The organism is Borreliella japonica (assembly GCF_900099615.1).
GTDB classification, from domain to species: domain Bacteria; phylum Spirochaetota; class Spirochaetia; order Borreliales; family Borreliaceae; genus Borreliella; species Borreliella japonica.
The window spans coordinates 1-52,175 of the sequence record NZ_FMTE01000005.1 but is presented as its reverse complement, the minus strand read 5'-3'; the positions used below and the strand labels follow the sequence as shown (position 1 = coordinate 52,175).

At 26.9% G+C, this 52,175-nt stretch carries 63 protein-coding genes and 1 pseudogene; 20 read left to right on the top strand and 44 right to left on the bottom strand.

All coding sequences use genetic code 11. From position 1 onward, the window contains the following. The first annotated feature begins 330 nt into the window (after positions 1–330). From BLO14_RS04595 to BLO14_RS04560, 8 genes are all read left to right on the top strand, one after another. The gene (locus tag BLO14_RS04595; protein ID WP_236736392.1) at positions 331–630 is read left to right on the top strand and encodes a complement regulator-acquiring protein; all 300 of its coding nucleotides are present in this window, start codon (positions 331–333) and stop codon (positions 628–630) included. A 295-nt stretch (positions 631–925) separates the two neighbouring features. Then, positions 926–1,186, top strand: a complete 261-nt coding sequence (locus tag BLO14_RS04590; protein ID WP_091973489.1) for a complement regulator-acquiring protein — start codon at positions 926–928, stop codon at positions 1,184–1,186. Positions 1,187–1,496: 310 nt separating this feature from the next. After that, positions 1,497–2,465, top strand: a complete 969-nt coding sequence (locus BLO14_RS04585) for a complement regulator-acquiring protein (RefSeq protein ID WP_091973486.1) — start codon at positions 1,497–1,499, stop codon at positions 2,463–2,465. A gap of 227 nt (positions 2,466–2,692) precedes the next feature. Further along, on the top strand, positions 2,693–3,421 hold the full coding sequence (locus BLO14_RS04580) for a complement regulator-acquiring protein (protein WP_091973484.1): 729 nt from the start codon (positions 2,693–2,695) through the stop codon (positions 3,419–3,421). A gap of 85 nt (positions 3,422–3,506) precedes the next feature. Next, positions 3,507–4,223, top strand: a complete 717-nt coding sequence (locus tag BLO14_RS04575; RefSeq protein WP_091973481.1) for a complement regulator-acquiring protein — start codon at positions 3,507–3,509, stop codon at positions 4,221–4,223. A gap of 160 nt (positions 4,224–4,383) precedes the next feature. Continuing rightward, positions 4,384–5,586, top strand: coding sequence for a complement regulator-acquiring protein (locus BLO14_RS04570; protein WP_091973478.1), 1,203 nt, complete (start codon positions 4,384–4,386; stop codon positions 5,584–5,586). A gap of 171 nt (positions 5,587–5,757) precedes the next feature. Further along, entirely contained in the window at positions 5,758–6,639 is an 882-nt protein-coding gene (locus tag BLO14_RS04565) for a complement regulator-acquiring protein (RefSeq protein WP_091973475.1), read from the top strand. Positions 6,640–6,801: 162 nt separating this feature from the next. Continuing rightward, positions 6,802–7,770 carry a complement regulator-acquiring protein gene (locus tag BLO14_RS04560; protein ID WP_091973473.1) on the top strand — a complete coding sequence of 323 codons (969 nt, stop codon included), beginning with the start codon at positions 6,802–6,804 and terminating at the stop codon, positions 7,768–7,770. A gap of 178 nt (positions 7,771–7,948) precedes the next feature. Here the strand turns inward: BLO14_RS04560 and BLO14_RS04555 are convergent, their stop codons facing one another. Beyond that, positions 7,949–8,125 carry an Lp6.6 family lipoprotein gene (locus BLO14_RS04555; RefSeq protein WP_091973470.1) on the bottom strand — a complete coding sequence of 59 codons (177 nt, stop codon included), beginning with the start codon at positions 8,123–8,125 and terminating at the stop codon, positions 7,949–7,951. A 247-nt stretch (positions 8,126–8,372) separates the two neighbouring features. Here BLO14_RS04555 and BLO14_RS04550 point away from each other — a divergent pair, with 247 nt between their 5' ends. The 4 genes from BLO14_RS04550 (at position 8,373) to BLO14_RS04535 (ending at position 12,163) form a co-directional block, all read left to right on the top strand. After that, positions 8,373–8,996 (top strand): hypothetical protein, encoded by a 624-nt coding sequence (locus tag BLO14_RS04550; RefSeq protein ID WP_091973467.1) that lies wholly within the window; start codon positions 8,373–8,375, stop codon positions 8,994–8,996. Between the two features lie 363 nt (positions 8,997–9,359). Then, positions 9,360–10,148: a hypothetical protein gene (locus BLO14_RS04545; RefSeq protein ID WP_091973464.1), complete on the top strand. Its 789-nt coding sequence runs from the start codon at positions 9,360–9,362 to the stop codon at positions 10,146–10,148. Between the two features lie 97 nt (positions 10,149–10,245). After that, the gene (locus BLO14_RS04540; RefSeq protein ID WP_091973461.1) at positions 10,246–10,470 is read left to right on the top strand and encodes a hypothetical protein; all 225 of its coding nucleotides are present in this window, start codon (positions 10,246–10,248) and stop codon (positions 10,468–10,470) included. Positions 10,471–10,954: 484 nt separating this feature from the next. Further along, complete coding sequence (locus BLO14_RS04535; RefSeq protein ID WP_091973458.1) at positions 10,955–12,163, top strand: hypothetical protein; 1,209 nt, start codon at positions 10,955–10,957, stop codon at positions 12,161–12,163. Positions 12,164–12,218: 55 nt separating this feature from the next. On the opposite strand, the gene BLO14_RS04530 is transcribed toward BLO14_RS04535, so the two are convergent. The 20 genes from BLO14_RS04530 to BLO14_RS04435 all read right to left on the bottom strand — a co-directional run bounded on the left by BLO14_RS04530 (position 12,219) and on the right by BLO14_RS04435 (position 26,052). Beyond that, complete coding sequence (locus BLO14_RS04530; protein ID WP_091973455.1) at positions 12,219–12,797, bottom strand: DUF777 family protein; 579 nt, start codon at positions 12,795–12,797, stop codon at positions 12,219–12,221. Then, complete coding sequence (locus tag BLO14_RS04525; RefSeq protein WP_091973452.1) at positions 12,781–13,725, bottom strand: DUF693 family protein; 945 nt, start codon at positions 13,723–13,725, stop codon at positions 12,781–12,783. Before BLO14_RS04525 ends, BLO14_RS04530 begins: the two co-directional genes overlap by 17 nt. 126 nt (positions 13,726–13,851) lie before the next feature. Continuing rightward, complete coding sequence (locus tag BLO14_RS06095) at positions 13,852–14,016, bottom strand: hypothetical protein (RefSeq protein ID WP_200780514.1); 165 nt, start codon at positions 14,014–14,016, stop codon at positions 13,852–13,854. Positions 14,017–14,133: 117 nt separating this feature from the next. Next, complete coding sequence (locus BLO14_RS04515; protein ID WP_091973449.1) at positions 14,134–14,913, bottom strand: hypothetical protein; 780 nt, start codon at positions 14,911–14,913, stop codon at positions 14,134–14,136. A 36-nt stretch (positions 14,914–14,949) separates the two neighbouring features. Beyond that, entirely contained in the window at positions 14,950–15,513 is a 564-nt protein-coding gene (locus tag BLO14_RS04510; protein ID WP_091973446.1) for a DUF792 family protein, read from the bottom strand. Between the two features lie 19 nt (positions 15,514–15,532). Then, a complete protein-coding gene (locus BLO14_RS04505; protein ID WP_091973443.1) occupies positions 15,533–16,909 on the bottom strand; it encodes a hypothetical protein in 1,377 nt (458 codons plus the stop codon). Positions 16,910–16,917: 8 nt separating this feature from the next. After that, positions 16,918–17,133, bottom strand: coding sequence for a DUF1322 family protein (locus BLO14_RS04500; protein WP_091973440.1), 216 nt, complete (start codon positions 17,131–17,133; stop codon positions 16,918–16,920). Further along, the gene (locus BLO14_RS04495) at positions 17,126–17,617 is read right to left on the bottom strand and encodes a DUF1473 family protein (protein WP_091973437.1); all 492 of its coding nucleotides are present in this window, start codon (positions 17,615–17,617) and stop codon (positions 17,126–17,128) included. The genes BLO14_RS04500 and BLO14_RS04495 overlap by 8 nt, the downstream gene beginning before the upstream one ends. A 42-nt stretch (positions 17,618–17,659) precedes the next feature. Beyond that, positions 17,660–18,082, bottom strand: a complete 423-nt coding sequence (locus BLO14_RS04490) for a DUF1463 family protein (protein WP_091973434.1) — start codon at positions 18,080–18,082, stop codon at positions 17,660–17,662. Next, the gene (locus BLO14_RS04485) at positions 18,082–19,149 is read right to left on the bottom strand and encodes a DUF787 family protein (RefSeq protein WP_091973431.1); all 1,068 of its coding nucleotides are present in this window, start codon (positions 19,147–19,149) and stop codon (positions 18,082–18,084) included. The genes BLO14_RS04490 and BLO14_RS04485 overlap by 1 nt, the downstream gene beginning before the upstream one ends. A gap of 34 nt (positions 19,150–19,183) precedes the next feature. After that, positions 19,184–19,723, bottom strand: a complete 540-nt coding sequence (locus BLO14_RS04480; protein ID WP_091973428.1) for a DUF764 family protein — start codon at positions 19,721–19,723, stop codon at positions 19,184–19,186. Beyond that, positions 19,720–20,067 carry a hypothetical protein gene (locus BLO14_RS04475; protein ID WP_091973425.1) on the bottom strand — a complete coding sequence of 116 codons (348 nt, stop codon included), beginning with the start codon at positions 20,065–20,067 and terminating at the stop codon, positions 19,720–19,722. The genes BLO14_RS04480 and BLO14_RS04475 overlap by 4 nt, the downstream gene beginning before the upstream one ends. Further along, positions 20,064–20,438, bottom strand: a complete 375-nt coding sequence (locus BLO14_RS04470; protein ID WP_091973422.1) for a hypothetical protein — start codon at positions 20,436–20,438, stop codon at positions 20,064–20,066. The genes BLO14_RS04475 and BLO14_RS04470 overlap by 4 nt, the downstream gene beginning before the upstream one ends. Next, positions 20,435–20,887, bottom strand: a complete 453-nt coding sequence (locus tag BLO14_RS04465; RefSeq protein ID WP_091973419.1) for a DUF3890 domain-containing protein — start codon at positions 20,885–20,887, stop codon at positions 20,435–20,437. Before BLO14_RS04465 ends, BLO14_RS04470 begins: the two co-directional genes overlap by 4 nt. 3 nt (positions 20,888–20,890) lie before the next feature. Continuing rightward, on the bottom strand, positions 20,891–21,808 hold the full coding sequence (locus BLO14_RS04460; RefSeq protein ID WP_091973492.1) for a hypothetical protein: 918 nt from the start codon (positions 21,806–21,808) through the stop codon (positions 20,891–20,893). 16 nt (positions 21,809–21,824) lie between these two features. Beyond that, positions 21,825–22,433 carry a DUF228 domain-containing protein gene (locus tag BLO14_RS04455; RefSeq protein WP_091973416.1) on the bottom strand — a complete coding sequence of 203 codons (609 nt, stop codon included), beginning with the start codon at positions 22,431–22,433 and terminating at the stop codon, positions 21,825–21,827. A 57-nt stretch (positions 22,434–22,490) separates the two neighbouring features. After that, a complete protein-coding gene (locus tag BLO14_RS04450) occupies positions 22,491–23,090 on the bottom strand; it encodes a DUF1357 family protein (RefSeq protein ID WP_091973413.1) in 600 nt (199 codons plus the stop codon). A gap of 11 nt (positions 23,091–23,101) precedes the next feature. After that, positions 23,102–24,331, bottom strand: coding sequence for an anti-CBASS protein Acb1 family protein (locus BLO14_RS04445; protein WP_091973410.1), 1,230 nt, complete (start codon positions 24,329–24,331; stop codon positions 23,102–23,104). A gap of 335 nt (positions 24,332–24,666) precedes the next feature. Next, positions 24,667–25,302 carry a hypothetical protein gene (locus BLO14_RS04440; RefSeq protein WP_091973408.1) on the bottom strand — a complete coding sequence of 212 codons (636 nt, stop codon included), beginning with the start codon at positions 25,300–25,302 and terminating at the stop codon, positions 24,667–24,669. 108 nt (positions 25,303–25,410) lie between these two features. Next, positions 25,411–26,052, bottom strand: coding sequence for a hypothetical protein (locus BLO14_RS04435; RefSeq protein ID WP_091973406.1), 642 nt, complete (start codon positions 26,050–26,052; stop codon positions 25,411–25,413). Between the two features lie 392 nt (positions 26,053–26,444). Here BLO14_RS04435 and BLO14_RS04430 point away from each other — a divergent pair, with 392 nt between their 5' ends. After that, the gene (locus BLO14_RS04430; RefSeq protein ID WP_091973404.1) at positions 26,445–28,031 is read left to right on the top strand and encodes a peptide ABC transporter substrate-binding protein; all 1,587 of its coding nucleotides are present in this window, start codon (positions 26,445–26,447) and stop codon (positions 28,029–28,031) included. 146 nt (positions 28,032–28,177) lie between these two features. Here the strand turns inward: BLO14_RS04430 and BLO14_RS04425 are convergent, their stop codons facing one another. The 5 genes from BLO14_RS04425 to BLO14_RS04405 all read right to left on the bottom strand — a co-directional run bounded on the left by BLO14_RS04425 (position 28,178) and on the right by BLO14_RS04405 (position 31,896). Continuing rightward, entirely contained in the window at positions 28,178–28,717 is a 540-nt protein-coding gene (locus BLO14_RS04425; protein ID WP_091973402.1) for a hypothetical protein, read from the bottom strand. Positions 28,718–28,904: 187 nt separating this feature from the next. Continuing rightward, positions 28,905–29,099, bottom strand: coding sequence for a hypothetical protein (locus BLO14_RS04420; protein ID WP_091973400.1), 195 nt, complete (start codon positions 29,097–29,099; stop codon positions 28,905–28,907). Between the two features lie 131 nt (positions 29,100–29,230). Then, a complete protein-coding gene (locus BLO14_RS04415; RefSeq protein WP_091973398.1) occupies positions 29,231–29,647 on the bottom strand; it encodes a hypothetical protein in 417 nt (138 codons plus the stop codon). A gap of 299 nt (positions 29,648–29,946) precedes the next feature. Further along, complete coding sequence (locus BLO14_RS04410; protein ID WP_091973396.1) at positions 29,947–31,299, bottom strand: PBSX family phage terminase large subunit; 1,353 nt, start codon at positions 31,297–31,299, stop codon at positions 29,947–29,949. A 3-nt stretch (positions 31,300–31,302) separates the two neighbouring features. Then, on the bottom strand, positions 31,303–31,896 hold the full coding sequence (locus BLO14_RS04405) for a hypothetical protein (protein WP_091973394.1): 594 nt from the start codon (positions 31,894–31,896) through the stop codon (positions 31,303–31,305). Positions 31,897–32,002: 106 nt separating this feature from the next. Between BLO14_RS04405 and BLO14_RS04400 the strand changes: the two genes are divergently transcribed. The 3 genes from BLO14_RS04400 to dbpA all read left to right on the top strand — a co-directional run bounded on the left by BLO14_RS04400 (position 32,003) and on the right by dbpA (position 33,952). Next, positions 32,003–32,311 (top strand): hypothetical protein, encoded by a 309-nt coding sequence (locus BLO14_RS04400; protein WP_236736391.1) that lies wholly within the window; start codon positions 32,003–32,005, stop codon positions 32,309–32,311. Positions 32,312–32,696: 385 nt separating this feature from the next. Beyond that, positions 32,697–33,257, top strand: a complete 561-nt coding sequence (dbpB, locus tag BLO14_RS04395; RefSeq protein ID WP_091973389.1) for a decorin-binding protein DbpB — start codon at positions 32,697–32,699, stop codon at positions 33,255–33,257. A 119-nt stretch (positions 33,258–33,376) separates the two neighbouring features. Beyond that, positions 33,377–33,952, top strand: a complete 576-nt coding sequence (gene dbpA / locus BLO14_RS04390; RefSeq protein WP_091973386.1) for a decorin-binding protein DbpA — start codon at positions 33,377–33,379, stop codon at positions 33,950–33,952. 150 nt (positions 33,953–34,102) lie between these two features. Here dbpA and BLO14_RS04385 read toward each other — a convergent pair whose 3' ends face one another. The 15 genes from BLO14_RS04385 to BLO14_RS04315 form a co-directional block, all read right to left on the bottom strand. Further along, complete coding sequence (locus tag BLO14_RS04385) at positions 34,103–34,534, bottom strand: DUF261 domain-containing protein (RefSeq protein ID WP_091973383.1); 432 nt, start codon at positions 34,532–34,534, stop codon at positions 34,103–34,105. A 321-nt stretch (positions 34,535–34,855) separates the two neighbouring features. Continuing rightward, a complete protein-coding gene (locus tag BLO14_RS04380) occupies positions 34,856–35,050 on the bottom strand; it encodes a hypothetical protein (RefSeq protein ID WP_091973380.1) in 195 nt (64 codons plus the stop codon). Positions 35,051–35,323: 273 nt separating this feature from the next. Then, positions 35,324–35,869 carry a chromosome replication/partitioning protein gene (locus BLO14_RS04375; RefSeq protein WP_091973377.1) on the bottom strand — a complete coding sequence of 182 codons (546 nt, stop codon included), beginning with the start codon at positions 35,867–35,869 and terminating at the stop codon, positions 35,324–35,326. 29 nt (positions 35,870–35,898) lie between these two features. Beyond that, a complete protein-coding gene (locus BLO14_RS04370; protein ID WP_091973374.1) occupies positions 35,899–36,651 on the bottom strand; it encodes a ParA family protein in 753 nt (250 codons plus the stop codon). Further along, positions 36,627–37,211, bottom strand: coding sequence for a DUF226 domain-containing protein (locus BLO14_RS04365; protein WP_091973371.1), 585 nt, complete (start codon positions 37,209–37,211; stop codon positions 36,627–36,629). Before BLO14_RS04365 ends, BLO14_RS04370 begins: the two co-directional genes overlap by 25 nt. 47 nt (positions 37,212–37,258) lie before the next feature. Then, positions 37,259–38,455 (bottom strand): plasmid maintenance protein, encoded by a 1,197-nt coding sequence (locus tag BLO14_RS04360; RefSeq protein ID WP_091973368.1) that lies wholly within the window; start codon positions 38,453–38,455, stop codon positions 37,259–37,261. Positions 38,456–39,013: 558 nt separating this feature from the next. Next, positions 39,014–39,907 carry a cell surface protein gene (locus BLO14_RS04355; RefSeq protein WP_091973365.1) on the bottom strand — a complete coding sequence of 298 codons (894 nt, stop codon included), beginning with the start codon at positions 39,905–39,907 and terminating at the stop codon, positions 39,014–39,016. Positions 39,908–39,916: 9 nt separating this feature from the next. Then, entirely contained in the window at positions 39,917–40,738 is an 822-nt protein-coding gene (ospA, locus tag BLO14_RS04350) for an outer surface lipoprotein OspA (protein WP_091973363.1), read from the bottom strand. A gap of 201 nt (positions 40,739–40,939) precedes the next feature. After that, complete coding sequence (locus BLO14_RS04345; protein ID WP_091973360.1) at positions 40,940–41,305, bottom strand: BBA14 family lipoprotein; 366 nt, start codon at positions 41,303–41,305, stop codon at positions 40,940–40,942. After that, positions 41,295–41,714, bottom strand: coding sequence for a BlyB family putative holin accessory protein (locus BLO14_RS04340; RefSeq protein ID WP_091973357.1), 420 nt, complete (start codon positions 41,712–41,714; stop codon positions 41,295–41,297). Before BLO14_RS04340 ends, BLO14_RS04345 begins: the two co-directional genes overlap by 11 nt. Then, complete coding sequence (locus BLO14_RS04335; RefSeq protein WP_091973354.1) at positions 41,711–41,890, bottom strand: BlyA family holin; 180 nt, start codon at positions 41,888–41,890, stop codon at positions 41,711–41,713. Before BLO14_RS04335 ends, BLO14_RS04340 begins: the two co-directional genes overlap by 4 nt. 22 nt (positions 41,891–41,912) lie before the next feature. Beyond that, entirely contained in the window at positions 41,913–42,947 is a 1,035-nt protein-coding gene (locus tag BLO14_RS04330; protein WP_091973351.1) for a DUF685 domain-containing protein, read from the bottom strand. A gap of 53 nt (positions 42,948–43,000) precedes the next feature. Then, entirely contained in the window at positions 43,001–43,627 is a 627-nt protein-coding gene (locus BLO14_RS04325) for a DUF735 family protein (RefSeq protein ID WP_091973348.1), read from the bottom strand. A 2-nt stretch (positions 43,628–43,629) separates the two neighbouring features. Beyond that, positions 43,630–44,502 carry a DUF276 domain-containing protein gene (locus BLO14_RS04320; RefSeq protein WP_091973345.1) on the bottom strand — a complete coding sequence of 291 codons (873 nt, stop codon included), beginning with the start codon at positions 44,500–44,502 and terminating at the stop codon, positions 43,630–43,632. Further along, the gene (locus BLO14_RS04315; RefSeq protein WP_091973342.1) at positions 44,499–44,834 is read right to left on the bottom strand and encodes a contractile injection system sheath initiator; all 336 of its coding nucleotides are present in this window, start codon (positions 44,832–44,834) and stop codon (positions 44,499–44,501) included. Before BLO14_RS04315 ends, BLO14_RS04320 begins: the two co-directional genes overlap by 4 nt. Positions 44,835–45,005: 171 nt before the next feature. On the opposite strand from BLO14_RS04315, the gene BLO14_RS04310 reads away from it, so the two are divergent. The 3 genes from BLO14_RS04310 to BLO14_RS04300 all read left to right on the top strand — a co-directional run bounded on the left by BLO14_RS04310 (position 45,006) and on the right by BLO14_RS04300 (position 48,102). Further along, positions 45,006–45,470: a BBA07 family lipoprotein gene (locus tag BLO14_RS04310; protein ID WP_091973339.1), complete on the top strand. Its 465-nt coding sequence runs from the start codon at positions 45,006–45,008 to the stop codon at positions 45,468–45,470. A gap of 407 nt (positions 45,471–45,877) precedes the next feature. After that, positions 45,878–47,140, top strand: coding sequence for a hypothetical protein (locus BLO14_RS04305; RefSeq protein WP_091973336.1), 1,263 nt, complete (start codon positions 45,878–45,880; stop codon positions 47,138–47,140). Between the two features lie 101 nt (positions 47,141–47,241). Next, on the top strand, positions 47,242–48,102 hold the full coding sequence (locus BLO14_RS04300; RefSeq protein WP_091973333.1) for a S2/P23 family protein: 861 nt from the start codon (positions 47,242–47,244) through the stop codon (positions 48,100–48,102). A gap of 79 nt (positions 48,103–48,181) precedes the next feature. Here BLO14_RS04300 and BLO14_RS04295 read toward each other — a convergent pair whose 3' ends face one another. From BLO14_RS04295 to BLO14_RS04280, 3 genes and pseudogenes are all read right to left on the bottom strand, one after another. Next, the gene (locus BLO14_RS04295; RefSeq protein WP_091973330.1) at positions 48,182–48,703 is read right to left on the bottom strand and encodes a BBA03 family outer surface lipoprotein; all 522 of its coding nucleotides are present in this window, start codon (positions 48,701–48,703) and stop codon (positions 48,182–48,184) included. Positions 48,704–49,029: 326 nt separating this feature from the next. Then, on the bottom strand, positions 49,030–49,515 hold the full coding sequence (locus BLO14_RS04290) for a P13 family porin (protein WP_091973327.1): 486 nt from the start codon (positions 49,513–49,515) through the stop codon (positions 49,030–49,032). Positions 49,516–50,356: 841 nt separating this feature from the next. After that, positions 50,357–50,824, bottom strand: a pseudogene (locus BLO14_RS04280) (RNA-guided endonuclease InsQ/TnpB family protein); the annotation flags it as partial. A 231-nt stretch (positions 50,825–51,055) separates the two neighbouring features. On the opposite strand from BLO14_RS04280, the gene BLO14_RS04275 reads away from it, so the two are divergent. Continuing rightward, the gene (locus BLO14_RS04275; protein ID WP_091973324.1) at positions 51,056–51,937 is read left to right on the top strand and encodes a P12 family lipoprotein; all 882 of its coding nucleotides are present in this window, start codon (positions 51,056–51,058) and stop codon (positions 51,935–51,937) included. Positions 51,938–52,175 lie beyond the last annotated feature (238 nt).

Genomic DNA, 52,175 nt, shown 5'->3' with positions numbered 1-52,175 from the left:
TATTATAAAATAACACATGAAAAATATAATGCAATCACCAGCAAAAACAAGGCTTAATAACAAAAATTTTAAACTTAATACAACTTAGCAAGCACAACATCAAAATAAATATTAATTGCATTGCTAACAAATTTAAAAACCAACCGAAACATTTTAAGCTTTTTTTTAAAAAAAAGTTATTTTAAACAGTTAATTTTCAATATTTTTTTAAAAAAAAAAAACAAACATTGAAAATTAAACAAATTGATATATGTTTAATATGTATTAGAAATTAAAAATTTCAAGATTGTTAAATAACGATAATGATTAAATTTTTTTAAGGATTACTTCTTGAAAAGAAACACAATTTATAAAAGGGTAAAGCTAGTTAAAATAACTTTACCCTTCTCATGCTCTTTTTATTCTAAATCAAACAACACAAAAAAAACAGGTGAATTACAATCAAACCCCATTGTAATTAAAAATCCAAATGACTACCATTACGATCTTATTGGCTCAATTCTTTGGACAGGATTTAAAATCCAAGAATCATTTGAAAAGACTGTTAATCTTTTAACTAAAAATGAACAAAGACGCCTAATGTTCAATTTTAGAACAAACAAAGTAAAAGACTATTCAAGAAAATTTTGAAAAACTAATACAAGAGAGAAATACATGGATAACAACTGAAGTATGAAAATTTTAAAAGACATTCAAACAACACTAAAAACCTGTTGTAAACCACATACACTACTAATTAGTAGTGTATGTATTAAAGGATTAAAATATTGCAAAATTAAAACAAAATCTTAAAAACGCACAATCAAATTTTAATCTTTTAATACTAAATAATAATGGTTTTATTTGACATTCAAAACAATATAATTGTAATATTATTTTGAATTAGAACTAATAAATATTAATTTTAATTTATAAGGAGAGTATTTTGACAAAACCCAAACTTAACATAATTAAACTTAATAAGATTATTAAAACAATGTTGAATTTTATTAACATCTCATGTGATATTAATAAAATCGATCCCACCAAACTAAAAAACCAAATCAATCAAAAAGAAAATCTCCAAAATTTTAAAAATGAATCTCAAGATCTAAAGAATTTAAATCAAAAGAGTAATTTACTCATCTTTAAATTACAAAACAGAAAAAATAGCAACATTAAAAGAAACAGCAAACAATATAAATGAAAATTTCAAAGACTTTTGGTCTTTAAACCCCTTTATTAATCCAAGAAAAAGCAATACGTTGCACTTGATATTTACAAAAAGAGAAGTTAATTCTTCTCTTTTTTTTACTTATTCAACCCAAATCCAAACTAAAAACAGCAATGCCTTCTAATTATTAGAAAAAAACAAAAACCTAAAACGCACAATAGAAATTTAATCTTTTGATTGTCAAATAATATTTATTTTTATTTGACAATCAAAATAATGTTGTTATATTATTTTTTTGTATTAGAATTAATAAATATTAATTCTAATTTAGAAGGAGAATATTTTGACAAAAAATAAATTAAATATAATTAAGCTTAACATTGCAATAGTGTTAGCTTTAATTTGCATCTCATGTGATGTTAATAAAATCGATCCCAAAATAAAAAGCCACACTAATACAAAACAAACCACTCAGAATTTTAAAAATAAATCTCAAGGTCTCAAAAAGAATTCAAATCAAGAATCTCAAGATTCTGGATCTTCAAATCAAGAATCTCAAAATCTCGGGAATCCTTCAAATCAAAAATCTCAAGATCTAAAAAATTATTCAAATCAATCTCGGGATCTCGGGAACCCCTCAAATCAAGAATCTCAAAAATATAGGTTTTTAAATAAAGAATCTCAAAGATTCAGATTCTTACATCAAGAATCTCAAAAATACGAGTTTTTATATCAAGAATCTCAAGAAAATGGGGTCTCAAAATTAGAAAAAATTGGCAAAATCCTAGAAACTGAAAAAAAACAAGAATATGCACAAATAGATAACATTGCTACTACACAATTTGATTTCCTAGAAACTTTTAAACTCGATTCTGATGACAATATTTCAGGAGACAAACGAATACAACTAAAAAGAATAATTTACTCATCTTTAAATTACGACACAAACAAAATAGAGACATTAAAAGAAATTCTTGAAAAACTTCTAAAAAATTACAAACACAAAAATATAGCTAAAGAATTTATTTATGACACATCACTAGGCATTCAATTAAACCTAGACAGCCGTTTAGAAAAAATAACAAATAAATTACTCACTCTAAGCCAAGAAGAATCCAAACAACTACTAGTTAACATGAAATATGATCTAAAGCTAAAACAAAGGTTCGCAAAAACCTTAAACGAAACTATTGATGCTTACAATCAAAATTCTCAGAACATTAAAACCGATGATGAAAAACTAGCAAACCATATGAATGAAAATTTCAAAGACTTTAATTCTTCATTAAATCCTTTATATTCCACCTATTAATACAGAAAAAAATTTAATAAGTTGCACTTGATTTTTTAAAAGAGAGGTTTTGACTTCTCTTTTTTTTTACTTATTCAACCTAAATCCAAACTAAAAACAAAAACATCTTTTAATTTTATTTAAAGTTTAAATTTAAACTTTAAATAATTTGATATACATTTGTAATATGTACTAAAAATCATTTTGTATTGCATATTATTATCACATTTTTATAAAAGGAGAATATTTTGAAAAAAAATGATCTAATATTAACCAATATTGTCATTACAACGCTTCTTTTGTGCTCTTGCAACTTATTTCAAGGAACAATAACCCAAAGAATATCAACAAAAATAAAAGAATTTAAAGAAAAAGTAGAACAATATAAAGACAAAACTGAAGACTCTGATCAGTTTGGAATGAAACATTCAGTCTTTAATGCAGATACAACTGCTCTTAAGCTTGCAAAACTCAACTCAGACTCAAAAAAAAATGAAAGAAGACTTTTTTACTCTTCTTTGGATTACAATACAACAAGAATTGTAAACTTTGGGAAAATACTCACACAAATTTACAAACAACAACAGCAACAACATCATCAATTAATTGAAGAAGTTGTCAAAATAGGATATTCTAGCATTCAAAAAAACCTTGAAGAGATAATTTTAAAAATATCTGATGACAAGGATGAATTAAAAAATCTGGGCAAAGAAAACCTAAAAACTCTTGAAGCTGTAATAAAAGAACTTTTTGAAATAAAACAAAATTGGATCAAAAAGATAGATGAAATTATTCTTAACTACAACGAAAATTTAGAAAAAATCAAAGAAGACGCTCAAAACCTAACAGAACACATTAGACGCGAAATCAAACCAGAAAAATATGACACAACAGATGCAATTGAAAAAATAAAAGAAATATTAAATTCTCACCATTACAATTTACCAAATCTAACAATATCTAGGAATCAAAATTGAATTATCTCAAGACTAAACAATTCCTGTTTTTGTATTTACTTAGAACAAAACAATTTGAAATACATTTTTATAAAAGGAGAATATTGTGAAAAAATACATATTATCGCTTACCAAGCTAGCAACAACAACGCTACTTTTGTGTTCATGTAGTTTAATTGGCTTTAAAAAAGAGCTTGTCGAGAAAATAGAGAAAATAATCAAACCCGTAGTAGAAAAAATAGAAAGCGACAAAAAAGAAGAAGAATTGGAGTTTGCCCAAATAAAAAGCATTTTTAATTTTATTCAAAAAAACGGTGAACTTTACAAAGATTACAGAAGACAGTTTTATTCATCTCTTGAGTACAATAAAACCAGAATTAAAAGACTAATAGAAATTTTTTATAAAGTCATAACACAAAAGAGCTACCTTACAGCTTTTTATCCAATAATAGCAAAAAAGCCTGAACTTGTAACTTTGATTGGGTCAATAATCGACAGAGGATCAATTTTTGTTCAAAATCCACTAGAAATTGCTATTCTTGACATAAACAAAAGAAAAGATGATCTTATTGACTTTAACAGCAAAGAAAAATTAAAGGATATTAAAAATAAAATCAATAAAATTCTGGGGATGCAACAACAATGGATCAAAAACATAGACAAAATTATTATCACTTACAATGACAATAAGAATCTTCAAGACAATATTGAAGAACTGGAAGCATACCTAAAAACAACCTATGAAAATACATTAAAACCGGACTCAGATGAAATTTACGATTTAATGATAGAAATTGGAAGAGAATTGCAAGAAAACTTATAATCGTCCAATAAAAAAAAGAGCAAAAGTCTTTTGCTCTTTTTTTTATATTTATTGATTATTTTCTAATTTGAACTAAGTTTTTATTAATTAGTAATTAATTTTAAATTTTAATTAATTTTAATTATTAAAATTCATTAAAAAGAAATCAAAGGATAATATTTTGAAAATTAAATCATTAATACATTTAAAGTTCACAGTAGCCTTGTTTTTATCTTCTTGCACAATTGATGCTAATCTAAGCAAAGAAAATAAAAACAAAATAGAAAAACTTCTCAATAGCGCAACAGATAATCGAGCAACAACAATTAAAACAAACTCAAATGCTGAGCAAAACAAAACAGACACTGCCGAAGTAGCAGAGCTACAAAACCAACTGCAATCAACAAAAGATCATGAACTGCAAATTTTACATTTTAAAGCAACTCCCCCAACAGATCTACCCAAAGAAAATATAAAAAATGCAAAAACAAAAGCAAAAGTCACACCATCAAAACAAACAGCACCTACCCAGGTTAAAACTGGGTCTAAAGGTACAAAAATTACTAACAAAAAAATTAAAAAACCTCAAAAACATACAACCTACAGTTTAGATGAATCAAATATACACACAAACTTAAACTTAATGGACTTGCAAAGTAACAATTCTTCCATGCTGTTAAAACAAGCTCAGTCAAGCTTTGTCCAAGCATCTAGCATTAAATCACAAACATCAAGAAATAACCTTCTTGGAAGAATTTCTGAAGAAAAAAACAAAATAAAAAACAACAACGGATTTAGAGAAACTTACGATCAATTTAAAATGAAAGATTCTGCATTTGCTCTGCTAGATGTCATTTCAAATATTTCGGTTTTTGATCGAAGTTATGCGCCACAGCTTAGCTCTAACACACCAGAAGCAGAAAATGAAAGAAATAAATTCTATGCTATTATGAATTTTGATCAACTAAAAACCACACAATTTGGATCAATAATGGAAACACTTTACAAAGAGGATCAAAATCACAGCTTAATCAGATCATTAATAATATCAGGACTTGGAATACAAATTTCTTTCGAGCTTGCACTAGAAGAACTAGAGAAAAAAATTGAAATCCTTAACCAAGAGTTTTTAAACGATAAAATTAGTAGCTTTAATTTTGACATCAAGATAAAAGAGCTTGAATCAAAATTAAATACAATATTAACTGGAAAAAAAGAATGGTCAAAACAAGTTGAAGCTCTTATTTCCAATGCAAGCTCAAATTCAAGCCTAAAAGATTCTAAATCTTTAGCACAAGACATTAAAACTAAGTATCTAGATAAAATGCAAAACGCTCGCCAGTCTGTTCTTGACTTATACATTAGCATAACAGAATTTAAATAATTTATTTAAAATTCTAAAATAAATTATTTTACAACAATTTTAAAAAAAAGAAGGGATAAAATCTCTTCTTTTTTTGGTTGTTTAATTTCAAATTTGAACTAAATTTAAATAATTAAGTATTAATTTTAAATAATTAAATTTTACTTAAAATTTTTATTAAAGGATCAAATTTTGAATAAAATAAAATTATCAATATTTATAACATCCGGGATAATAACATTTTTCTCTTGTAAGCTAAACTACTCAGATGATCAAAAAAAAATAGCAAGTTTTACAGAAACAAACTTTACAGAAACAAAATTTACAGAAACAAAAGACAATGAATTAAATCTTCAAAAAGACACAAAAAAACAAGTAGATCAAAGATCAACAAAAGATCTAAAGATTCCCATAAAAGACAAAACAGATCTAATTGACAAGCTTTCTGAAATTTTGACAAGAGAAATGCCAATAATAAAAAGAGACCGGCTTCAAACAGAAATACCTAGCCAATTTGGACTAAAAAATAGCATGTTTGAGCTAATCAATGTTTACAAAATAAACTCTAAAAATGGAGAAAAACTCAGAGAAAAAATGAATTCAAGCTTAACAGAATCTCAAAAAATGAGAAGACAATTTTATTCATCATTAAGCTACAACACTACTGACATTTTCAATTTAGCAGAAATTGTAAACAAGCTTTACAAGAACCCAAAAGCCCATGATACAATAAAAAAAATATCAAGGGGCATACAGATTCAACAAAGATTTGAAGTTGCACTTGAAGATTTATCAATTAACATAAATACGCTAAAAGAAAATACTTTTAATAAAAATACTTTAGAAGAAATTTACGCTGTAATTGTTGATTTAGTCGAAATAAAAAAAGAATGGCTAAATACAATAGAAACATTGATTAAAAGTTCCAATGCTACTTTAGAGCTACAATACAATACAGAAAAGCTAAAAGACCATATCCAAGAACTATATAAAGATAAAATAATTTCTATTTGCTCAAGATCCGAGCAAGCACTAATTCACCTAGACACATTATTTAAATGTAATAAAATTTAAAAATTTATGAAAAAAAATAAAACCTCTACCCAAAGAGAGCTTAAGCTCTCTTTTTTTCGATTTTTTTTGTACAATAACAATTTTGAATTAAAGTTATTAATTGGGTAATTAAAATTATTAATTAATAATAATTACTTAAAATTTTTATTAAAGGATAACATTTTGAAAAAAAATAAATTAATTGCAATATTTTTATTGCATATATTAACTGCGCTAATTTTGCTTTCTTGCTCACAAGAGGTCGTTAAAGACAATAATAAAGAAAACCAAAGTAAAAAAGTAAAACCAAAAACAATTAAAAATAACTCATCAAACATTGAAAAAGTGTCTAAAAACACTCAACATGACAAACCAAAAACAGATAATCTGCTTGCTGCTATTAATGTTTTAAAAAATCCAGCAAAAATCGCAGCTGGCAATATTAAAAACAAACAAAACTTAGCAGCTTTACAACAACCTAACAAAGCTAATGCTAATGCTCCAAAGCAAATAATAGATCCTGAGGCTAAAGAGTTGATACAAAAAATACTAGAGAGATCTGAGAATATTATTCAAACAAGAGATATTGATTCTAACAAGGGCGAACCTGATGATCAATTTGGAATGAAAAAAGAAATATTTAGCAAAATATTTTTCAATGCAAATTCAACAGTTCATTTTGATGAAAACGTATATTTAGATGAAAGAAGAATGCTTTACACATCTTTAAATTTTAATGAAGGCACAATTTTAAATCTTGGAAAAATTTTATCAAAACTTAGCCAAGATTTAAACTACCTAAGCTTGATTAAAGAAATGCTTATAAACAGAGGCTTTAGCATTCAATTAGCAATGGAAGAAATCGGCGCAAAAATATTAACTGTAAAAGACAAGCTACAACATCTAAACAAATCTAATTTAAAAACACTCTACTATGATTTTAATCAACTTACAACACTTAAAGAAAAATGGCTAAAAGATGTAGATGACATTATTAAAGAATACAATACTAATCCCGAATTACGAACCGATCTTTTAAAATTAAATGAAAACTTAACATTAAAAAATTCAAAAGCTCTATTAGCAGATATTCACAATATAATTTTAAATTTGGTAAATACAACTACTAATATTCTTGCCCCAATTCAGTAATTCCGATTTACTCTCCAAAAGAAAAAAGAGACCTTTTAGGGTCTCTTTTTTTTTACATTTAAGCAAATAAAAAAGTTTTCAGTTTAAAAAACTAAAAACTTTTTTAATAAAATTTATCAAAAAAGTTTTTTTAAAAAATTACTAGTATTATTTTAAATTAATCTAAAAGTAACGATTATTACTTTTTAATTGACTTCATAGATTTTTTAGTTGATTTCATAGACTTATCTTGCATTGGGGTTGTAACTTTTGAATCGTCATCGCTAGTATTTTCCATCTCATCTGAAATTCTTGTAGTTTCGCAAGCAATAAATAATATTGTGCTTAAAAATATAGCGTACATTAATTTTGTCATTATTTAATTCTCCTTATTTAAAATTTATACTATATTAAAATATAATTTTAAAATAATCAATATTAATTGATTATTTATTTCAAAAAAAAATATTATAAAATAATATAAAAACTATTGATAAAATTTATATAAAATGATAATTTATATAAATAATTTGGACTGAGGAATAATTAAATAATTTATATGTACACAACTTTGAGTATTTTAAATAAGAATTTAAACAATCTAAGTATTACAAGAGATAAATATGAATGCAGTTAAATATAATCTAATTCACAAAAACCAATATACAAAGCCCTTAAACGCTATTCTTTGTACACAATTTTACATTAGAACTTACAATATAGACTCAAATGCAAAAATTGAAGTAAAATCAGAATCACAGTATTTGGGACAATACGATAAAATTGCAACTACAAAAGGCAAACTAAAATCAATAAGCATATTGGCTCACAAAAATAATATGGATAAAGCGGGTTTAAAAAACCTGCTTAAATTAAAAAACCATAAAGATTTTAATTATTTTTATGAAAATAACTACATAAGATGTTGTTTAAATTTTGAAGATAAACAAAAAAGGGAAATTAATTTAATGCCCTTGTTTCATTACCACAGCTTATTAAGCATAAACAAAGCAATCTTGGCTAACAACAAATCTGGTGATTTGCAATTTGGAAGCTCATTTTACGTATCAACCAATCATAGCTGGAAATATCTCAACTTTACCAAATTTCAAAAAAGCTTGAGCAAGCTTAAACTTTTCTATTCTTCTTATTCTAATAAAAAATATTACATTAAAGTAAGCCAAAACATTTTCAATACTCTAAAAATATTAACCAATGCTTCAAAATTAAAAGAATTTATTTATTAATCTTAATAAATAAAAATAAATTTATTAAACACTTCCCACACACGTTTTAAAGAGGCTCCCCACTATGAGCCTCTTTTTATAAATTTAAGAAACACTTGAAAAATTCAACTTTTAAAAATGTGAGCTATATTTAAAAATAGCTAAAATAGTTGCCAAAACTGTAGTCATTAAAAGCAATATAAAATAACACACTTTTAACTACCTCCAAAGAAGTTCTTTTATTGCATTAGAGAACTTCTTTTTGTAAAAATCAATGCCTACTCCTTTTTTTTAAAGATTTTTAATTAATAAAACTTAAATACACTACTAATAATCATTAATGGTATATAATAAAGACATAAAGGATAAGGAATAGGTAAATAAATGGACAAAAAGGTTATTTTGATCTTACTAGGAATTCTGATTTTATCTTGCGAGCTGTTTTTCGCCAAAGAAAGAAAATCAACAAGATCAAAAAAAGAGCAAACAATTCAAGAACAAAAACCCAAAGCAAAAATAATCCCCATAGTATCAATTCAAAGATTAGAAATAAGAAAATCAAATCAAAACCCAATAAGAATTGCAAATTACTACAAACAAGCTTATCCAATTCAAACATTCTCTATTGATTTTAGCATCAACAGAGAAAATGAATTTCAAGAAGCAGAAGACAAAATCTTATCTACACAAGGGAAAGTAGAGTCTCTTAGCATCTTAATAAATCAAAAATTATTAGACTCAAAAAATTTAAAAAAAATACCTTTCAAAAAACTTAAAGAGATTCAAAATATTGAGGATTTTTTCCAAAATCAAGACCTTTTATTTGTTTTAAACCTTAGATCCCAAAATAATAACAATATCATTAACATTATGCTCAATCCCCCAAACGATCTCTACAAACCTAAAAATTATGTTTTACTAGGTCTTAAAGATATTATTAAAAATAATGTAAGTGAACAATACTTAAATCCTATCTATAGATTTCAAATAAAAAACAAAGACGATTACCATTCAATAGATTACAATAAAGTGTCTATTAGCGAAAACAACATAGAATTAGATCTATTGCCTCACAATCAAATCTTTAAAATAAATAAAAATTTCACTCAAATCTTAGAAATACTAACAAACATAAATAATCTGAAATTAGCAATTCAAAAAGAATATATTTAAAGTTATTTCAACTTTAAAATAATATCTATTTAATTGATAATTATAATTTTATGGTATATACTTATACTTAAGCTGCTTAGGTTAAAGGAATGATTAAATGGTTAGAAAAATAATATTTATTTCGTTTTTAGTATTTATGATGTCTTGTAGCGCAATTGGTCGTGGATTTTTAATAGACTCCATTCTTAATAATATGGTAAAAGACTCAGACCAAGAAGAAAAAGATGAAAAAAAACAAAATTTACACTCAAAACCAGCAATAAAAGAAAATGCTGATCCTCTAGATGACGAAGAAATAGAAGAAGAAGAAGAGATCGAGTAAACTACTAAAGTCGTTTAAATATTTTAAAACATTTTGTTAGTTTAGTATTTAAAATTTCAAGCTTACATTTCAACATTTTAATATATTCAAAGGAACATCGAATATACCCGATGTTCTCCTTTATTAATAAATCTGAAAAATTTAAAGTATGATGTACACTTAGTACAAAGCAAATCCGCGTCAATATAAAAAGAAGAGAGTAGTAAGAAAATGTACTGAGAATTTTAGAAAAATAATTAAAACAGCACTACTACTTAGACATCAAATTACAAATACACCAAAGTAAACTACTAAAAAGTATTTAATTTCTACAAAACAGTAAGAATAAAAAATTTAAAAATAATATAAAATCTATGATACCCCCTTAAATCCCCTTAACAGGGGATTTTTTTATTTTAATTTTGATTTTAAAATTAAAATAAAAATCCAATAAAATGTAGTATAATGTTTTTCAATATTCTTGTTTTAAAAGGAGTGTAAGGCTTTGAAAGACAAGCTTAGAAAAGCTTCAAATTTAGTATTTGCATTGCTACTGCTTATTATTAGCTGCAATACTAGTATGGACACAAATGATAAAAACAAAGCCTTAAATGAATCTAAATTAAAAAGTATTTCAGAAGTCATTAAAAATAGCTTACAAATTGAATCAGGCTTTAAAAAAGAAGTTAAAACAAACACAAATCAAAATACTCCTCCTATTTTAGAAATTGAAAAAATTGAACCTGGAAAACAAGAATTTTCCTTAAAATCTGAATCTGAAAGCTTAATACCACCACCAGAAACACTAGAAGAAATTAATGCGGTCAAATCGGAAGAAGAAATTGCAAAAATACAAGAAAAATTATTGTTAATAGGGGCTTCTGATGAAATTGCAGAACACGAATTAGACCCAAATATGCAAAAATCTTTAAATCCAACTACAGTAGAATTCAAAATTTCAAGCACCACCGACGAGCAAACAATGCTTAATATAATTGAAGAAGAGATCAATATTAACAATAAAGACAAAATTTTCGATCAAAAAGAAGAAAATAACACTTTAAAAGATACTACAAAAAACCCCACACAAAATCAATTCCAAAAACACGAATATTTAAGCAGAAATTCTAACTTTATATCAAAAGAATACGCAGAACAAGTTAGAGAATCTCTAGAGAAAGCATTAAATGCAATAAAAAACTTAGAAAAATCTAGAATTCTTGAGAATGAGAATTTACCAAAGGATCAGAAAAACCTTCCAAACACAACAAATAGCTCAACCGAAAACAATGAAAACGATATTGATGCTGGGAATACAAAAAATAAATTGCTTGAAGAGCTAAAAAAAAGTGAGCTTATTTTCGAAGACACTAAAGATCCCTTAGGAACAAACACCATAAAGCAAGTCATAGATGCTGCTAACAAATGGCAAGAAAAAGAAAACTCAAGTCAAATAAACTGGGACTTGGGATCAAAGTTTCATCCAAACCCAAAGCTTTACAACAAATCAGTCGCTAAAGTGTATAAAGTTTTAGCTGAAAAATTTAGAAAAGTAAAAAATGAATACAAAACCACAAAAGAACAACTAAAAGTTCAATCTAAATTAACAACCAACCACATAAGCAAAATAATTGCCGCAACAAAAGAGTTTGCAAACCAAGTAGAAAGCTTGATCTTATTATTAGTAGAAAGCAATAATCAACAAACTCATTAACAACACACCAAGCTTAAGCTAAATTATGAATTAGTATTGATTTTTTTATGCCACTTCAAGCAAGAGGACCCGTTTTTCCATTAGCAGTTGTTGGCAAACCACTACTATTAACATACGTTAGAGTTCCAGAACTGTGCACATGATTTTCGAACTTAATTCCATTGATCTTTAAATTGCCTTTAATTTCAATATTATCTACATCAATAATCAGCTTTTTAGCTTTAAATTTTATATTCTCGCTTTGTGTATCAAGCTCTTGCAAGTTCACATTAAGCCCATCAAGCTTAATGCCAATCTTTTTAGGATTAAGAACACTTAAAATGTAATAATAATTTTTGTCAAAATGATTATTATCGCTTTCTTGGAAAATATTAAAATTACTTTGAAGCAAAACAACTTCATCTTCTTCTACTAAATCAAGATTAAAGTTAGATATACTTCTAGCACTAATCTTTAACCCTTCATACTCTTTAATAACAACAACCCCCGTTTGAGTTTCACAATCAAAACTTTTAATAATACCTATTCTGCAAATAAAAATATTTTCAAAAAGATATTGCTTTAACACACCAACAGAAGACACATTTAAACTGCCTGACCTTACATAACCATTATTATTATTGTTGTTGTTCATAATACATCCCTTTTTCACCCTCAGAATAAAGCTCAAGATTTAAAACGCACTCTCTAGTGCTACTTAGTCTGGCGCTAGTATTTTTAACCTTACAGTAAATATTATTCCCATGTCTGTCTTTAAAGCTTAGATTGTCTCCAATCTTAATGTTGTGAGTAAACATCACTTGAGCTTGATACAAGCTTAAACTTGTATTAAAACTTCCAGCATCTTGTTGCTGGGGTACAAACAAAAGTCCGTAATCTTCAAGCCTTTTGTACTCACCAGAAATAAATTGCCCAAAATTAGTAAAAATAAATTTTGAATCAACATCTTGCCCGAGATTTCCAATGTCAACAACAACAAAATCAACGTATCCTTGTCGCCTCAAGTATTCTATTAAACCTTTTGGTGAGTTGCAAGCAAAACTCTTGCTAATCACTCTTGTTTTTTCAAGTTCATTCATACAAAAAATTGCTTTATTCTTAAACACATATTTTATTGCATCAGCAACAGTACTACCTTTAAAATTTTTATACTCAAACTTCCTCTCTAAAAAAGTGGCTCTGGACAAAAGATATAATTCACACTCAAAGCTAAAATTCTCAAGCCCACCAATTTTTTCAACAGGTGATGCTAAATACCCAGCCATAATAAATTGATAATCTTGTTGATGAGTAAACTTCTTATAATAAATTTTTACAATATCTGCAGTCTTAAAATCAGAAAAATTTAAAGGCACATTAAAAATTTGAAGTTTGGTTTTTTTACTAATTATTAAATTATTCTCAGAATATGTATTTTGAATAACAATATTCAAATCGGGAGCACCATTTTGAGTAACAATAACAACCCTAGGCCTCAAGCCTGCAAGCCTTCCACCAATGCTGTTTTTAGAATCAACTGAATTGTAAAATTCAATCTTAAAATCGTATTGAAATATTAGCATCTTTTTTAAATAAAACTCCTTTTTAAAAGTAACAAAATTGATAAATCAAAATACCAGCAAAATTTAATCTTCTACTCTAAATCTTCTACTCTAGATTTGATTTATAAACAACCATCACTGCGACCTCTACACCTGTGAACAAGATCTTATGATTAGTATTAAAGTTTCAACAGAAGAAACAGAATGATCTTCTGTTGAATTGCCAATAATTTTTGCTTCTTCGTACAATAACTTAACCGCAATCTCTTCATCATCTTGAAGATTGTAAGAATAAGCATTAATAATACGCATTAATGCTTAAAACAAAAAAAGAAATTAAAATTAATCGTCTCATTAATATTCTCCAAATAAAAATTATTCTAGCTTGAAAAGCTTTATAAAAAATAAAAATATTTAAATTTAAAAAATTTAGCTAAATTCATGTTCTTGAAGATCAAAAAACTCATCTTCGCCTTGAACCTCTTCACTAAAATCATTTGATTCATTACTCTTTGACTCATCTGATTTATCACTCTCTAACTCGTCTGAAAGCTCGTCATCTGATTGGTTAAGATCATACTTACTCAAGATTGGTTTTTTGCCACATTTTTTTAAAACATACGGTCTTTTTGACGTTTTGGAGTTTGAAAACTTAGATCTAAAAGAGTTGTTGGTTTTACTACCCTTAAAAGACTTCAAACTACTATGATTAGAATCTATTCTTTTTTTGATCTTTTCACTAGATTTTACATTCTTATTAAGCATAGATTGAAAATAATTTTCCAGAAAACTAACTTTTTTAATATTTCTCTCTACAATAAGTTTTGTATATTCCGGATTTTCGATCAAAATTTTATTTTTATATTTTTTTGTTAAATATTTATATTTTCTAAAGATCTTAAGCAGCGGTAATTGTACCTCTTTTTGAAATCTACTCCTAACAAGTCTATTTTTTATTGTTTTCTGCAAACTATCAGAATAAACATTTAACTTCTTAAGTTTAGCAAATATTTCTTGACTTTTAATGCTACCGGCTTTATCTTGAGATTTGGTTAAAATCCCATTATCAGCATCATACATTAATACATAAGCCAAATCTATGTCTTTTTTAAAATTCCATTTTCTAAAATCAAATGGTCTTACAACACCCGCATATATTGCTGGCGCAATAAACAAAATAAATATTAAAATAAGCTTAAATTGTCTCATTAATATTCTCCCAATATTTAGCTTGCATTTAATATTTTAACCTTTATAAGTTAAAATATTAAATGTTTTGCAAATTTTTACTTGCAAACTAATTTCTATTTCTTCTAGATAAACTGTGTCTTTAAGCTTTAATGAGTTAATACTTACCACCTTGTGAAATCCTACTGAAGGACTGTACATACTATAATAAACTCCTAAGTTAAATCTCTGCCTAAATTGCATTTTTATAAAATTACTATTAAATTCTAAAGCACTGTTCATAAAAGGGGTTTCTTTTAAAACTCTTAGCAAAGTTTTGTCATAAATAGATGACAAAATCCCTTTATTTATTGTTATAATCTCAGGCCTTGTTGTAATGTTAAAGTTCACATATTCACTTTTTGTATTCGTAAAATCAATTACCGCACGATCTGAACTTACACTTGAGAGATTTTCTTCTATTAGATCGTGTTTTACAAAAATAAAAAACAGCTGGGGAATGTACCCAAGTCCTTTAAAATCAAGCCTTGGGAAAAGTAAAACAAAATTAGAACTACTTGCTAAACTTGAAATTTGATTTACAACATTTTCTATTAACTTAGTAACTTGCTCTTTAATCACTTAAAACCTCTTTTATTTACTAAGGCATTCTAAAATCATCATCAATTTCTCTTAAATTTAATCTGCCACCACCATCTCTTAGCAGATTTGTCATGTACTCAACCAAAGGCAAGCTTTCAAAGGCTTGTCCTAAAATATTGCCAAGATTTGAAAAAGTATTTCTTAAAGGATCTAATACGCTACTACTAAAATCATAACTTTTAGCCCATTCTAAAAGTTCTAAAGCTTTTTCCAAAAGTGGATCTAATTTTAGATCAGAAACACTGTTTATTATTTTATTGCTATTTAAAACTTCAGGCTCACCTTTTAACTCATTCTTTAAAGAAATTGTTGATTTGTTGCTTAAAACTTTTTCTAAATTATTCTGGCCACTTAGAAAATCGCTTATTAGGCTAATAGCTTTCAAATCATTTTTTGCATAACCTTCGTTTTTCAATCTCTCCACAAGCTCAACCATAAAAGAAAGATCATTTAAATTTGAATTTTGTGAACTTTGAAAAACATAAAGTTTTCTTAAAAAATCATTTCTCTCAAACTCTGTTTCAAAAGATCTCTGCCCTTTTAGCGTTTTATTTACACTTTCTCTTTGACTATCTTTGCAAATAAAATTTTCAAGATTTAGTTGGAAAATCTTTTTGTCTTTTAAATCTTTTAATTCCTTTAAAGGCAATTTAAAATCATCAAAACTATTTTTTATATTAAAAAAATCAACCAAAACTGAATCTTTTAAAAAATTTCTAAAAGATATTAAATTTTCCCAAATATTCTGATTATTTTCATCTTTTAATAATGGCCCTTGCAAATCATCCTTGGCAAAACTAAGTTGAATCTTATCAAGATCAGAATTTAATCTAAAATCTTTAAGAGTTGCATTAGTTTGATCTTCCTTAGAATTATGAATAAAATTTTGCTTAAAAGCATTCTTCATATTTTCAGTTTTAAAATATGAATATTGCTTGTTAAAATTTAAATCTAATTTATCTACTTCTGGCCTTAAATAAGGGCCAAGATTGTTCTTATTTGCATCCAAATACTTAAAAGCAAAACCGCTTTTGTATTTTAAATCCAAATCCTTAAAAACACCCTTTGAACTATTTTTCTGAGAATCAAGGCTAAAGTAATCTTTAAAAGGATTACTTTTAAAACCATTTAAAGATTTAAAATCTACTGATTTTTGCGGATTGTCATTTTTAAGCCTTTCAAGACTTTTTAGTCTTTCAAGACTTGAAAATAAAAAATCCTTACTACTTTTTGAACTTAAGCTAATCTTATTGAAAAAATTTTCCTTTTTTAAACTTAAAAGCTCTTTTTCTAAATTACTCTTAGTGGCATTTCTGTCTAGCACACCTTCTAATGTAATTGTAAATTTATCTTCATTATTGTTTTCTTCGTACATAAAAACCTTTAAAGCATGCCGCTAAAGGACAAAAACTGTTCGTATATTTCCTTGTTAAGTTTTAAATTAGCTACTCGGGTAACCTCTAAAAGCTCTTTGTAGCTCATTTTTTTAACATCTTTGTAGGTACAAATGCCCATTACAATAGGAAAATAATACTTATTAGATTCTCTTGTCAAATAGTCTATGTATTTAAAATAATTAGTTGTAATCGACTTATTCATTAACACCTTCTTGCAATAAAGGATCAAGATTGGTTTCTAAAAAATCTTCTTGATTTAAGCTTAAAGACTTGCTACTTGAAATTAAAAAATCATAACTCCATCGCTGATCAATGTAGTCATACTTAACGTAATCGCCATTTTTATCTTGAAAACTTTCAATGTAAACCAAACCGGGCTGTTTAAACCCTTCTATTGTTTCAAAAAGTGAATATTGAATTGAAAAAAGAATTGTGGGAAGAGCATACTTATAAAGCTCAGAATATCTTCTCTCTTTATTTAGGATTTCATAAAATTCATCTAAAAACCCTCTTGAGATCATTAATTTGGTTATTTCTTTTAATGTTTGCAGATCGTTAAGCTTGCTGATAAGCTCATCTCTTTCAACATCAAATCCCAAGACACTGTCCCACTCATACATGGGAATATCTTTTAAAACGTATGTATGTGTTTTAGCTCTGGTTAATATTTTTAGCTTATATCTCATTTTAAATTCTTATCCTTTAATTAAAACATTTTTATTGTCCAATCAACTTGCTTTTTGAACATCACAATTGATTGCATGAATTGTAAACTTAACCGTATCATTATCAGATGAATACTTTCTAGTTGGGATTTCTGCAAAAAATGCACTATTTGAAATAATTTTCAATCCCATTTGATCGTTAAACACTAATCTTTTTAACTTTTGAGCTTTTGGTACATTCTCGTAAAATTGCTCATTGCTTAGCTTTGTTAAAAGTTTGTAATCAAGAGATCCTTTGCTTACTTCTAAATCAAAAATATGTACAACAGTTCTTGGATCTCTAAAGCTTGGAATTGGAAAATTTCTGTCTTCTGTGCTTGCCTTAGCCATTATATTAGGCTCTGTACTGTACTCAATAGTACCTCTGTCTATTAAATTGTCATTAAAACTAAAAAATATTAAATCTAATGAATAATATTCTCTCATTATGATGCTCTCCTTAAATATTCATTTATCTCTTGTGAAGTGATCACTAAATTAACACTATTAAAACTGTCATTATATTTAAGCGCAACTTCTAAGCTTAAACTAAGACCTTGAGAAGAGTTAACCTTAAGCTTAATCTCTTTGTAAAAGATAATAAGCCCCATCTCTTTAAGTTCGTGGAAAAAACATTCAAGCCCTGCTGTGTATTCGTTTGGCAAATTACCATCCAAATTCAATGCACCAAGCTTGCTGTTAGCTCTATTGTTTTTATTCCAGATCCTAATAAGCTCTTTGATTGCTTCATTTTTAATGTAATAAAGCGTAAAAACCTCATCAATAAGATCGCCTGAGAGACTAACCCCTTCTTTGAAAGCCAAAATGCCATCATTTCCGGTTTCATTTAAAAGAGAATAAAAATTAATATTGGATTTTCTAAGAGAATCAATCAAAGAATCATCATAAATAGGAGCAGAATTTAAAATCATCCCATAAGGATTAACAGCATGAAAAATACTTGCTTGATGCAAATACATTGCTACAAACTTAAGATGCAAATTTTCATTGCCACTGTAAACGGCAATAACATTTCTAAGCTCAACCTTGTCCTTTTTTAAAAAATTTGGCAAGTTGCCGTCTTTAGTAGAAATTACAATAAAATTGCAAGCTTTTCTAATAACTTCAAAATCACTACTAATAAAATCTCCTGCTTCATTTACAAAAACTACAAACGGATGCAAATTAGATTTTAAGAAATCTTTAATCTCTTTAATCTGATTGTAAACATAAAAATCAACAGACTTAAGTCCATCTTGTCCGAAAAAATCGCCGATTGATTTTTGTAAAACTTTTAACTCCTCCTCTGCTATTTTTTTCTTAGAAGAATCAGCCTCTTGAACCTTTTGTATCTCAAGTTTTTTAAGCAATTCTTCAAAATTTGTAACACTTAATGCCAAGTATTTACTTGCTAAAACACTGCTTTTGTAAATTAAAAGCGGATTGTAATAATTAATTTTATTGGCAGTTAGTCTGTTTTGAACCAAACTAACGCTTATTGTATCTTTTGGCATTTATCCTCCTTTTTTAATTTCTTTTTTTAAATATTTATCTTTCTTGTTTTACAACTTGTATATTTGCAACAAAAATCTGATTAAAACTAAAACACATATTGCTTTGCATATTCGAAACACCAAGTAGCCCATCATTATTTAAATTACTAATCGAACACAAATAATAAGTCAAAAGCAAACAAGAACCACTCTCAAGCTCTTTTACAAACTCAAACCTAAATCTATTCTCATGTAAAAATTCCAAAAAGTGTTCATACACTTTGCACATGCTCTCATAAGAATTTCTGTAGGCTTTTAATAAAGTAAAACTTAAAAAATAAAGCGAAAACCTTAATCTAAACTCATTAGATATTTTACAAAAATTTCTACCCCTTAAGTTTCTAGGAGTAAGCCCTTCGAAAGACTCGCTTTTTAATACAATTAAATTGCTAACATTTGTAGTAAACTTTTCCAAATACGGGTGGTTGTAAGTGTTTAAGATTTCTAATTCTATTTCTTTAAGATCTAAATATTTTTTAAATTTTGTAAGTATTTTTATTAAAAACTGTAAAGATTCATTTAGTCCTACAATCATGAACTGTCCTTTTCTTTTAAAAGACTTAGTTTTTCAGTATTGAAAGTTAAACTTTTAAATTCTTCAACCTTAAAAGCTCTTTTTGTCTTAAGATTTACTTGCCTGCTGAGTAAATAATTTTTACAAAAAACTCTAAACTGATCCTTTATCTCAACAAGTCCTTTTTGAATAGATTTTCTAAAAGCTATTTTTATTCCTTTGTTTGAAAAAATATTAGAATAAAAATCCTTGTAAGCAGCCTTTGCTAATTTGAAAGTAATCTCTTTATCAAGTTCTTCTGATCCAATATTAATACTATTTTCATTAAAAGAACAAATGTCTTTAAACCTAATTTTTATACTCAACAAGAACTCCTTAAAACTAACATGCTGTAATTTAGACCCTCTTTGTAGTTCTTTTGAACCCCCAAGATCGAATAAAAATCATCGCAAGCCTTAACCAAATCTCCGTATTCAAATTCAAAATTCTCAAGAGTATACACCTTGGCGTAACTATTTTTATCAAAAATATTTACACCTTCAATCTCAACTGCTTCTTCTGGACTTATTAACAAAAACATTCCTTTAAAACCAACAGCATCAGAACTTTTAAATCTAACCTCATAAGATGCATTAATTGGATCTTTGATTGTTCTAAATTTACAGAAAAAAAGATCTTGAGAATATGTTGTTATGATATTACTTAAACCCGTATTAATCATCTCTAAAGATTTCATTTAACTACCCCTATTAAAGAGTCTTTTTTAACTCTTAGCTCTTCTATTAAACTATCCAAGCATTTACAAAAATCACCCCCACAACTGCTGCTACTTAAAGCTGTGGGAAAATATTCCAATGATATCTCTTTAAATTTTTCAGACTTGATGCAATTTAAATTAAAACCTTTCAATCTATTTCGTTTTTTTAACTCACAACCAACAAAATAATAAATTAAAACAAACATTGTAGAATTATTTAAACTTTCAATTCTTATTCTTTTGAGAATTAAAATATTTTCAAGTAAATTCAAATATAAAGAAAATTCTTTAATGCTCAGATCTTTAAAATCAAGCATTAAAAGCTCAAGCACTCGCTCATATACTTCTTTTAAACCTGATTCTGGATTCTCAGCACCCAAAGTTTTTAAACTTAAAGACTGATTGGTATCTATTTTGCTTTCATTCATTTTTTAGCTCAATTTTATTCTAAGGATTGAATTTTTTGTTGCCAAAATTGTTCCAATAGAAAAGTCAAGAAAACTTGTTCTAAAATTACTACTTGAAACTTCTGTGTATGAATTTAATATCGGTTGGTGACCGTCTCTTAAAAGAAGTAGTTTACTGCTTCTTGGATATATTAAAATTTCATCGTCTAACAAATTTGTAGTCTCAAGCTCAATATTTGCATCATTATTAATTGCACTTATAAAATCAAAAAGCATGTCTTTGTATGAATAATTATTGTTTGGTAGTCTTTCTAGTAAACGGCCTTTGATTTTGCTAGTTGTAAGTATTTTAAAAGGCACTTTTCTCTCATCTTCTAAATTAATCTTTCCAAGATCATCATTTATGGACTTTATTTGGTCTAATATGTTTGTCTGCTTGACTGTTTTGTCTATTTGGTTTGGAAGATTCAAAAGTCCATACATAGTTTCATTGTTAGACTCATCAACAAGAAGAGTTCTTTTATTGTTTTTTGAAAGCGCAAGTCCACCCCTTAAATAATGAGCACTCATTAACTTTTGTATCTCAATTATTGCTCCTAGCAGTCCTTCTCTCATGTTAATATTTGTGTTTGCCTCCACACTGAATTTTCCATCTGGTGCGTAGTACGTAAATGCATACTGAAAAGGCAAATAATTAATTTTTACTATTTGTCTTTGAAACTTTATTGTTGAAACTGTGTTAAAATCATTAACTTTTAATGTAGGAATGTCTGTCAAATTAGAATACCACTTAATAATTCTATCGCTCCCAAGAGAAATATTGCTACTCTCTATTTGCTGTGAATCTAAAAAATGATAATATTCTGGAATTGGGGACTCCTTTAATAAAACATCCCTTACTATGTTTACATACTCTTCGTTATTTAATATACTCTCATCCATTTTAAATTCTCCTATTTTAAATTGCATCTTTTATTTGCTTGACTAAAAAAAGAACTCTAACACCATAAACACCTCTTCTGTCTTTAAATTCTTCAGCAGATCCCAATGCTAAAGCGTGAATAACTGATGCTTTCTGAGAAGCTTTTTCTAAAAACCCTTCTTGGTTTATTATTAATTTATCTTCTGCTTTAATCGTTTTGTCCTTAGCAATTAAAACACACTCAAAACTGCATGTCATTGGAACAACTGTACCGGTTCTTGAAAAATCATCAAAGTCGACACAAACCCCATAAAGATCGCTGCCGCCGCCTCTTGCTATTTGCAAATGTGAACCATTAACAATAAGCTTAACCCCACATTTGTAGCAAAAATCTAAAGCTTGGTAATTTTCAAACTTATCAGCAGAAGAGCTTTTAAGTCCACCTTTTTGAGCAAAATAAAATCCCTCATCTTGAAATTTAAAGCTCTCAAACACAGGGTAACTACCAACATTAACACTTTGCAATTTGTCTAAAACAATTTTTTGAGCTTGATTTTTTTTTAAACTTTCAAGCTGACTCTCAAGTTCTACTTTTGATGCTTTTAGTTTTTCTATCTCTTTTTTAAAATCAATTGAATCACTCATTAATAAATATCTCCTTTTTTAAATTTATTTTTTATTAAAAGCTTAAACTACAAAAATTCAAGCTAATATTTTTTTATTACAATAAAATTCACTCTTAAGCTCTTCCCATTCATTAAGCATTGCTTTTCTTAAATCATGAAATGTATTAAAAAATGCATTTTTGTTTCTTAAATTATTTCCTTCATTTGCTTTTATTCTTTGAAAATTTATTATTTTGTATGAATTTTCTGCATTCTTATTCTGATCAATATTAGTCTTTGCAACCCTTATTAGTATTGAACGAGAAGACGAATCAATCTCGTCAAGATTGTTAGTTCCAGCTATTGCTAAGATTTGAGTTGATTGTACATACTTTCTAATAAGCTCTTCAGCTTGGCCTTTTACAACCTCTTTTAAAGAATACCCTTTTGCTAAAAGATTTTCTGTATTATACTCAAAACTTAAATTATCATTTGCAAGTTTATTTATTTCAACAGATTCTCTTAGATCATTGTGAGAAAAACTACCCATTGAATTATTATTGCTTTTAAGATTTTTATATTCTAAAAACTCATGAATCAAAGCATTGCTTAAAGCTTCATTACTTATACTTAAATCCTTTAAATCTTCTTGGTTGCTTTTACTTTTGTAATCCAAACTAGAAGCCATTTTTTCCATAATTACTCCTTTTAAATAACTAAACTTAATTGTTCTTTTAAATTTTCTCTTGCCTCATGACTTAGATTTTCATTTTTAATTAACTCTAAATACTTAAAATAAACATCAAGAAGTAAATTGTCTCTCTCAAGTCTTTGCTCATAGCTTAAAACTTCAAGCTCATTAAATTTCATATTTAATCTGTAATATTTGTTAAGCTTAAGATTGCACGCATTAGCAACAGATTCTTGCACGCCTTTTAAATAGTCGTAATAATTACTTTTATCTCCCTTGCCGTTGCTACCAAGTCCTTTGACTTGCTCATTAAAACTTCTAGTTAAAGGCTCTTTGGTATCAGCGCCAATTTTTGCTTTAACAAGTTCAAATGCGTCTTTTAAAAACTCAAGATCATATTTTATGACCTCCAAGTGAGCATTCTCTGATGCTGTGTAAAAAATTCCATCATTACTTAGAGTGCTTTTAATCTTGCCAAGCTCTCTGCTAAGTTTATCAGAAGCACTACTTAATGCTGAGAAACTTTTGTTTGGCTCTTGACCTTTAAAAAAGTTAGAAAATATTTTGCCTTTATTATTTGCCAAAACGCTAATTTCTTCTTTTGCAAGTTCTAAGGATTCAACAAGTCCTACTAAATGTTCATCTTTGTAAAACAAAAAATTATAATTTCTTATTCTTTTTTCTATTTCTGAATAAATTTGTTCTAAAAGACAAATATTAAGAAGTAAACTTTGTGTATAAACAGGCTCGTGTGAGCATAAAACATGGTCATAATTTTCATAAATTATGACTCTACTTTTATCTATTTTTACAACCCTTGTTTTATCAACAGCACCATCTAAATCTTTTGAACTTGAGAGATACTCTATGTAATCAGACTCTCTTTTGTTAATAATTTTTTTAAAATCCAAATATTTAAAACCTATGGGCAATTCACTGTTAACCTTTTTACTTAAATCTTCATCCTCGCCTTTGGGTTTTACTAAAATATAACCTGCTCCATTAAATCTATAGCTTATCATTGCTTCAAGAAGAGCTTCCTTTAATTCTACTTTTAAATTCAAAAGAAACTCTCTGCCTTCTTTTAAACAAGAAGCTTCTAGTAAGCTTAAATTAATTCCATTTTTTAATGCATCTTCAGCTGTACTTTCTATGTAATTTCTAAAAAAAATTGAATATCTGTAAACATCAATAGGATTAATTTTAGATTCTTTGTTTTTTATTTCCATTTTAAATTCATTAATCATTTTTTTAAATATCATTATATATTATTATATCAAAAACTGTTTTTTATTCAAATATTAATTATTTAATAATTTTTATCAAATAATTAATATTTACAAAATTAAAATATTAAAATTCATTTAAAATTTTATAAAAAACTAATACGTTTTATAATATTTATGCTAATATTAATTTAAGAATATAAGTAAAACTTACAAAATATTCTACTTACTTTTGCACGCACTGTTAATAGATTAATATTGTAAAATAATATTAAAAAGCATGTTAAATTAATACTTTATCCAATCCCAATAAATATTAAAAAGGTAGAGAGCTAGCTCTCTATCTTTTTAAATATTCAAACACATTCGAAAATCAAATTAACATAAGCTAAACATAAAAACAAAATCTGCTTACCTTTTATTCCTCGTTGAGCAATCAAAGATGTTGCTAAAAGAGACGCCTTAATTGCTTTTATCAAGGCCTTGTCTGCTTTAAATGTAGATTTAATAACCAAAAGTAGTTTGCAAAGAAATTCTCTTTCTTTGAAATTTTTAATGCTACTAATCTCTCCTTCTGCTGATTTTATTCCTTCTTCTTCATATAAAAAATCAATCTCTTTTAACCCTATTGATTCAATTTCATTTACTGTATGAGAATCAAAATTGACTATTGTCCAATAAAACACTTTTAAAATCTTATCGACAATGCTAAATGTTACAGGAATATCAAAATCAAAAGGAATTTTATCAAATTCTAAGAGTAAATGGTTGTTTAGTTTTTTAGCTAGATTAATCGTAGAAACAAGTTTCATTTTTGATTCCTGGGCCTTTAAACAAGCCTCTTGCAAATTTACTGTCTTTAAAATTTTATTTAAATTAGTCTCTATTGCTAAGGAAGACTTGATAACTTGAGTTGCTAATTCTTCAGCAAATTCAACATTATTGAATTTAAAATTTTGAAAATTGATCTTTGAGTTGTTATTATCGTCCATAGCCTATACAAACATAATCTTTACAAAATTACTTAAAGGACGCTTAAAAAATAAAAAAGACAAGCTCTTACTAGAACCTGCCTTGCAACACAAGCACATCTTAAATGTTTAAGCATTGCCATAACTTTTTAAATTTTTCAATTCATTGTTACTCTCGCTTTCAGTAAATATTCTTTTAATTACTTTAAAAATCTCTTCATTACATTTCTCAGGCTTCTGACTACTCTGATCATCTTTATTTTTGTACTCTTCGGTGCCAAACGCATCAGCTACCTTTTGGAAAAATAAACTTAAAGCCTCACCTTTGCTATTTTTAATTTTGTAACAAACATATTCATTAAAATCTAAAGATTGTTGATTAGTAGATCTTTTTTTACTTGCATCTACTGCTTTAGCAACAATACCGCAAATATTATTAAAAGAATTTACAAACTCTTTTTGCTTGTTAACATCCTTAGAAAGCCAATCAAAAAATTCTTTGTAGGATTTGTCGTACTCGGCCTTTAAATTTTCTTCCCTACCATTAGCACACATTGCGTCTTTTAAAAAGACTTTTAAAGTCTCTAATTTTTCAGCCTCCTGTGATGTTAAAGTAGGTCCTTGAGCAACCGGATCTTTAGCCGCTAGATTATCGCTAACAACAATAGGCTCATCATCCTCAGAATAAACTTCTGTGAGTGACTTAACACCACTGTATTGTTTGCAAGAAAATACTAATAATAGTATCGATAAAATATGAATCCTTTTCATTAAAACCTCCCATAAAATATGCCGTAATTATAGTTCATTTTCTGGCATTCTCAAGACATAAAATAAAATTAATTGTATTTATTTTGCTATTTATTCTTTAAAAAAATAAAACCTAAATAAAGATTCAAATTTATTTGAAAAAACCAAAGAGAGATATATACTTGCTTATTGTTATAAATCAACAATTAATTCAACAATTCATTGAAAACTTCTTTAAAACTACAAATGAGGCTTTAAGGGCCTCGTTTGTAGTTTTAAACTTAACAGTAAATATTCAACAAGCCTTTTAAGACGTTTAGCAAAATCGTATATTGCATTTTAAAAAAATAAAATGCAATATAATTTGCTATAAAATAAATTAATTATTGGAAATAAGAAGAGGAATAAAGAATATGATAATAAAAAAAATATTACTTTTAACACTACTCATTGCAATTGCAATCTCGTGCACAATTTCTAAAGCAAAAGATGATCTTCTCTTTGGGGTTGGAATTGGAAACGAACCAACATCACTTGATCCACAGTTTTGCAGCGACAGATTGGACAATTTAATTATAAATGAACTATTTATAGGGCTTTTAAGGGGTGACCCTAAAACAGGTGGATACAGACCAGGACTTGCTAAAAATTGGGACATTTCTTTAGACAACACTTGCTATACATTCCATTTAAGAGACGACATTTATTGGAGTGACGGAGTTAAAATAACAGCAGATACTATTAAAGAATCGTACTTAATGGCCCTAGAAAGTACTGAAGATCTACCAAATATTAGCCTATTAACATCAAAAATAAAAAATGCAAAAGAATTCCACACAACAAAATCAAATGCAGATGAAGTTGGAATAAAGGTGATTAATGAGAAAACCTTAGAAATAACTCTTTCCAAACCAACAATATATTTTCTTGATATGCTTACAAACCCAATATTTATACCTATTCCTACTCACATTGTTAAAAAGTTTGGAAATAAATGGACAAGTGCAGAAAATATGGTTACAAGCGGGCCTTTTAAACTAAAAAGAAGAATCTTAAACGAAGAAATATCTCTTGAAAAGAATAAAAAATTTTATGATGCTAAAAACGTTGCTATTAGCGAGATTACATTTGTTACTATAAACGACACCCGCAGAATTTATAACATGTATGAACACAACGAAATAGATGCTGTTTTTAACAGTATCCCGTTAAGCCTTATTAATGAACTTATCTTAAGAGAAGACTTTTATTCAGCTGACATTAACGAAATTGGTTTTTTTTCATTAAACACAAATGCAAAACCTCTTAACAACGCAAAAGTAAGAGAAGCATTGTCTCTTGCAATCGACAGAGAAACATTGGTCTACAGAGCACTTGATAACAACTTTAAAGCAACAAGAAAAGTAAGCCCCAACTTTAATAATTACAATTATGGTAAAAAATTAAAACTATACAACCCACGAAAAGCAGAAAAACTTTTAGCCGATGCTGGATATCCGGATGGGAAAAAATTTCCAACTCTTACAATAAGATACACTAAAAATGAACTTGAAAAAGAAATTGCTATTTTTATTCAAAACCAATGGAAAAAAGTTTTAAATATTGATGTAGAAATTGAGCCTGAAACACTAAATAGCCATATATCAAACATTCTAAAAGGACAATATGAGATCTCAATAAGGTCCTGGCAAGGAGATTATTTAGATCCCATGGCATTCTTTGATATATTTGAAACTAAAAACTCACATCTTGCATCTTATGGATATTCAAATCCTGAACTTGACGAACTGATAAGTAAATCTGAGATCGAAACGGACGAAAAAATAAGATTAGAATTATTTAAAAAGATTGAAGAAATAATTATTGAAAATGATCACCCAGTAATTCCAATATACAATGTTGCGGGAAACTATCTTTTTAAAAATGATAAATGGACGGGATGGAACACAAACAATTCAGAAAGATTTGCTTTATCAGAAATAAAACCTTTAGACGAATAGATGATTTTTGTAAATAGAGTCATTAATTTTAGGCTCTATTTACAAAAAACTTTTTTTAATAACCGTATAAGTTAATAAATGTTTATTTTTTTGCTTGCTCAACTTAAAACTGTTTCTGTTTTAAAATTATAAGATAAACTTGAAGCTTATTTTTGCATTAGCACTAAAGAACTTTCTTTTAAATAAGCTAAATCCTTTAAAACCTTATTAAAATCAATGCTATTGCTTAGAATGTAATTACATATTTCTCTTAATTTTTCATCTATATCTGAATATTTTTGATTTAAAAGTCGTAACTCTGGCTGTGGATCAAAAACAGCATGACCGCCTCCGCTTAACATGCTAAGCTTGCTCAAACTATTGCTACTTTTTTCCATTAAACCATGCTGTATTTTTAAAATCTCTAATATTTTGTTTAAAAGATTAATTTTTTGTTCACTATATTCGCTAAAGAAATTACTAACTTTAATCTCACTATAATTAGAGATTCTAGAGCTTATTCTATCGGTAAGACTTTTGAATTTTCTTTGAATTTTTAAAATAGCGCTCTCTCTTTCAGCTAAAGAGAATTCAGTAAAATTTAAATCATATTTATTAAAATTGCCTTTTTTCATACTAGAGAAATCATTTAAATAGCAAGAACTTACCACTATTACCAATATATACACATAAGTATATCTCTTCATGTATATTCTCCTAATTAAAATTCAATTTATTTCAAAACCATAAAATATTTAAATAACTATTTAAATAACTAAAAACATGAATCTTTTACATAAATCCACCAATCAACTTAAATATATTGCTTAATATTAAAATTACTTTAAAATTTTTAATAAGTTTAATTCTTTATATTTGATCTTTTTGTTTGATTTAATTCCTTCTGTTTCTACGATATCGCTCTCTAGCCCTTAATTTAAGTTTTTCTCTGTTCTTCTGATAATATTCTCTGTTATAATCAGAGGTTTTCTTTTTATTACCGGATAACAAATCTTTATTGTGTTGACTATTAGTAGAACTACAACCAAAAAGCCATATTAAAAAAAAAAGAAAAAAAGCCATTCTCATATTTCTCTCTCCTTGAAATACATTTGAATAGATAAAAAAATGCCTGATTGGTCTTTTTAAATTAAAAAAATATTAAATAACACATTTTTAAAATAAATTTATTTAAATTTTGTTAACTTAAATAAGTTTCACTAGTCAGATTCAACAAACTTATTAAATTCATCTGATAATTTCTCAAAATCCTCTGCTGTGTAATTAAGCTGTTTTAGCTTAGATTCAAAATCGCTTTTTAAAGCATCTAAATCAGATTTTCTATTTTCTGATTCTGTGGGTTGTGATTCTTTAGAGTTTATGTATTCAAATCCAATTGAAAATAATTGCAAAATAACATCTCTTTTAGAATCACTAAATCGATAGAAATATTTATCAACCCTAGCTATTTTTTTAGAGTCACCACCCAATTTGCTTTTAATAGTGTTTATAATCTTTAATCTTTGCTCATCTGTCAAATTTGATACTTCTCTGTCTTTAGCACCTGAAAATGCACTACAGCTAATCAGAAAAATCAAAGCTGAGAATAAATACATAAAAAAAAATCTATTTCTCATAGCAACGCCTTAAAATAAAAATTTTAAAAATTTATAGAAACTCTATTATAAATCATATAAATAAAATTTCCCAAACAATTAAACTAAAAATCAATTTTTCAAAACTTTTAAAAGATTAAATCTTAACCTTAAATTATTTAAAAACAGTTGCATTTTTTAAATAATAAATTTAATTACTTTAAATTTATTTACTTAACCTTAAGTTAAGGCAAACCTTAACCAAAATCAGCAAAAGAAATAAAAAATTTTAAATATCTATTAAACAAAAAGGAAAATTGATAACTACAATTTAAATCAAATCATAAATATTTAAACTTGCCGAAATGAAATAGTTTTTCTTTATAACTTAGCGTTAAAAGAAGATAAGCATTTGCAAGAGAATCAAGTGCGTCATCTTTTGTTTTGCCGTCTCCTTTGTAGCTGTAAATATCAGTTATTACATTTTTGCTTATTATTTTTAAAAATTCTATTTTTTGGCTTTCAAATAAAGGAATAAGAGCACAAATTCTTTTAAATTTATTGCTCAAAGGCTTTATTGGAGCAACTTTAAAATAGCAAATGCTCTTATTTCTCAGAAAAAGAATTGTCTTGGTTAAAATTCCATCTCCTTTGGTGCTATCTCTCTCTTCAATATAAACAGTATTTACATTGAAATTTTCTATTAAAACTTGAATGGAGCCTAGCATTAGACTATCACTTACTGGTTTTTGGTCTTGATAAATATATGCATAAAACTTCTCAAAAGTGCGCTCTAAAACACAAATAGCCGTATTGTCTCCTCCTACCGAGAATGCAGGATCAATGTACATTATTGGACTTTTAAATTCATAATCTTGATTGAAAATCATTTCATTAAATAGTGCAGATTCATTTAAAATCCATTCCCCATAAAGCACTCGGGCCTTATAAGCGGGAAAATGTTTGTAAAGCTTTTCTTGAGTTTGAATAAAATCTGCTGAATTTAAAGGATTGTCATACGTTGTGAAATTATATGTTTTAAAAACATCTGTATTCTCAATATAGTCTGTTTTAAAATAATGAGCTGGACTTTCGGGATTTGTATCAAAAATAATGATTGCTTTACCCTTTCTAAGCCTTTTTAGCACCTCAAGCAAAGTTTCTTTGTGAATTACTGTTGCTTCATTTACATAAATTATTGCACTATTGCCCCCTCTAATCTTAGAAAAAGCATCTCTGTTTTTACCCCCGTAAATATTAAGCTCAAGCCCTGCTATTTTACAAAAAGATTCACCGCTTTTCTTTTTTTGATAATCAATTCTTAACAAATCGCAAATCTTTTCTATTTGCTTTATAGTATTCGTCATTAACAAACCAATAGAATTGCCTATAATAAAATTATTAGTATCTTTCTCATAAAAAGACTTGTTTTCAATTAACTTTTTAACAAGCAAATATGAAGCTAAAAACGTCTTACCACTTGCAATCCCACCACTAAATATTACTTTTGAATAATCGTGACTTTCTATATCAACAAGCACTTCTTTTTGTTTATTGGTTAAATATTTGTTTTCAAAATCTTTAAAACAAATATTGGTTGATTTTGGCTTAATATAATCCAAAATGTTAATATTGAACTTATTTTTAAACTTTTTTTGTAGATTAAGAAATGTTAAGGATTTCAAGAATTTCAAATTTTACCCCAATTTTAAATTCTTACTATTTAAAATAGATTTAAGTTTAACAAGGGCATTATAATCCTCTCTCATGCAAATATTAATAAGCTCCTTTTCAAGATCTTCTCTCTTTTTGATCTTATCAGCAAGCTCTATTTCAAAACTTTCATTACCCTTGAAACCTTTTTTTTTGTTGCTATCAATCTCGCATTGAAGCTTGCTAATTTTTAAATCCAAGATTAATACATCTTTTTTTATTGATTTCAAATTAAGATTTTTATATCTGTTGTGAGAATCAATAAAAGAACAAACTATCTCGTAAAATAGTCTTTCAGTCTCGTTTTTAGCATTTTCCAATTCACAAGCCTTTTTTGTAGTAAGTAGTATTAAATTGTTAAAATTATCCTCATTAAAAGATGCTCTAGAAATACTCTTTACTGCTGAGTCACTAGAAAAAGGATCACTTTTACAAACAAAATCATTGGATTTAAAATATTTGTTTCTAGCTTTTGCCACAAAAGATTCGTCAACACACAAAATTTCAGCAATGTCTAAATCTTTTAAACCTTTTTTAAATAAAAAAATATATTCTTCTTTTCTATTTTTAAATATCATTATTTTATTTTAATTAAATTTTTTTAAAAACTCAAGAAAAATTAAATGTTTTTCATTAGGAATAATTAAATTAATGAGATATATTTTTTAAATAGAATAAAAATAAATGGTAAAGGAGAAAGAAATGTTTAAAATAAAATATATTTTGCTGCCAGCACTAATGTTATCCTGCAATATGGACAACAGGGGATTTACCCAAGAACAAGAAACAAGAATCAAGGAAATCGTTGCTACCGAACAAAATGAAGCACTAAAACAGTTAATAGAAGCTGCTGGCAACAACACATCTAATGAAAGTTTACTAGACATAATAATTAAAGGAAAAAATAAAATAGTCTCTGGAGCACAAAAAACAGGACGATTTTTTAAAGGCTTAAAAGATGCCGTCTCTAAACCTGCTACTCCTTCTCCTTAATTAAACAACAGTCAAAGTAGTCAAAAGAGAAGCCAATAAATTGCGGGAGCATGGCTTCTCTTTTCTTTTTAAGACCTAATTTTTTTAGATCTTTGATTTTATTTAGAAAATAATTAATTTACAATATTTTATCAAACTGGCATTGAATCTTAAAATCAAAAACTAGCTTGTAACTCCAAACAATGTTATTGCTAAATTTGCATAAAACAAATTTATGCCCCCAATAAAAACAATTCAAAATGATACACTTTAAAATAATTTTCGAATTTTAGCACAAATCCAAAAATTATTTTAACTTTGTTGGCCATTTTAGCTCATTTTATTTCCAATAAAATGGGCTAAAATTTAAATTTAATATTAAATATTTTAATAAGGAGGTAATAAAATGAAAAAATTTAATTTAATAATCGTAGCTTTGTTTGTTGCTCTGTTGACATCCTGTAATTTTGAATTAACGGAAAAAACAGAAGAAATAAAGATGGCACTTAAATCATCCTCCAAGGATGTAAAAGACAAAATTTCGCAAATAAGAAAGGAAGCCGCTGAAAAGGGTGTAAATTTTGTAGCTTTTACAAACACTGAAACCGGTTCTAAAGTGACAAACGGAGGATTAGCCTTAAGAGAAGCAAAAGTACAAGCCATTGAAGCAACAAGAAAGTTTCTTAAGACAATAGAAGAAGAAGCTTTAAAACTTAAGGAACATGGAAACAGTAGTGAGTTCTCGGCTATGTTTGATTTAATGCTTGAAATCGTAGAATCATTAGAAGAGATTGGAATAAAAGCAAAAGACTCCGTTTTAGCGGAAGTTGAAAAAAATCCTATAAACACAGTCGAAAGATTGCTTGAGACTAAGGTGCAAATAGAAAATAATCTAGAAAAGATTAAGAAAAAACAAAACCTTAACGGTGAGGAGAAAAAAAACAATAAAATCAAAAAAAAGAAATAAATCTTAAAATATTGTAATTAGAATGCGTTAAAAACAAAATTTTAGCGAGTCTTAATTTTACAATTTAATATTTATTTAATACTTTTGTTTAAATTTAAATTCAAGAAAAAGGATACTGTATGACTAAATATAATAAAAATTTTAAAAATTTACTTAAATTAACTTTACTTGTTAAACTCTTTATAGCATGTGGCTTAACAGGAGAAATGAAAGCTAAATTAGAATCATCAGCTCAAAACATTCAAGATGAAATAGATCAAATTGCAAAAGAGGCTGCTGAACAAGGCGTAAAATTAGAATCTCACACAGATAAAGCGACAGGCGGTAAAGTATCAGAAAACCCATTCATATTTAAAGCAAAAATTAGAGCTATTACTGTAGCAGAAAAATTCCTAAAAGCAATAGAAGAGGAAGCTACCAGCATTAAAGAGAGCGGAAATAGCAGCCAATTCTCAGCAATGAATGACTTAATGCTTAAAACCGCAGCATCACTAGAAAAGATTGGAATACAAAATATGACGGGAACGGTCTCAAAGGCAGCTGAAAAAACTCCTCCAAATACAGCTGAAGGGGTTCTTGAGATTGTAAAAGCAATTAAAGAAAAATTTCAAAGGGTTTATAAAAAAAATAAAGACGCCCTTGATAACCTTGAGAAAAAAAATGCAAATAATACTAGCAATGGTTCCTCTACATAAGCACTTTTTATACCTAACTTTAAACAATAGTCCAAACAACCTAAAACCGGTTTTAGGTTGTTTGGACTTAATAAGTCTAATATAATTTTTACAATGCATTTGCATTAATAATGCTACGAAAAATGTTAATAAAAAACCACATTAACATTTTCAAACAAAATAATTAAATATTCTTTTTGATACTATTTTAAATTTCTTTCCTTTAGATTTTAAATCAAGGCTGTCATAAAGCACTTTATTGTTATCCATTGCAATAAAATGAACAAAAGCCTGATCTTTTGGCTTAATCGCTGTTATTTCAAACTCTTTGCCAGCTACAGGAAAATAAAGCGGATTTTCATATCTAACCTTAGAAAATATTTTATAACACTCAAGAATCTTACATGGATTTAAAATATAGCAATCATTTCTAATGTAACCTAATTCCAAAAACCGTTGATAATTTAAATTAACGTCTTTTGCCTTAAAATCAAAACCTGTCAGAATAAATATCCAATAGTGCAAAGACAAAAAATAACATCCAGACTTTTGAATGTCTTTAAACAGATCTTTATTGCTTTGTAATATTTTTTCAATAAACATTTTTTAATTCTCCTAAGATTTTAAATCGTAAAAATGTTTACTATTTAAAATCAAACTCCTTAAAACCCATTAATCAAGTCGATAAAACTATGAATTTTGGTGTTTTACTTTTACTCATATTCGAATAAAAGACTTAAAACAAATTGTGAGTACACTCACAATTTGTTTTTCATGTATCTTAAAATAAACAATTTATAAATACAATTTTTAAATAACTGAACATGTCTGTCCATTTTTATTTACAAAGAACAAACATTTGGGATCTCTTATAAAGACACGCCATTAAAATCTCTAAAACATTGACAATCTAATATTTTGTTTTTACATTTTAATGGACTGCACATCAATAATAAATCTCAATTTAGAATCTAAAAGCTTAATAAGAAAATATTTGGTTTTAAGAATAATCTTTAATATTACTAAAACCAAGCCACTCAAACACATTGTTTTAATAGCAAAAGCTTTAATTAAAAATTTGCAATATTCTTTCCTTTTAATCTTATTAAGCCTTATCATCTTAACCCCTAATATAAGTTTTTTACTAATATTATAGTATAAAAAAATTTGTGTTTTGTAAATACTTTTCTAAATTTTTCTAAATTTTTATAAAATTACTCTTAAAAATAAAAACTTCCAATCAAAAGTTAAAGGGTTTATTGGATTTTCTTTCTAAAGAATCCCCAATAAACCCTTTAAGGTAACAGGTCCTTATATTAAGAGCGACACATTGCGTGTCAGTCTGTACCTATAAAGTATACACTAACTTTTCAAGTTTTGCAAATAAATATTTCATTTTCGTTTGCTTCTTGAAGTTTCGAATTCTTTAATTATTTTTAATAAAAAATCTTTTTCCTCAAAAAAAATTTTTTCCAAAAGAAAGCTAGTAAGCTTAGCATTTTTTTTATAAAAAGAATAAGATTCTTCCTTTTTGAGCTGAAATCTTAGTGGTTTTATTGGGTTTTGGTTAGATTTTTTTAAACTCGGACTTTCTTTTGTTTTAAGCAAACAAATTGTCTCATTAATCCCGTTTTTAACTACATACTTTTCTTCAATTAACCCTTCTTCTATTGCTGTTGCAATTTTAAGATATTTATATGTTTGAGTTCTAGCAAGTCTGTAGTCTCTTGCAAAATCATCAAAACTAGAATAGTTGTCAAGTTTATAATATTCTTTATCTTTAATTTCTTTTAAAACTTTCATTGCTTCTAGTTTGCAGTAAATTTCTTTTTGAAAATTGATTTTTAATTTTTCTTTAAGCTTGTTGTAATGAACAAGCGCCTGTTCTTCTTCTCTAACACTCTCAGATAAATTTCTTTTGTTTATTTTTATATCCACTTGTGTTTCTCCTTTACAACTGAGTACACTTAGTGTACGTAACCTGATTTATTTAAAAACGCAGTAAGCGTGTTTTGGTACTCTATTATGTAATCCTTCGTCAAATCAAATATGTCATTTTTTGCTATTCTTTTGTTCAAATCTTCTCTCTCAGACACTGTCCCTAAAAAATTACTATTTTTTTCTAAAACCTTTAAAAGTTCCTTATGAGTGTTGTTTTTTTTAAATTTAGTGTTGATCAAATACATTGGCAAAGTTAATAATAGCTTGTTCATAAAAAAAGTAAAAAGATCTAAACTCTCAACTGCCCATTTTTCTGCTGTTATTGGTATTATTATATAATTACTGCACACAAGAGCATTTGTTAAAGTAAAATCTAAGCTGGGATTCGTATCAAGTATTATATAATCATAATGATTGCTAAGTAATTTTAGCTGTTCTTTTAATTTAAATTCTTTATAAGGAATAGACTCTGAATTAAATTTATGTAATGTCAAATAGCTTGGAATTAAATCCAAGTTTTTATTAATAGTTATTAATGCATTATCTATATGTAAATTTGATATTAACACTTCGTATATATTTTTGTTTATTAGATCTACATTGTTGTCTTTAATTTTTTTAAAAAAATAGCTTGTTGTTGAAGCTTGAGTGTCAATATCTATTAAAAGAACTTTACATTTGATTGAAAGTAATGTAGCAAAAATTAAACTTGTTGTGCTCTTACCAACGCCACCTTTTATGCTTGCAATCGTTACTACTTTTGTCTCTTTTTTATCCATTCAGGAATAATTCCCCCTTTTGATAATTTTTTGTTATAAAAAATGTAGAGTTCGTTTTCTAATTCTAGAAGAATATTTAAAAGCGTGTTGTAATAAGGGCTATTGACCCTATCCTTTTTAAGTAAAATATGAAGACCGTTTAAATAACAAAAAACAGACCCTTTTTTAAACTTAAATTCAATATATTCACATTTTCTTAATGTATAAGTTTCTTTTTTGTTGAAATTCTTTACAATAAATGCTTTATCAAGCTTTCTTATTCCATAATAAATTCCTATAAATTCATCGTCTTCTCTTAAAGAGAATAAATGAAACATACTTATATCTTCTATGTTAAAGATTCCCCTTAAAGAAAGGAAAAATTTTGTGGGTTCGTTTTTACTTATTCCAAATGTATAAAAGTCATTAAAAATCTTAGTATGGTATATTTTTCTACCTTTAACCTCCTCAATCTTAGAAAAGACATTGGCCTTTTTTTCTTTTTTAAACTTTGATTTATTATCTATGTTTAATTTTAATTCTTTTTGTTTTTGCTTTAATCGTTCAAGTAAAGCCGTCATTTTTTTCCTTTTTCCTTAATAACAGAGCTAAACTTTGCATTTTATTTTCAGCTCACTATTTTAATCAAATCATTATAGTAGGAATTATCAAATACCTTGCTATATTTAAGATCGGGCTCATTCTCAATGAATGTCTTTAAAGTAGGAATTAATTTATCATTATCTACTTTATGCCTTAACTGTTCTAATAATATACTAAAAATGTTGTTTTTTATACTTTTAAGTCTTTCTTTTTTGTCTTGAATTTTTGGGACTTCTGTTTTTGCCCTTTTGACCAACTTATCTAAATCTGGATATTTTTTATGTTCTATTATGAAATGTGGCTTTGTTTTGTAAATTTCGTATGTTTTGCTGAAAAACTTATCGAGATCTTCTTTTTTATATTTCTCATTTTCTAAATCTATTATTTTCTCTTCAAGTATTTTTTTTAAAATTTCTTTTTTGTTTTTGTATTTTTTATTTTTTTCTTTTATTTTATTTATTAGCTTTTTGTATCCGTTGTTTTTAAAAAATTTACATAGGTATCCCGGGTTGTTTATGTTTTCTTTTATTACGTTTGATAGATGCTTTTCAATGCTTTTTGCATCTATTTCTTTTAGATCGTTTTCAATATGCTTTAGGTTTCTTAAATGGTAGATTTTAACCTTATGTGTGGCTTCTAAAGCCATTATTAGATTTGGAATTTCTGTCTTAAAATTACACTTACTTAAATATTTTTTTAGCATGTCATTATTTGTTGTTTTTTTGTAATTTTGGTGTACGTTTCTATATTCTTTATATTTATATATATTATTAGTATTATTAATACACTCCCATTTAACACTACCATTTATTTGATTGAATTTTTTTATTCTTTGCATAAATTCGTTAATTTTATTAGTTGTTTTTTCTTTAAAGTATGTATTAATTATTGAATAGCATTTTTCTTTTTCATATTTCAGTTTATAATAAGTTTCACTTCCAGAATTTTTTCCCAAATGTTTGCAGTAGTTTAGTGTGACTTTAAATTTTTTCTCTAGTGTATATAAATAGTTTTGTAGTGTTTTTAGTTTTATGGGTTTTTGTTTATTTCTTTCAAGGTTTTTATTTAGAAAATAGAGTATGTTTTTTTGTGTGTATTTTTTAAAGTTTGAGTTTATAAAGTTGAGAGTAGAGATTAATACAATCAAGTTGTGTTGGAAATTCTTTGTAGTTTTTTTTACCTTTTTTGTAGTGTTTAGTGGTTTTTGTTTTGATTCTTTCAATTTTATACTCCTAATATAAGTAATTTCTTTAATTCTAAATTAATTAATAGTACAGTTTCTTAAAAAAGTAAAGTATTTTTATATAAAAAATAAAAAAAAAGTATATTTAATGCATATTTGTTAAATATACTTTACAAAATTAAGTTTTTGTAATAAAATATAAGAAAGAATTGACTTATATTAAGAGTAAATTATTTTTACGCGTTAATTTTTATTTAAAATAGTAAGCTTATTAGCGATGGGTTTAATTTTATTAAGAATTTAGATTATTTTTTATTTTATCCTTCATTCAAGAGTTAGACTTGAGTGAAGGAATTAGCCCCATTAGTTTTCTTAATTTTAGCTGTACATTTAGTTTATTAGGGCTTTTTATTTTGATTTTAAAAAGTCAAATGGTTTGATTTGTATATTATTGTTTTTTCTCTCTTTATAAGAGAAAAAGTCTCTTAAGAGACTTTTTCTAGAAGTAACAAATTGAAAAATATATAAATTCAATTTTTAGATTGTAATATGTAACCCCCTATTGGATAATTCCTTTGTAGGAGGTTTATTTATATGTTATTTTAAAGCAGCTTTAAGTTCTGCAAGATCTTTAATTTCCTTTGCTTTGCCTTCAAGATTAGTACCACTTGAGTCATAATTTTGCACTGTAATTGTACCATTTTTTAAGAACACAAGGTCTTTAGTTTTTTTACTATCAACAAGAATTGTCAAGGTTTGAGTAGCTTCTTTCCATGATGCTGTTTTTTTATTAGAACCAGATTTGCTGTCATTTAAGAAGACTTTTAATTTTCCATCTTGAATTTCTCTTGTTAATGTAACAGTACCTTCTACTACGCTAACTGATGTTTTGTTGCCTACAAAATTTCCTTCAAACTTAATGCTATTTTTTAGAGTTTCTACTACTTTTGTAGCATTTTCCTCATCTGTCATTTCTGTATATTCAAGTGTAGTATCGTTTGATCTTGTTATTTTTTTTGATTCTAATTTATCAGCTTTGAAATTTTCTTCTGTTAGCGCTCCTTGGTTTTTAATAACTTTGCTTGAAACTTTTTTGTTGTCAGCATCATATGTTTCTGTAGTTATTGAATTTAGATCGTTAGAAATAGACATTTTTATTTTACTTTTGTCATCTTTTAAAGCTTCAAGACTTCCAGATCCGTTATTGTTGTCAGATGTTCCCTTAAATTCGATCTTGTCAATCACCGCTCTTAAGTCATATTTACCAGCTTTATTTTTCTCTTTGCTTATGAAAATGTTATCACCATTAAATAAAGGCACAGAGTTTTCTGTTCTCAAAGGAATAGATTGTTTAGAGTCCTTTGATACTTTGCTGGAATCAAAAATTTCTTGATCATTGTGATCTTGTGAAGTGTTTTTTGGCTCAGCTCCTTTTTGTGCACATCCTATTAAAGCTAATACTAAAGCAAATCCTAGTAAATATTGTTTCATAAATTCTCCTTATTTTAAAGTGTTTTTAAGTGCGTCAAGTGTTGTAATTTCTACTGCTACACCTTCTAAAGCGTCACCATTTGTGTTGTATTTTTGCATAGTTATTGTGTCTTGCTTTGTAAATACAAGTTGTGTAGTTTTTTTGCTGTTAACAGAAATGGTTAAAGTAGAATTATTTGGATCCCATTCTGCTGTTTTTTTAGTCGAAGCAGTAGTTGAACTATCATTAAGATCAACTGTTATTTTTCCAGATTTTTCAATGTGCTTGTTTAAAGCAACTGTTCCTTCTTTGACTGTCAATGTTGTTTTGTCATTAGCTAGAGTTCCTTCAAGAGTAAAGTTTTTTAAAACTTCTTTAGCTTTTCCGGTTCCATCGCTTTTTATTTCTGTGTATTCAAGTCTGGTTCCGTTACCTCTTAGAATTACTTTTTCAGCTAATTCACCTTTGTCATTGAATTTTTCTTCTTCTGATGGCATGTCTTTAGAGTTTACTTTTCTTGATACTAATGTTTTGCCATCTTCTTTTAGAGTTTCAAGTGTGGTTTTACTTAGATCGTCAGAAATTGTTAATTTTACTTTACTTTTGTCAGTTTTTGCACCTTCAAGTGTTCCAGAACCGTTGTTTTTATCAGAAGTTCCTTTTAACTCAAGCTTGTCTACTGTTGCCATTAGGGTGTATTTACCGTCCTTGTCTTTTTCTTTGCTTACAAGAACTTTCATGCCACCAGGCAAGTCTACTGAAGTGCTGTTTTTATCATCGAGCTTGCTAACATTTTGCTTACATGCTATTAAGGCTAATATTAGACCTATTCCCAATAAATATTTTTTCATAATATATTCTCCTTTTATATTATATTAATATAACTTAATACAAATACAATTATAGTATAAGATCAAAAAATAACAAATAGAAAATTAAAAAAAAAATAAAATGATATTAATTTTAATTAAGTATAAAACAAATATAGACTTTTTATTTTTTAAAAAAGTCCCAATTATGGGACTTTTGGAAAAAAGGAAAATCAAACAACCTTAAGGTATGTTTTTTGAATATTTTTTGTAAATCTGCATTGCAATTGGTTTTATTTTGTCAATGTAATTTTTTAAATTAGAAATGTTTGTTTTGATTGATTTTAGAGTTTGATCTTTTTCTAGTTTGCTGGTGTCAAAAAGTTCAAACTCAGGATAATTTTTATTATTTACTTTTTGTTTAGTTTTTATAAGAAATGTTTGCAAATACATGATGTAGCTTGAAAGATGCGCTTCATATAGGCTTAAAGCCTTTAATGTTGACTCTTTTGGGTATGGTGGTTCTTCTGGAAGGTTTGCTATTGTAGAGCATGAAAAGATTAGAAGCATGCTTAATAAAAATAAAAAAGAGGAATTTTTAATTTTCAATTTTATCTCCTTTTAAGTCTTTCTCATTGTTACTAGAGCTGTTTTGCAAATCTTCTGAGAATCCTTTTATTTGTTCTTGGAGTGTTTTGGTTTTGATTTCCATTAGTTGGTTTCTTTCTGCTCTTAAATTTTCAATAATATTTGCATCTCTCTCGTCATTAATGCTTGATATAAGTTGAGTAATTTTATTATTAATATTTTCAATTTCATTTAATATTTTTATTGATTCTTCTTTCTCAAGGGTGCTGATTTTTTCTTTGTAGATGCTCATTATTAGGTTGTAAAGATTGAGTCCTAAATATATTCCCTTTTCTACTCTGATTTCTGTTGGAGAATCACTACTTTTTAGAAAATCATATAAATTGTTTAAAGCTTCAACACCAAAGTTGATATTTATTTTACTGTTCATTTTGTTTCCTTTTTATTTATATTTTTTAAGAGCTTTTCTATGAGCAAGTTTAAATTTTCTCTAAACTGCGGCTTTATTGCTAAAATCATTGGCATTATTGCTAGCACTATAAATCCTCCTAATATAATGAGTTTTGCGTTGTCAATTGTTGACAAAAAAATAAGTATTGTGTCCATAATATCTCCTTTTAATTTATTTTTATACTTTGTTTAGTATTGGCATCAATTGTCCTTTGTTCAGGCTGCCTGATCCAACGTAGTACCAACCATTGTAAATTGGTGTTTTAAGTGTAGGCATGTTTTGCGAAGAGAATGAGGCTATTAGTATTTTGGCAGAGCTTTTTGCAAATTGAAGGTAAAATTGTTTATTGTGATCTTCTGTTGAGCTTGAATGCCTAATTTCCGCGTCAATTTGCAAGTAAATGTAGTTGTCTTTGTATGATTCGTTTATCACAATTGATGCGCTGCTTTTATTTTTAAGTACAATGGTTGTGGCTTTATTCTTATATTGGAATTCTAGTATTGCAGTGTCATCGACTATTGTATGTAGTCCCCCAAAGTCGTGTGGTTTTCCTTGCCACCAAATAGGAGTGTTTACGATTTGTGGAATTCCGTTTTGATAACAGCTTACAAGTTGTTCATTTTTTGTGTCAAAAGTTTTTTTAGGTATTGATTTGAAAGAGTCTTTAAATTTGTCTGTAAAATCTTTTATTTGTAAATAATTGGTTAAGTCGTTTTTGAGTTGATTTATTTCAGATTTTTCTGCAAGAACTTCTTTTAAGCTTTCAATAAAGATTTCAAATTGAATAAGTTCAAGATCTTTCGTGGTTGAGTTATAAATTGAAATTTTGTTTGAAGGTAGCTTTGTGTTTGTGTGTTTTAAGCTTGAAATAAACGTAGATTTAACTTTTCTAAAAACAGTATCAAAATCTATATTTTCAAGTGGTGTACTTAGCCCTAAAAGCTTTGAGATTACTTTAATGTAAATGTTTTTTATATATTCTTTGTTTTCTAAGAGTTCTTTGCTAATTACCTCTTTTATTGCTTTTTTAAAGCAGTGAAATTCGCTGTTGTAAAATGTATCGTTTTGTATTTGCTCTAGGAGATGTTTATATGTGATTGCACAAGTATCTTCTACTATATCATCAACAGGAATAAGATCGCTTTGATTAACTTTTGTTTTTCTATTTAAATCTTTTATTTGTACGCTTTCTTGTGGTTCGTCGGTATTCATAAATTCTCCTTTTAAATTTCTTTTAGTTTTAAATTTATTTATACTTTAGTAGATCAAAAAAAATTATCTACTTTATAAAATGTTTGTATTCTTGTGCTTTTTATTTCTATTTGTTCTTTGTCTATTATTTTTACTATTCTTCCTATAGGAATTAATATCTTAATAAATTCATATACCGAATTTTTGTAATCTTTAGGCATATAGTTGGAAACAAGAGTTTTTTTAAACCCCGCGTGTTTTACAGTTAGTTTTTTTAGATTCTTTTGGTTTTTCGCTGCAATGTTAAATTCAACAGGAGATTTAATGTTTCCAAGCAATTTTATTATTATTTCACCTGGAGTATTTTCGTTTGAGCTTACTTCTACATTTGCATGCAAAAAAGCTTTAAACAGCACAATAAAGCTCTCGTCAGTGCCAATAGATTTGATTGCAAAAATAATGGCGTTTAAAGAATTAACAAGATTTTTGTCTAGCTCTTTTTTAAAGTGAAAGGCGTTAAATATTGAAAGCATTAGTAATGCGATATACTTAGAGTTAATGCTGTCTTTAACATTGATTGTTTTAAAGTTTTCAAGCAGTTCTTTTAGTTCTTTTAATATTTCTTTTTTGTAATCAAGCTCATTGTAAATGAACTTTTCAATTTGGGTATTTTCTAAAAATTTTGGTATCTCTTTGTTCATTTTTATTCTCTATTAATAAGCAGTCTTTTGTTTGTATCAAAAATAATGATTTCATTTTCTTTGGCGTTTTCGTCTTTATTGAATTTAAAATCACTCTCACTAAGTTCTGTGATTTTTTTTGTGTCATCACTTTTAATACAAGTTCCAATTTTTAGTTCTTTTATTCCCCTGATAATGCTAACTGGTGCAAGAAAGTCTTGGTATCTAAGAGATGTTCCCATTTCAATGTATTTTTCGGTTAATATTTTATTGTAAATGTCTCTAATTTGAGCATCTATTTCTTTGTAGATTGCGTCTTTTGCCTCTGTTTTGTAGATTGCTTTTAGATATGCATATTTTTTTTCACCCAGGCTGAATTTGTATATTTTTTTTTGATTGTGTTTGTTTAAAAACTCAATCTCAATGTCACCTTTAAAAACAGTTCCGCTTGGCGCTGTATAGTATATTGCTTGCCAAATATTTTGTTTTGTTTCAATTTTAATCTGATTTTTTTCTTTGTCTTTAAAACAATTGTCTTCTAGTATTAAATAGAGATTAATTGTTCCAGGTCCACTTAAAATGTTTATGTGCTTAACGCCTGAAACATTTAACAAAGCTTTTCTTACGGCTTCGTAAGTTGAGCTTTTAGGAGTACTTAAGTCTTCTTTGAGTGCATTAAAATAGCTTCCATTTTCTTTTATTTTTAAAAAAAGTTCTTTTAAGACTTCTGATATTTGTTTGTCAATGCTTGAGCTTGGAAAGTTTATTATGTCGTAAATTGAATTATCTTTAATGTTTATGCCGTATTTTGTTCTTAAAGTATGTTTTTTTTCATTTTGAATTTCTTCTATTGTTTTTTCCAAAATTCCTAAGTTTTTATCAAAAATTATACTCATATTTTAAAATCCATTTTTAAAGTGTCTTTTCCTAAAAAGAAAAATTTTATTGTTATTGTTTTATTATTAATACTTGGCTTTACATTAATAAGATCTATTTTGAGTTCTTTTGAAAGGTTTAAGAAAAAATTTTTAATAGATTCTATTTTATTAGCTTTGCAAAGTTTAAAGTAAAAGTTAGAGTCAAACCCATAATTTGGATTTTCTTTTAAGCTGCCTTTTGGTGTCTTAAGATAAAAGAATAAACGCTGCTTTTGCTCTTCAATGTTTTCTGCTAATTTAAGATCATTGCTAAATACTATATTAAATTTTTCGTCAATTTTAATATCCATTTTTAACTACCAAGATCATTCTAACATATTTTATTCGATATTGCTATAAAGTTTTATAAAATGTTTATTATTTTAAATGTTGAGATATATTATAATTTATATTTTTTTTAAAAAAAATTAATTAAATTTAAAAATTTAATTAATTGATGTAATCACGGTGTGGGAGATCGTATGAAAAATATTTTATTATTTTTTATTTTATTATTTTTTTCTTGTAAAGAATTTAATTATCCTGATATTAGGAGAAGGTCTTTAAAGTCTTCTAATGGCGCAGTAAATAGAGAGTTTAAAACGTCTTTTGTTGATTCTTTAAATGATGACCAAAAAGAAGCTTTGTTTTTTCTTGAACAAGTGGTTCTTGATAGCAATCCTGATAAGTTTAATCAAATTTTTAATTTAAATGAAGACAAAGTAAAAGAAATGCTTGCCACTGTTGTTAAGTGTTTGCAAGCCAAAAGAAATGCCAAAATAGCTCTTGAGCGCTCAAATGATGTAAATGTTGCTAATGCTAAGCATCAGTTGTTACAAGTTGAAAAAGTTTACATAGATAATTTGCGACAATCTTTTACAACTGCTAAAAACATTGAAGAGGCTTGTAATCTTGTGAAAAACTATGATGTATCTGCTTCGTTTTAACCTTCTTGTGTTAATTAATGCTTGATTAACTCTTCAAAGGGGAGTTAATCTTTCTGTTTATATTTGTTTTTTATTGTGTTGTAAGTACGTCTAGAATTGAAGATTTAAATTATAATGATTTGGTTGACGTTAATGTTTTTGATTTACTTGTGAAATTTTCAACGTATTAAAATAATATAGTATTATTAATACTAATTTGTTTTAAAAGGTGTTATTAGAATAATTTAGGCTTAATGCTTTATTATCACTATTTTAATTCGTTTTTTTATTTTAAAAAAATAATTATTAAAATAATTTTAGTCCTAATTTCTTGTATGGTAAGAATTAAAATAATGTATACATTTAGTGTATGTAAAGTGAGCTATATTTTTATTTAAATCTATAATTAAATAGAGGAAATTTAATTTATGAATAAAATAGGAATTGCATTTGGTATTAGCTTTCTGTTTTTTGTTAATTGTAATAGCAAGTCTTTAGAAGAAGATTTAAAAACTACCATTTCTAACAATAAACAAGATTTAATAGGTAATGAAAAAAAATCTTTAGAGCTTGAAAATAATAAACTTAAAGACTCCAATTTGAATTTGGAAAGCAAAAAGAACAAAAAGAATGGCCGCGCAAGTTCAAAAGAATTTAAAGACCTTAAAAAAGATTTGAAAATTTTAGAAAATTCTGAAAATTCAATGTCGTTAGACTTGGATCAGACTGGTGATGATTTGTCTAATTTAGATAATTCTGGGTCTTTGCAAAAAACTTATCCAAAGCGTAGTATTGGTAAGTCAAGACACGGTAAAGCTTTGCTGAAAAATGCTCATGATGAGATTTGGATTCCCCGTTTAAACTTAGAAGAGGACAAAAATTTTGAGTTTTTCAAGAAATCTTTGCAAAATGATGAGAATAGATATGCTCTTGGTGGATGGCTTTTAAATAATGATGAAGTGTTAGCAAAGTATAGATACAGTGAAAAAGATGTTAATCAATTTTTGATTGATATAGGAAAAAAGCGATGGGGAGATTTGTCTTCTAAAATGAGCATTTTAGTGCGATTGATTGAAAATTATTCTGATAAGAGTGATAGAGAAGATGAAATTTCTCTTTTAGATATGAATTTGTGTCAACAATTTTATTTGACTAAAATTAATGCCAATGGTTCAAACTCAGACATTCTTGTTGCTCTTGAAAAAACAATTGATCAACAAATTAGCAGTGTTAGCAAAGAGCTTCTTGAATTAAAAAATTTTTCTCTTACTACAAAGTCAGAGCTTGATTGGCATTTAAATTGGAAGCGTAATTTAACAGATGAAGAAGACGAAACGTTGCAATTTTGCAGAGTTTTACTAGATGGAGAATTAGATTTTGAGAATCTTGACGATTTGTTTAAAAGACTTGGAAAGGAATATTCCAGATTGATATTAAGAAAGCTAGAGGAAATAACATTGAATTATGATGTTGCTGCTTTTTTAAAAGAAATGGAAAAATCACGTAAATCTTTCAAACAAGCATTAGGCTTAATTAGGAATAAAAACAGAAGAGTATCAATTCTTAAAGTTAGAAATACTTTTTTAGAAATTTTTAAACTTTATTACAACAATATTGGTAAGGATAAAAAACTTTATGATTATGTAAATCGCATTTTGAACAGTTTGATAAAAGAGATTAGTAGGCACTAAGTTTTTCATTTTGCCTTTTTCTCTAGTTGCTCTACATTTGCTTCTAATAATATAAATTTAAAAATTTTAATATTAGAGAAAAGTTTTAAAGGGGGAGCGTTTTGAAGAGATTCATTGTATCCGTTGTGGTTTTAATTCTAGGTTGTCATTTAGATAATAATTCAAAAATGGAGAAAGAGGGTAGCAGGCTTATTGGAGAAAATGGATTAGATATTCCAGGTTCAGATATTTCAGGTAAAGAGAAGATGAACTTAGGTTTAATGAATTTTAGGCTATTGTCTGGTGATTCTGGTTTGGTGTCTGATTTTCAAAATTACGAGACTTTAAAAGCGCTTGAGAATAAAAATAAATTTATTGATTACAACCAAATAGAATTTTTAGAAGGAACAAAATCAATTACTGTGTTATTTCTTCCGATTTATGTTCGTTGGATAAAAATTAAAGCTAGAGATTTGTTTAATGAGAGTGGAAGTTTTATTAAAGAGCTTAAGGGTATTAAGTATTCATATCTTGTTTCTCCTGTTGATGGAAGTTACATTTCTTATGCTATGCCTTTTATTGTTTTTGAGACTACTAGAGAGAGTGATCCGCTTTATTCTGTTTCTGGATTTAAATTGATAAGCAAGGGAAGCAATATAAATTTTAATGAAAATAAGACTGGATTTTTTGGAGGAATTCCAATGTCTGAAAAATCAGTTGAATCTGGGCTTGTAACCGCATATCCTTTTGGTTCTAGTGATCCTAAAAAAGTAGTTGAGGCTTTTTCTTCTCTTTATAGTAATGAAATTTGGAGCGATATGATTGCTGAGATCACCATTAAGTTTAAGCAGTATCCACAAAATGAAAAAGTTTACAGAATTTCACTTGATTCTAAGCTTTTTGATGTTACTATGAAAAAAATAATTGAAAAATATCCAAATATAAAAAATAAAAGTCTTACATTTAATTCATTGATTGACTAAAAAATATTTTTAAAGCCAGCGGTGTTCTTAACCGCTAGCTTTAAAAAATGAATTGCAAATTCTTAGATTTAGTTTGGCGTTATGCAGCGTCTTTAAGGTTGTTGAATATGGTTTTGGAATTTGATTCTTGACTAAAAATTCCATCGAATCCGCTAGCAATTACAGTTTTATAAGTAGCTAACTTTTCAGGATCTTTTTCTTTTGTATCTTTATTTTCTTTAATTTTTGCAAGCATTTCTTTTATTTCATCTTCTTTTAGATCTGATAGAAATTTGTATACAGTTTCTTCTATTTTGCTTTCATCCCCACCGGTATTTTTAAAATGTAAGCCAATATTTGGGTCTACTAGTTTTTCTTTTAATAAGTTTGTTAAAAATGTTAGTGTTTCTTTTTCAGTATAGTTTAAATTTAATTTGCTTATTAATTTTTCTAAAGGCGTTGTTTTGCTAAATTCAATTCTATCCTCATCAACTAGATTTGATTTAGATTGTAATTTTTGAGATTCTTCATCTAGTCCATTGCTTAGCCCGTCGTCATTAGTTTTGTTTGTGCAATTAAACAAAAATGCTAATATGGTAAATATAAAAATAGTTTTTTTCAAAATAGTCTCCTTAAAAAGTAGTTTTAATTATTATTAATAATTAAAAATTATATCATTTTAATACAATGTTTAGAACATTTTAATTAATAATTATTATTATTAATTGTTAAAAATATTGTATTAATTTAGCATTTAGAATATTTTCTTAATTGGGTTTAAACATCATATAAGTTTAATTTTGTAAGAGTTTTTGGTATTCTCAAGGGTTTTAAGGATATTTTACGTTCAATCAATAATCCTAGGAAGAAAGCATTTATCTAAATGCTTTCTTCCTAGGATTATTGATTTTTAATATTAGATCGAAAAAATTGTTGTCTTATATTTATTTAATAACTTTTTTTAAAAGACAGTTGGACTCCGCTTATTCCAATATTAAAATTGGGTTCAAAACCTGCAAGCTCAGCGCTAAGTCTTTTTTTAAGATTTTCATTGTACCAATTTGCAAATGTAAATGGAATAATAAGTGAGGTTACATAGGATATTACAAACATGCTTGCTCCTACTCCTATTAGTATGGATCCGGTTAATTGTGTTTCACGATTATTAAGAATAATTCCTGTTCCCCAAAGGACTGCTCCTAGTAAATTAAATCCAAGTACGAAGCTACCACCAATATAATTCTCCTGGACAAAAGATCCTATTCCAAAAGGTAAAAATAAATTCAAAAGAAATGGTCCTATTGGATTTATTTTTTCTTTATCATATTTATTGAAACTTTCAATACCCTTTTCAATTCTAGTTTGCTTATCTTTTGTGGCAAAGATTTGGATTGTCAAACCAAAAATTAATATTAATGTGAAAATTTTTTTCATGTTTTTATTATCTCCTAGTAATAAGTTTTGACAAATAAAATATTAGCGCAATTTATAATAAATTAATATCAGCTTGTTACAAGCAAAAAAAAATATAATTTGCTAAAATTAATTTTTTACTTTGTAATTTTACTTTGCAAGTAAGCGCTTAATAAGCTTTTTGTTTTGAAACCCAAATTTGATGTATTTTTTATAATGTTTGTTATTATTAAAGACAAAATAGAAGATTTTAAAAAGAGATTTTTAATTATTTGATATAAGGATGACAACAAGACTATAAGGATTAAAAAATGTAAAAAATGTGTAAATTCAATTTTCAATATGGCTTTAGAGACTAAAATTGTAACTATATTAAGTTACAATTTTTTTACAAAAATAGTACTATCTACCAGTTATACATACTCTTTGAGATTTTTTGACCAAGAAGTTAAAAAGCTTATTTGATATAATAATGCTAACAAGTAGCAATTTATATTAAAAGTATCATTGTAGTATTAGCAGTGGTGTCCCGATGCTAATACTATTTTATATCTTTTGTTATATAGTTAATTACTAGATTTTTCAAATAGAGAAGTTATCTATAACTATAATTTTTCATTCACGATAATTAAGAAAAAAATTTTAGATATAGTTTATAATAGTAGATGTAATTTATTTGACCTCTTTCGGTTTGTGGTGCGAATTCATCTCTAAGAGACTGAGAAAGCATATATTTTCAAATTACAAACTTAATTGTGTGTATCAGTTTGAAAATCAGAAAAGCTTTAGGGCCATGAACTCCGGTTGCAAATTTGCAATATTTCAGATCAGTAATACTAAAGAACCCACAACAAAATTTAGAGTAAAATTTGTTATTCAGAGTGGCGATATCTTTTTCTACTACTACATTTTTAATAACTTCATTGCTCTTAATATTCCTATGTAGAGCTAACTTTACAAATCCTATTTTGTGTAACTTTATATAATCATTTTCTATTCTTATTGAATTTTTTTGATTATTAGTTCTAAAAGTTTGCCTATTTTTTTTGCTTTTATATTTAGGAAATCCTTGTGTTCTATTTTCTTTTTTAATTTCTCTAAAAAAATTACTATACGCAGAATTTAAGTCAATCCATGCGCTACAAAGAGCCAAACTATCAACTTCCTTTAAAAATGGAAATTCATTTTTATAATTACTTGGATTAACACTAAGACTTTGTTTATTTTTTTCATAATAATCTTTCTTATCACTTAACATTTTGTTATACAAAAATCTTACACATCCAAATACTTTTGAAAAGTATTTCTTTTGATTGGCGCTGGGATATATTCTCTACTTATAAGCTTTATTAGCACCCATATGTTTTATTATTATATTATATTTAACTTACGTTGCAAATTCATCTCCACCTAAATTTCATAGAAATTTAGGTGGAGTATTCTTTGTTATTATTTGTTAAAATATTTTTATTATAATTCAAACAAAATGATATATAATCTTAATTAATAAGAATCTTAATTAAGATTATATATTCTTATTAGGGAAAAGGAGAATATTTTTATGAGAAAAGGTTTGTTTTTATATACATTATTAATAGTAGGATTGACGTCTTGCAACCTAGATTCCAAATTATTTGGCAATAAAGAACAAAAAAATAACAATAATGCAAAAGGGGCTTCGGACAGTGTTAAAGAAGATGCTCTTAATGATTTATATAGTAATCAAAAAGAGCAAAAAGGCTTTACTAAAAATTTCGGAGAACAGAAATATGAGGATTTAATTGATCCTGTAGCACCTTCAGTATCATTAAATAATAGGGTTGATATAGCAAATATTTCAATTGATGCGCATGCTCAAAAAAAAGAAATAAAAAAAGAGGATTTAATTCCCTCTACTGATGAAGAAAAGAGAGCAGACAAAGCAATTAAAGATTTAGGAAATATTCTTGGAAACTCTAAATTTTCTGAATTAATTGGAGAAGTGCGTGCACTTAAAGATGAATATGCTTTAATACGAGCTGATTTTTATGATGTGCTAGAAAAAATTCAAAATAAAAAAACACCACTAATGGTAAATTATAAGAATAATAGAGATAAGATAAATAAATTAGCAAAATTGGAAAATAATTTAAATATAGATCTTGAACTTGAGAAACTTATAAATAAGATTGATATTGCAGAAAATGACATAACATCCGCTGCTTTCTTTTTTGATAAGGCCAATAAAAGGTTAAAAGAAAGTATTATTAAAAGATTAGAGAGTAGAAATAAGAGGGCTGATGCATTACAATTATCTAGACAGGCTCTAAGTGATGCAAGAAGTGCTTTAAGTAATTTAGAATCTTTTGTTTCTAACAGAATTGAGGCAATAGGAAGAAAGAAAGAAATAAAAGAGCTTATTACACATGCAAAAACTGTTGTAGCAAGTCTCAACAAAAAATAATAAAATTTTTGATTTTTTAATTTTAGAAATCAAGATTCAGTCGTATAATTACTTATAATTGTTCATGTGTATGTAGCATGTTCGCAATTGCTTGATTGGTTCATGCGTATTGCGTTAGGAAGTTAATATCTAATCTTTTTAAAAAAGTTTTAGTAATTTGGGTTAATTAATGGCGTATATAAGTTAAATGTCTAGATAATGGGGTTAATCTATATATAGACAATCATTTATACTAATT

What these genes read in the sequence shown, in the direction of transcription:
- BLO14_RS04450 (WP_091973413.1), bottom strand. Translation starts at nt 23,090, where the DNA reads ATGGAAAAAATGGCTTCTAGTTTGGATTACAAAAGTAAAAGCAACCAA.
- BLO14_RS04325 (WP_091973348.1), bottom strand. Translation starts at nt 43,627, where the DNA reads ATGAACAAAGAGATACCAAAATTTTTAGAAAATACCCAAATTGAAAAG.
- BLO14_RS04500 (WP_091973440.1), bottom strand. Translation starts at nt 17,133, where the DNA reads ATGAATAAGTCGATTACAACTAATTATTTTAAATACATAGACTATTTG.
- BLO14_RS04415 (WP_091973398.1), bottom strand. Translation starts at nt 29,647, where the DNA reads ATGAGAAATAGATTTTTTTTTATGTATTTATTCTCAGCTTTGATTTTT.
- BLO14_RS04540 (WP_091973461.1), top strand. Translation starts at nt 10,246, where the DNA reads ATGGTTAGAAAAATAATATTTATTTCGTTTTTAGTATTTATGATGTCT.
- BLO14_RS04440 (WP_091973408.1), bottom strand. Translation starts at nt 25,302, where the DNA reads ATGGACGATAATAACAACTCAAAGATCAATTTTCAAAATTTTAAATTC.
- BLO14_RS04460 (WP_091973492.1), bottom strand. Translation starts at nt 21,808, where the DNA reads ATGGATGAGAGTATATTAAATAACGAAGAGTATGTAAACATAGTAAGG.
- BLO14_RS04420 (WP_091973400.1), bottom strand. Translation starts at nt 29,099, where the DNA reads ATGAGAATGGCTTTTTTTCTTTTTTTTTTAATATGGCTTTTTGGTTGT.
- BLO14_RS04555 (WP_091973470.1), bottom strand. Translation starts at nt 8,125, where the DNA reads ATGACAAAATTAATGTACGCTATATTTTTAAGCACAATATTATTTATT.
- BLO14_RS04425 (WP_091973402.1), bottom strand. Translation starts at nt 28,717, where the DNA reads ATGAAGAGATATACTTATGTGTATATATTGGTAATAGTGGTAAGTTCT.
- BLO14_RS04365 (WP_091973371.1), bottom strand. Translation starts at nt 37,211, where the DNA reads ATGACGGCTTTACTTGAACGATTAAAGCAAAAACAAAAAGAATTAAAA.
- BLO14_RS04505 (WP_091973443.1), bottom strand. Translation starts at nt 16,909, where the DNA reads ATGTACGAAGAAAACAATAATGAAGATAAATTTACAATTACATTAGAA.
- BLO14_RS04515 (WP_091973449.1), bottom strand. Translation starts at nt 14,913, where the DNA reads ATGAGACAATTTAAGCTTATTTTAATATTTATTTTGTTTATTGCGCCA.
- dbpB (WP_091973389.1), top strand. Translation starts at nt 32,697, where the DNA reads ATGAAAAAATTTAATTTAATAATCGTAGCTTTGTTTGTTGCTCTGTTG.
- BLO14_RS04305 (WP_091973336.1), top strand. Translation starts at nt 45,878, where the DNA reads ATGAATAAAATAGGAATTGCATTTGGTATTAGCTTTCTGTTTTTTGTT.
- BLO14_RS04455 (WP_091973416.1), bottom strand. Translation starts at nt 22,433, where the DNA reads ATGAGTGATTCAATTGATTTTAAAAAAGAGATAGAAAAACTAAAAGCA.
- dbpA (WP_091973386.1), top strand. Translation starts at nt 33,377, where the DNA reads ATGACTAAATATAATAAAAATTTTAAAAATTTACTTAAATTAACTTTA.
- BLO14_RS04385 (WP_091973383.1), bottom strand. Translation starts at nt 34,534, where the DNA reads ATGTTTATTGAAAAAATATTACAAAGCAATAAAGATCTGTTTAAAGAC.
- BLO14_RS04370 (WP_091973374.1), bottom strand. Translation starts at nt 36,651, where the DNA reads ATGGATAAAAAAGAGACAAAAGTAGTAACGATTGCAAGCATAAAAGGT.
- BLO14_RS04405 (WP_091973394.1), bottom strand. Translation starts at nt 31,896, where the DNA reads ATGATATTTAAAAATAGAAAAGAAGAATATATTTTTTTATTTAAAAAA.
- BLO14_RS06095 (WP_200780514.1), bottom strand. Translation starts at nt 14,016, where the DNA reads ATGCGTATTATTAATGCTTATTCTTACAATCTTCAAGATGATGAAGAG.
- BLO14_RS04380 (WP_091973380.1), bottom strand. Translation starts at nt 35,050, where the DNA reads ATGATAAGGCTTAATAAGATTAAAAGGAAAGAATATTGCAAATTTTTA.
- ospA (WP_091973363.1), bottom strand. Translation starts at nt 40,738, where the DNA reads ATGAAAAAATATTTATTGGGAATAGGTCTAATATTAGCCTTAATAGCA.
- BLO14_RS04335 (WP_091973354.1), bottom strand. Translation starts at nt 41,890, where the DNA reads ATGGACACAATACTTATTTTTTTGTCAACAATTGACAACGCAAAACTC.
- BLO14_RS04400 (WP_236736391.1), top strand. Translation starts at nt 32,003, where the DNA reads ATGGTAAAGGAGAAAGAAATGTTTAAAATAAAATATATTTTGCTGCCA.
- BLO14_RS04480 (WP_091973428.1), bottom strand. Translation starts at nt 19,723, where the DNA reads ATGATTGTAGGACTAAATGAATCTTTACAGTTTTTAATAAAAATACTT.
- BLO14_RS04435 (WP_091973406.1), bottom strand. Translation starts at nt 26,052, where the DNA reads ATGAAAAGGATTCATATTTTATCGATACTATTATTAGTATTTTCTTGC.
- BLO14_RS04530 (WP_091973455.1), bottom strand. Translation starts at nt 12,797, where the DNA reads ATGAACAACAACAATAATAATAATGGTTATGTAAGGTCAGGCAGTTTA.
- BLO14_RS04355 (WP_091973365.1), bottom strand. Translation starts at nt 39,907, where the DNA reads ATGAAACAATATTTACTAGGATTTGCTTTAGTATTAGCTTTAATAGGA.
- BLO14_RS04470 (WP_091973422.1), bottom strand. Translation starts at nt 20,438, where the DNA reads ATGAAATCTTTAGAGATGATTAATACGGGTTTAAGTAATATCATAACA.
- BLO14_RS04490 (WP_091973434.1), bottom strand. Translation starts at nt 18,082, where the DNA reads ATGAGAGAATATTATTCATTAGATTTAATATTTTTTAGTTTTAATGAC.
- BLO14_RS04485 (WP_091973431.1), bottom strand. Translation starts at nt 19,149, where the DNA reads ATGCCAAAAGATACAATAAGCGTTAGTTTGGTTCAAAACAGACTAACT.
- BLO14_RS04310 (WP_091973339.1), top strand. Translation starts at nt 45,006, where the DNA reads ATGAAAAATATTTTATTATTTTTTATTTTATTATTTTTTTCTTGTAAA.
- BLO14_RS04315 (WP_091973342.1), bottom strand. Translation starts at nt 44,834, where the DNA reads ATGGATATTAAAATTGACGAAAAATTTAATATAGTATTTAGCAATGAT.
- BLO14_RS04465 (WP_091973419.1), bottom strand. Translation starts at nt 20,887, where the DNA reads ATGAATGAAAGCAAAATAGATACCAATCAGTCTTTAAGTTTAAAAACT.
- BLO14_RS04445 (WP_091973410.1), bottom strand. Translation starts at nt 24,331, where the DNA reads ATGATTAATGAATTTAAAATGGAAATAAAAAACAAAGAATCTAAAATT.
- BLO14_RS04550 (WP_091973467.1), top strand. Translation starts at nt 8,373, where the DNA reads ATGAATGCAGTTAAATATAATCTAATTCACAAAAACCAATATACAAAG.
- BLO14_RS04320 (WP_091973345.1), bottom strand. Translation starts at nt 44,502, where the DNA reads ATGAGTATAATTTTTGATAAAAACTTAGGAATTTTGGAAAAAACAATA.
- BLO14_RS04495 (WP_091973437.1), bottom strand. Translation starts at nt 17,617, where the DNA reads ATGAGATATAAGCTAAAAATATTAACCAGAGCTAAAACACATACATAC.
- BLO14_RS04545 (WP_091973464.1), top strand. Translation starts at nt 9,360, where the DNA reads ATGGACAAAAAGGTTATTTTGATCTTACTAGGAATTCTGATTTTATCT.
- BLO14_RS04330 (WP_091973351.1), bottom strand. Translation starts at nt 42,947, where the DNA reads ATGAATACCGACGAACCACAAGAAAGCGTACAAATAAAAGATTTAAAT.
- BLO14_RS04290 (WP_091973327.1), bottom strand. Translation starts at nt 49,515, where the DNA reads ATGAAAAAAATTTTCACATTAATATTAATTTTTGGTTTGACAATCCAA.
- BLO14_RS04430 (WP_091973404.1), top strand. Translation starts at nt 26,445, where the DNA reads ATGATAATAAAAAAAATATTACTTTTAACACTACTCATTGCAATTGCA.
- BLO14_RS04525 (WP_091973452.1), bottom strand. Translation starts at nt 13,725, where the DNA reads ATGCTAATATTTCAATACGATTTTAAGATTGAATTTTACAATTCAGTT.
- BLO14_RS04340 (WP_091973357.1), bottom strand. Translation starts at nt 41,714, where the DNA reads ATGAACAGTAAAATAAATATCAACTTTGGTGTTGAAGCTTTAAACAAT.
- BLO14_RS04275 (WP_091973324.1), top strand. Translation starts at nt 51,056, where the DNA reads ATGAGAAAAGGTTTGTTTTTATATACATTATTAATAGTAGGATTGACG.